We start from the raw sequence: 57,671 nt of genomic DNA, 5'->3' as shown, positions 1-57,671 counted from the left end.
GAACCGTTAGCTTCAATATCCTTATCTACAGCTGCGATTTTCGCATCGTAGGCCTTTGCTCCGGCAAGATCATTATTATCAAGACACTGATCCCTTTTTCTTTGGAGTTCAGCCTTCCTGTCCCGAAGTTCATCCAGCTTACTTTTTAAGGATTCGTCCGAAGCAATGATTTTATCGATTTCCTCACGAAGCCAGGACAGATGCCCCTGTACTGATGAAGTAGAGTAGGATTTGAAATCATCTGAAGGAATCTGTTTCAAAAGGTCCTCTGTAATATCTATCCTGTCATTCACATATTCGAGGGCACTTGCTCCCTCATCTCTTTGCCTCATGGCTTCTATTAAATACTGGAAGGTACTTCTTATTGCTTCCAAATCTGTCTTTTGTTTTTCAAGAGCAGATTTTTTGGCACCTTCAGATGTAAGCGAAGAATATTCCGAATTAGGGCCTGCTGTGGCAGCTGCAGCATACTTGCTGGCACCGACAGAAATAAGTGATGATTTCAGGAAAGATAACTCTCCTTCTTTATCACCGATAATTCCATCTTTAATATTAGTCGCGTATTTAAGATACGAAACCGGACCTCCAAGAGCTCCTCCTGATGACTGGTCAATTACCTGCACGCTATATTCGTAGATAACGTGTCCCAAAATATCTTCTGTATCCACCAGCGCCTTTGACTTGTACTCAGTGTAGCTGTTACTGCAGTTGCTAAGGGCTGTTCCTATTGCGTCCAGTAAATCTTTATCAGCAGAAAAAGGACTTTCATTCGGAGTCTTGTCATATACATAATCCTCATTGTCCTTATTGGCCTCTTCAGATTTGCTCCTTTTTTCTGAAGCTGCATCGTCGAGCACAGTCCACCATCCGTTTCCGTAAGATTTTATTCCAAGGCTGCCAAACCAACTAGTCAAAATATTCTGGATTGCACTTTCGTTTTCCGTTAAAAAATCGTGTGAAACCGAATCCTGCAGTTTTTTAACGTTTTCATCACTTGAAGCTGTGACACCTGCACTGCTTGTATCCTTAAAAGATCCGGATGAGGTATACTGGCTTCCGCTGCATAAGCTATAAAGTGAATTGAGAATATTCCCATCCAGCTGTGAAAGCTTTTCCATAACAATAGCTCTTCTTAAACCGTCAACCTTACCCATAAGTTCGTATACCAAAGCAGCTTCATCATCTTGTCCCGCGATCTTATAATTAATGTATGCACTATTCAGATTTTTGAGCTGCTCATCATACTTGTCAGTCTGTGAATCCCTAAGATTCAGAGAAAAGAATGTGCTAAGAAGCTGATAGGTATAAACGTCACTTCTTAGGTTCCCTGATTCTTTAGAATTTTTGTTTTTCAGGTAGTCAGCCTGAGTAATACTTGTAGCCGATGTTGAAGAAGTGAAATTATTTAATATAGGCTCAAGTTCACTAAAGTCAGTCAGATCATAGGGATCAGGTATATCAAATGGATTTACCGGTTCCATGGTTTTGGCATCTCTAAGAATTCCATCTTTTCCCATGTAATACTGAACATATAAAGGCTTAATGGTGTCCACCGTCACCGGACGCCCCTCGCTTGAAATGCCTTTGATACCATTGTCAATATTACCTACTTCAAACCACTGCCCGTCTGATAATTCTGATTTGTAATAAATTGTGGACTGTCCGGCCCTTGCACCCATTTTTACTGCTTTGGTATAAAGATCATCAGTAAGTCCGTCCTTGTGCATGATGAAGGTTCCTATGAAAAGAACTGCATCCGGCACTTCGGTTTTACCCGAAAATCCCTGATAGTTTAAAGCAGTCTTTGAATCAAACCCTGCTTCTGAATGTATGCTGCTGCCAAAAACTGAAGCAAAAAGAACAGCTACCAGGATTATTGCCACAATTTTTTTTATGAAGTTTTCAGATGCTTTTTTCACCATTACTCTTCATCCTCTTTAAGAATTGCACTGTTCGCTACATCAAATCTTGCCTTATATAAAACAGCTCCGCTCTCATCCAGGAACTCTATCTTTAGATCCTCCAAAGATTTTTGCACCTGACTGATATGCTTAAAGGGTTTTGCTATATCCAGATTCTTTGCATCACCCACGATTGTGCCATCTTCTGTCTTTACCGTAAATTTCTTGATGTCCTGACTTTCCATGGTGAATTTGACTTCCAGTATGCCGGTTGTATTATTTACGCTTGCTGTATAAGTTCCAATCCTGGTTCCTTCATTCTTCTTGACATTATAAGTAGTTATTGGAAGTTCGCCGGATTCAACAGATGGATCTATCTTGCAGTCATCAACAAACTCCTCACCGTTATAAAGTCTTACTTTTGCTTCCTTGACACCATCCACGGCAAGAGCCAGATGTCTTAACTTTTTGTCCTTAGGAGTTTTCTCTCCGACCTTTTCTCCATTCACCCAGAGCTCATACTCTGTAATCTCAAGTTCAAAACCATCCGGTATAATTACAGCAAGTTCAAATTCCTGATTCTGTATAATGGACTTTAATGTGTATCTGGCACCCTTTATTACATTCTTTTCGGGATAGTGTTCGCCCACAACTGCTGTCTGAAGATCTGCATCTGTACCTGATAATATGGCACTTATGCCACCACAGGTAAGCCTGTCAAAGCCATAAAGTGTAGTAGTGTACAGTTTCATTGCATCAAGCATACTGTTTTGAAGTTCTTCATAGCTATCCATCTGGGAGTCATATTCATCAAAAGATAACTTTCCTGTTCTGTTAAGTGATAAAGACTTGTCCAACTCTTTTTCCTCTTTGGCCACATCCTTAAGATACTGGTTGTAGGAATTACGAACTGATATATAATTGTTAAAATAATCTGTAACTTTTTGTTCCAGCTCCTCTCCTGCTGCCTTTTTACTTTTTGTAGCAGTTATATAATCCAGAACATTGGTTTCAAGTACATTAGGATCATCTTCAATGTATCTGGTTCCATCCAAATCTCCTTTGAACCATTCCATTGAGAAGGAGAAAAAAAGAATTTTTATCTCGCCAGCCCAATAACTGTCAATCTTTTTTATAAAGTCCTTATAGGCTGCACTAAAAGCTTTTTTACTTACCTCTGAACCATTTAATGCTGCTGTTACATAGGAGGCTATGATATTGTAATCTCCGCCAAATTTATTTTTTATCAGATCAGCGTTGGTCTGAAGTTCTACTCTTTTGGTAGTTTCTTCAATACATGCCTGATAATAGGTTTCATCCCTGTCAAGAGTGTATTGGGTAATACTCTCAAGCATTGACCTGTCGATTGTGGCCTCCACGAAAGGCTTTTCAAACTTATAACCTGTAGTAACGTCAATACCTACCATCTTGCTAAGCTTTTGCAAATCTGCCGAAAGCGATCTTTTATCTGCTGCTATCTTGTCATTTAAAGTCTGCTTCTTTTTTTCAAGCTTCTCCACTTCCTCTTTAGCAACCTGACCGGTTCTGACCTTGGCCTGATTTCTGCCCAGATCTTCATCTACTTTAGATAGTCTTTTTTCGTTAAAGGCTATAGTTTCCTGTAAAACAACAATCTCGCAGTATAGATTATTTACCTTCTCATCAATCTCAAATACCTTATCCTGCATCTTGTGCTCGGCTTTCTGCACTTCGTAGGAAAGAGCAATTGGTTTATACTTAAATTCAGAAGCCTGATCAAACGAGAGCGATTGTGGAAATTTGAAATTCAAAAGAGGTGACCATCTGAAGGTAGTCAGATCTTTTTCCTTAAGTGCAATGGCTTTTACAGAACTCTCATAAGATGACCGTTTGGCTATGACATCCGCCTCAGCGCTGTCGTATTCTGAAGAACATTGAAGTGCCAAAGACCTTGCAGCCTTAATTGTAAGTGTCTTTTCTGCAGCTTTTGCTCTTACAGGCAAAACAGTAATCGAGCAGGACAAAAAGATTACAAAAGCCATAAAGGCTGCGCCAGCTCTTTTTATGATGTTCGGTTTTATGACCCCATCACATATCCTCATCTTCTGCACCTGTTATATAATAAAACTCAAACATGTTATCATCCTGGCCTGAAACAAAACTGTAGATAACATCTTCCCTCTTGAAAGAAGTGATATATACCACATACTCTCTGTTATAGTTCTTGACCTGCGCCACATCAGAAAAACTGTAGTCAAGATCCATAGAAACTGTGCCGCTTAGTGCTCTTTTTTTCTGATTGACAAGATTAATTGCCACCGCCTCCGGAAGAATTACGTTGGAATTTCCCTGATATATAGAATCTCCCAAAGCCTTCTCAACATCTGTTAAATTACTGTATTCTTTTCCTGCGGTTTTGAAGGTATCACTCAATATATACACTGAATCTACAATCTCATCACCATCCAGTGATTCTGTGTCCACGGTTGCATGATATAATGCTCCGATACTATTCATAACTGCCACAGATTCTGTTGGCGTAGTGTACATATCTTTGTGACCCTTGTAACAGTCATTTACTTCCACAACACTCTTTCCCAAAAACTCACTGAACACTATCTCATCATTGGAAAAAGCACCTTCAAATATTACATTTTCTCCGTTATCATACAAAGTTCCGGTTCCATTTTTTAATCCCCCGCTAAAGCTGCCGTCATATATTCTTGTTCCATCTTCCCTATATAAAACTCCGTCTCCGTCATATAGATTTTTATGAAAAGAGCCATAGTATTTAATATTTCCACTATTGTAGTTTTCTGTTCCGGTTCCTTCGTACATACTCCTTGAGAAGTCACCTGTGTAAACCGTGTTCCCTTCTTTGTTGTACAAAGTCCCACTTCCGTTTACATATCCACCTTCAACGTTTCCGTCAAAGGCAAGATATCCGCCTTTTCCTGTAATCCTTACATGTCCCTTGGCCACACGCAGCCTCAAAGAATTGTACTTATAGGTTGGTACTCCTTCTTCAGAAAAGTTTTTGAACAACGTTGTTTCTGTGGATATATACCAAATACTCACAACCCCTACAATAATGACCGATGCATAAGCAAAGCGCTTTGATACCATCCATCTGCCAATTGTATAGTAATCATATTTGTCTCTTGGCTTGAATCCGAGAAGATTTGAAAAGAACTCACGGATCTTTGTGATGACCTTGTTCTTAATAAAGCTCCAGTTGGTATAGAGCCTTACTTTTGTAACAATACCTGTCATCTTGGACTTAATGGTCTGTATTAAAATGCCCAGTAAATCTCCGCCGCCCATGGTATTTATCCTTTCCTGTATCAAACTCAAAGTTTAATAATTTAGAATCTTGAAATCGTCTCCCTCAGTATTTTTATGAAGATACTCTTCACAGGCAAATATGTACCATCTCACAAGTTCATCCTCCGGAGTTTCTTTAAAGATATCCGAGAATTTATTTCGTGCCTGATAAAACTCCTTGTTATAAAAAAGCTGCAGTGCTGCATTAAATCTATCAAGGACAGCAAGTTTTTGTGATCTCTCTTTTTCACTGTGGGAGTCCAAAACTTCATAGATTCCTACCAAATTGCCACGACTATCCCGGCCTCCATATCCGATGAAGCGAACCTTTCCGTCGTAGTTCTCTTTCTGATAAATTCCCTCACTTATTACAAGTCCCAGATTCATGCGGTATGCTATGTCAAGTACTTTCCCCGCTAAATCTTTGTCGTCAAAGTAAACATATAGTGATGCTGATTCTTCGTTTCCCAAAACTCCAAATGTAAAACTGCTGTTATATAAAAGCATCGAAATATTGTTTTTACTGTCATTCTTTCGCAGCTTGCCATATATATTTACTAATGACCTTATGATACTGTCTTCTTTGTCAGAAAAAAGAAGCTGCATGTTTGAAAGATCGATGTCTTTTCCTATTATCATTGCCTCATGACTTCTGACGTATTCACCTACTGCATCTATAAAGCCACCCAAGTTCTTTAGTTTCTTTGCAGACTCAACACTAGTCTTCACACAGCCAAGAGTTCCGTTAAATTGCCTGCTGTCTCCATTTTTAACTTCTACAATAGAATTCTTTTCCATAAGAAGCTCAATGTTCTTGGGGGCAAATCTGTAATAAGCCTCAAAAATTCGGAGTTTTGAGTACTCCATTCCCTTTACCCTCTTTTGAACATCTTCCACAGCATCCCACATTTCCTTCACATCTCTGCCAAGCGTTATGGGTCTGTCCGAAAGGGAATTTCCTTCTGCAGTATCTGCCAGTGCCTTCTCCAAAGCAATGAAATCCCTCATGTGAAGATACCAAATCAGTACTACTATCGCACTTGCGACTCCAAATATTGCTATAAAAAGGAAGATTATATCAGCAGCTTCAGAAGCCGGATCTCCATTTTCTATTGTCACATCTATCACTCCAACCAAGGCGTAATCGGGAGACGGTATTGAGTCTGCAACTCCTATAGCTCTGTATCTAAAGCCCTCATTCTTAAAATCAACAGACGCAAAGCGACTTCCCTTGTTCATCTGCTTCTTTATATCCTCAAGCGCACTTCCGTAAATATCTGTGATTACTTCCTGATTTCTTCCACAGGTACTGGCACAAACCACTTCGTCCTTAAGTCTTACCACCAGTACATCCTTAAAGATATCGCTGTTACCTTCTCTGTTTACAAACTCAGCCAGTGTATCTTTGATTTCGCCATACCTTTCTGTGTCGTAATATGAATTGTCACTATAATCTGCCCTCTCATATATCCCGGCATCATCCATAATTCCCAACAAAGATGTGGCAGCAAATCTTGTCCTTTCAGTCTCCCGTGCATCCTTGTGTATCTTCGCCACCTCACCTGTAGCCATACCAATAACTATCAGAAGGACAACTTCCGCAATGACCAGATAGTAGACAGTTCTGTTCTTATCCCGTAACATTCGAGCAATCAGATAAAGTACTATTAACCATATAATAAGGAGTGTCACATACCAGCCGTTGTAGTACGCATACATCTTTATATTCGTAAATACACCTATCTTTAAGTTTGAGATGATACTTTCTAAAAACGGATCAATTGCAAATATTCCTTCCGGAATATCTTTATCCGTTCTTACATAAAGTTGTCCAAGAGAATACTGGGCATCTGCAAAAAATCTCTTTTCTCCGGCTCTCTTAGATCTTACTCCATCAATCTTTATGACTGCTGAAGGGTCATCATCTTCCTCCCTCAGGTTCTCATTGGAAATGTTGTAAACCTTGATTGTCTGTCTGTCCCTGGAGATAAATGTCATGTACATTCCGGTATCTTCAGCTGAAAAACCACTAATCACAAGATTGTTATCCACCACAAAATTAGGTGTCATGGCCAGATAGTTCAGATTCTTGTCATAACATACAATACAGTACGCCGGCACCATTTCAATTACAGATTTATCCCCGGACGTATTGGCATGAGTCATAGAAGTGGAAAGTACCGTATAGACAATTTCATCGTTAGAGGACATTGCCAGAATACGATGCTCATCTCCTATAGTTGTATTCACAACTTTTCTTACCCTGCCGTTTGAGTTGATAGCATAAATGCTCCCATCTTCTCCATCATTCTGCCCAAGATAAACAGTACTATCTATTACTGTATATTGCCTGTGATTTGTATACTCAATCGGAACTACCACATTTTCCATCACGTTGGCATAGATAAAAAGAGATACAGCAAAGCTGATGATATATAAAATTATTATCAGTCTTCTAAAACTAAGGTTTGTCATCACGCACCTTCCTACTGATTAAGACTCTCTGTTCCTATTTTCTTAAAAGTGTTAAACAGTAATCTCAGCCAAGAATTGCCCCCAAGAAACAGTCTGGAAATAATAAAACTCAGCGCTAATATTGCCAAAATCAAGCTTACCCAAAACAAAACTCCTAAAATAGCATCGGAATTTCTCTTAATCCATAACCTTATAACTTCCAGCACAGTCAGTTTCTTTTTGGTGACTGCAGCAATTGTTATATCTCTGTAGAGATCAGTGAATCTGGCATAACTATTATTAGCAGTCTTTTTCTGTAATAAGTAGTAACTGGTTGCCTTATTCCCGGACTTTGGTTCCAAAAGATGCAGTAGTATTTCGGCACAGGCCTGAGTACACTCCCTCTCAGAAATCTCCTTATTAAAGTCCTTGAGATCCATCTCATATCCCAAAAAAACATTATTGTCGCTGGAAAGCTGAAGCATATTATTCTTTAAAAGAAGATATAAAATTGGGTATGGAAGATCAGAAGTTATGCAGGCAAGAATCGTACTGATACAAATATCCTCACACTGTGAAAGTGACAGGAAATCTCCATCATAAAACTGATCTAACGGTCTTTCTTTGTGATACGGGAATACATATATATGCTTATCTCCATAAGAAAAACTATCTATAAGTATTTGTTCTCCCTTTCTGTCAGAAAGAGCGAACATTGACAGTACATCCCTGACTATGTCATGCTGGTGCACCACTATCACAGTGTATAAAATCTCACCCGGTGCCAAGAGATCCTTGCATATATAACAGTCATTGACTTCCCCCACAAACTTGGTGGAAACCACAAGAAGCCGCATTTTTCCGGATTCGTAGATCATTTAGTGTTCCCCTCAAAGGTCGATATTCGGCATCTGTACCAATGGTTCTTTTTTCTGCTCCTCTATACTTCCGGGATCCTGTTCAGAAACATCTTTCTTGACGATTGCATATGCATAAGTACATACCATCGGCATGTCTGAACAGTAAATACGTATCTCGTATACCCCTTCCCTTGCAGGAGCTGTATAAACACCGTCTGTAGTTATTTCACCGCTTCCCGGAGCAGTAAGCTCGTAAGAAATGCTGCAGTTATCCATATTGTTAAAGGTAACTCCAAAGTAGTAGTTTTCCCTTGGTCTCATAACTACTGTAGGTGTCTTGGCCGTTATGGATTTCCCATAATAATCCGTTGCTTCAAGGTCTTCTCCTGAAGGGAACTTGATAGCAACCCATCTGTATGTCAGAGCAAGGGATTCTACATCCTTAAGAAGTTTTGCAGCAACAACAAAACTTCCCTTGTCATTAAGAACTCTTACTGCTGTTTCAGCATCAACCAGCTGTTGTGACTGTCTTGAAAACAGCTCAGGATTTCCATATACGGTACTTTTTGCACTGGCGCCAAGAGTCTGATCCGGCGAAAGATATTCATATCCTATGGACACGTATACATTACCTGTTCCAAGACCATGGGTGATCTCCCCTGAATACCTTATGTCTCCTGTCCTTGCATTTTTCCCAAGAGGTATTTCCAATACTCCGGTGGCTACATTTTTAAGTTCAGTTTCCTGAACTTTATAAACGGCAGCAGGCGCTGTTTCTTTTTCAATTTCGGTGGGTTCCTTCTTTATTTCAACCTCTTTTACAAAGAACTCCAGATAATCATTCTTTAAAGCCTCCTGAGCCGGAAGATCCATATATGGATTTTTGCCAACTTCTCTTATGCTTTCAATCACATAAGCGCTGCCGGTTCGAAGCAAATCAATCTCTGCCAGCTTAATATAGGTCGAATTTATAGTCTGTCTCTCTTCCAGTGACAGCTTTCCATTTTCTCTTCTTATCAGTGATAACGGGGATTCATCAGACATTTTTACCTTGATGTCAAAACTATTCTGCGCCGGAATAGCCTTATCATCTTCAAAAACAGCACTTGACCCACTTCTTAAAATGACATTTGACTCACTGCCTGCCTGATCCACTACATACATCCAAAGACTCTTTGTATAGGTCCCTCCTTTAGGAAGCTCTACATCATCTATAGCTATATCAATCTGTTGTGTGCCTTCAGGAGATGAATAATTAGGTATATCCAGTATGCCCATATATGTCAACTTTACGTTAGCATCGGTAAGCTTATGGATTTCCACTCTGGCCATGACATTTTTGCCCTTGCAGACTATAGCCGGCATAACAAGATATCCTTCATAATTAGGACCCTTAAAAAGGTTTTCCCTATGAAGGAACTGCGACTTTTCCTCATCATCTTCTTCATATTCATCCTTGTCAGCAAGAAAAAGCTCATAGCCTTCTTCGATACGATTAAACTCGTATTCCTGATCAGATTCCTTATGGCTTACCGCATAAACAGAATGAATATCTTTCTCCACGTAACGCACGCAAAGGCATGCCTTATCGCTTTTTAGTTCTTCAAATCCTGTTATAGCAGACAGCTTTTTTACAAGGGAAGAGTCTATGATTATTTCTCTCCCATTTCCATCAATAGCAACGCCACTCTCAATGAGGATTGAAAGGTCGTCAAGATTAACTACGCTGCAACCACAGATTATTCCAGTGCCGTAGATAAGACTGTTCATGAATCTGAGCTTATTGATATGATAGTTTTGTTCTGCCTTGAAATCTGCTGTTGTAAGCATTTTACCGGGATAATAGCGATTCCGCTCGAATGGATATACTTGATTGCTGGCCATTTTGCCCCCCTGTTCTGAATAGAAAACGGACTATATATAATTAATTATAAAAAAAGTATTTGGTAGACGCTGTGACAACACGTCACAAATTATTAAATTTTTATAAACTTTATTTCGTACACACCTGATACATGCCATAATATTATCAGTAAGATTTTTTATATGAGTATACTGGGTTTTGTATCTTATAGGGATTCTTTATGGATAAAAAACTATGCATTACACTAAAAACAATACGCGAAAATAAGAATATTTCTCAGAATCAATTATCGGAACTATTAGGCGTTGACCGTTCCACAATTGCCCACTGGGAAAGCGGAGACAGAATTCCAAGTGCCAAAGCTCTCATTCGTCTTGCAGAAGCTTTGGAAGTTAATATTTCTGACCTTATCACTGAAAATAAAGATGATAATTCCGACATTAGCGTACTTATCGTAGATGATGAGCTAATAGCTCTTCAGGGAGCAAGAATGGTGGTGGCAGATGCTCTTCCGGGAGCTACCATATCAACCTTTAAGAAATGCTACGAAGCTCTTGAATATGTCAAAAATAATAAAATACATATAGCAATACTTGATATTGAGATAGGTAAGACAAGTGGTTTTGACTTGTCTTCAAAAATCCATGAACTGAGTCCTAGTACCAGTATAATTTTTCTTACTGCTTTTCCGAATTATGCCCTTGAGGCCTGGAAAACCCCTGCTACCGGTTTTTTAGTTAAACCAATAAAAAAAGAAGAATTTCAAAAGGCTCTTCGTAGTTTGCGTCCTACTTTATCGATTTCACAAGAAAAATAATATAGCAAAAGGCGGAATAGTATATGTTTACTTTGTTAGAGTGCATAAATTTTGCCATCACTGTTATAGGTCTTACAATTTCTTTATTGGGAATTATTATTATATGGAAAATTCCGTATCTGGACAGACGTCATACAAAGCTATTTATGGCCATATACACTGCCATTATCCTTTGTCTTTTTTTCAGTTTCTTTTTTCAGATTCTGTATATATTGCATGAGGCTAAAAACTACAGATTTCATCCCAGCTACCTGGTTCTTCCTTTTGTAGCCATTTTCACATTGGCATCCCTTTTTATGTTTCTGTTTGAAATAAAAATGGGATTATCAAATTATAATCTCCAAAAGAAAGAAATTGCAGAACGAACATTCCGCACAAAAGCCCTTCAGATGCGTCCTCATTTTATCTATAACACCCTGTCAAACATATATTATCTGTGTGAGCTCGACCCTAAGAAAGCCCAGCAGGTATTGGATAATTTCACCACATATCTCAAAAATAATTTTAGTTCTGTAGTTAAAACTGAGCTGATTCCTTTTGAGGAGGAATTACAGCATACAAAAGCGTACCTTGCCGTGATAAAGGCAAGATATGAGGATATGATCTTTGTTGATTATGATACCCCTTACACATCTTTTAAGCTACCTCCACTGACTTTGGAACCAATTGTTGAAAACGCCGTAAAGCATGGACTTGATCCGGAAGCAGATCCTTTATACATCATGATTCATACCAGAAAAGAAGGCACCACCAGTGTACTTGTTGTTGAGAACACAGGAATAGATTTTCCCTTTGATGACAGTCCTGAAAATATGAACTTCGACTTAGAATCTGACCCCCATATAGGAATATTCAATATAAAAAGCCGCCTTGATACTCTATGCGGCGGCTCTTTAAAAATCACAAAAAGAAGTAGCGGTGGAACAGTAGTTACAATCAAAATTCCCAAATGCTGATATGCAATTTATGCCAGCCCTACGTCTTCTGCGTAGGGTTCAAAATCTGCCTTGGTAAATACTTTACCCACCTTAACAAATTCATACTTGACTGCATTGAGATAATGTCTCATCCAGACCTTGCCGTTTGCACCAGGATCTGCTGCCGCAAGGAATGCTGCATTAAGTATACAATTCTTGATATTACCTCCAACAAATTCAAACTTTTCTGCAAGAAATCTAATATCCACATCATCGGCCAGAGGAGTGTCCTTGGGAATTGTGGTCTTCCAAAGCATCTCTCTGGTATCAACATCAGGGAACTGGAATTCTACGATATATTTCATACGTCTAAAGAATGCAGGATCAATGTTATGCTTGTAGTTAGTGGCAAGAACCGATACTCCGTCATAAGCTTCAACTTCCTGAAGAAGCATTGCCGTCTTATTGTTGTTGGATGCCTGATTGGAACCTCCGTCGTCGGAACGTTTTGCAAAAAGAGTATCACATTCGTCGAAAAACAGTACCACATTACACTTCTTGGCTTCTCTGAAAATCATGGAAATTGACTTTTCAGTTTCACCTACATATTTATCAATAACCTTGGAAAGGTCAACTCTATAGAGCTCAAGATTAAGCTCATGGGCTATAACCTGCGCACACATAGATTTACCGGTTCCGGGAGCTCCGAATAAAAGTATGGAAAGCCCGCGACCATAAGGATATTTCTTGGTATAATTCCAATTTTCATAGACCTGCTTTCTAAAGGTCATCTGTTCTATGGCATGAAGGATAGTCTCCTTTTGGGTAGCATTCATGACAATATCATCAAAGCCAAATTTAGCATCTACCTTAGTGGCTTTCTGAGTCAGTTCAGAACTCATTTGGGCATAGCACCCCTTAAAAAGAGTCTCTCTCGAAATCACTATTTCTTTATCCATGTTGGATAGTGCTTTTGCTTTAATCAGCGCATCGTGGATCTTGCCCGGCGTAAAAAGAAACTTAGTGGACATCTCCAAAAGATCAATATCTTCTGCCAGAGAATAGTCCTTGGCAAAATACTCCCAGCACTTTTGTCTGTCTGACGTATCAGGTGTCGGAAGTTCAAGGTCAGTAAACTGATTCTTTGTAACCTCTCTGAAATCAATGAAAAGTTTGCTCATGGCAAATACCAGAATATTTTTTTCTGTCAACTTTGAAAAAGCCAAATCCATGAAGCCAAAGAATTTCTCTTTTTCTTCTTCTCTATATGTCAGTTCCGTAAGACAACAGCAGGCTTTTGACAGGATACACTCCCTTGTCACAGACCAAAAGGCCTTTTCTACAAACTGATAATCATAGACAAATAGTTTTTTGCAATTTATCGCAATGGCCTTAAGTCCATTTTCTTTACAGAAATTCTTAACAAAAAACCGCCTTCCGCTACCGTCATCACCATAGTAATAGAAAATTCTTACGCCATCATTATAGGAAGTCTTCATAGCGTCATATCTTCCATCATTAGCCATAATTGGATCAAGTTCCTTATCATCCGTCAACATATAGATAAAGCGGCTGTAATTCTCATCCAGTAAAAGAGGATTTCGTCCAAACAGAAAGTCGATTATTCTTTTATCCGGAGATACAACTGTGGAAAATGGCATACTTCCGGTAACCTGTAGCGGCAAAACCGGAAGGAGCTGTTCCAAACATGCACTCATGTCGCCATAGGCTCTGGTAATGGAAAATCCGTCGCCGAAAAAGATCTTGGCTGCCGATTCAATGGTAGGCGCAGAAAGAGAACCACTTTCGTTGATTATATGGAAAACTCCCGCATAATCCGTCTGGGTTGAAGACAAAAGACCGCAGGCGAAACAAAATACAGTAAATGGTTCAAAAGAAAGCCTGTTGCATAGCTCATAGAAAGGAAGCTCTGTTCCATTCTCAATTGTCAGCCGTGCTCTTTCTTCTATTGTCTTTAACCTTTCAAGAACAGGAATATCTGAGTCCTTTTTTATTTCATTCCAGATTTCTTCGTTTTCTCCTTCATCTTCAGAATCCTCATTCTTAAAAAAATCTGAATTAGAAAACCCTCCAAGAAGATTTAAAAGCTCACTATCTTCACTGCTCTCTTCGATATCTTCATCTTCCTGCTCCAAAGCTTCTTTTGCTTTGGTTTTGGCCTTTTTCCTGCCATTCTTTGCAGGTTTTTCTACAGAATATTGCTTATAGGAGGCTTCCAGCCTGTTTTTACAGGTTTCACCTGCCAATTCAATATCCGGATAAAGAACGTTCTTGTAACCACCTTCACCGTTTGCAAAGGTGACCTTCATCTTGGTAATATAGGCATCAAGACAACAGTTTACACAGTCGAAGATATACTGCATATACTCACTGTAATCCCTGAACGGTTTGTTATTGGTACCCTTCTCAAAATTTCCCATAAAGTATAACCCTCGCTATCTTGTTTTGAACAAGGCATCCCTTTCAAAAACGCTTTCAGCTGTGTTGATTCCTTTTTGCATTTTAGTATCGAATACTCCGCCTTTTTGACTATTAATGAACTGCATTGTCTTCCTCTCATCATAGACAAAAGTCTCTTCGTTATCTTCATCAAAATACGAAGTATTCCTTTTCTTTTCTTCTTTTCTTATACGCTCACTGTATTCGTTGCTCATATTATCACTCCATAGTTACAGAGCCTTCTTTACATCCTCAACAGTCATCTCACCTGCCATTACTTTAAGAAGAATATCCATATGTACATCTGTTATTGCCACAGCATTTCCTATAACAATATTGACTTCTTTGTATAGCTCTTCCGGATCTATATCTATTGGAAGAGGTGCGGTCATACGAAACGCCATAAATCGCTTCTGACTGTCAATACTGTAAGCTCCACAAGGCAGAGCAAAATTGATGTAGCTCATTGCCTCAAAGAGCTCACTTAAGTGATCTTCTTTAATGTCATCAGCGATAGTAATAACTGCTGAAAAATGCTGCGCCCGAGCTTCACCATCAGGGAGAGGCAGAAAATAAAATTCACCAAACGCATCATCATGCTCCATTCCAAGACCATCAAAAACAATACTTAATATAGGTGGATCATTTTCGTTTTCCGGTTCTCTTATAAGAGCCGCTGTATAATTTTCCTGCATTTCACCCTGAATTCTGGTAAGTAGTTCATGTCTTTCCTTCATAATTTTCTTTTTATTCATATTCCTCTCATCCTTCCCTATATTATTATCATCTTCCTGACATCTTTCTCTTTAACAATTCCCTGTCAGGCTGATCTTTTTCTTTGTCAACAGTCATTCCAAAGCTCTTTACAATCTGAACATATGCTTCTCTTTCTTTCGGGTATTTAAATTCATTCGGATCATCGCTAAAGAGCCTTTCCCTTAGAAAATCAGCATAGTTACCTGCAATATGGTCGGCAGCTGCAGGCAAATCGGCATAGCCTGCCGCGGCGCAGAGCTGAAGCCTTAAATTATCCTTGAATGTATCTTCATCGTATATCTTCCTTTTTTTGGTTTCCATCTTTTTCTTTATCTGCGTCATAAGAGAGTCAAGATCAAAATATGAGTCAAAAAGCGATTTTCTGGCATCAGTAGTCATCTTTGCATTTGCTACAGCATTTGCAATTACAAGACCAATTCCGATGATACTCGTCACAACCCCTGCCCCGGGTACCATTACCGCAATAAGCGAACAACCTGATGCTGCAAGTGAAATCGTGGCGCTGGTTGCATTTCTTTCTGCAAGTCTGGTTCCAAGCTCAATCATGCTCTTTTCATATCTTACCTGCTTACGCCTTTTTAGTTCCGCATCCCTCTTATCTTTGGGAAGCTTTGCAATTTCTTCATCAGTAAGTAGCCTTTCCTTATGTTTATCATTAAGGAATTCTTCAGCATTTGCTGAATTATTCAGATCAAGGCAACTGCTAAAAGCTTTATAGGTGTTTACCGCCATTGCAGCTCCGCTGGCAACAGCTCCTGCAATTGTCAGTCCATTAGATGCTACAAACTCAAGGTTCCCTGCAGTCTCACCAACAAAATCCGCATAATACTTAAACTTTTCCACTGCTCCCCAGGTACTTACCGCAGCATCAAGCCCACTCTTTAATATTTCTACAACAGTGGCACTGACATCTCCCCAATGCATCTTGGAATGGTTATTCCAAAGATTATTAGCAGCAGTAAAGGCTGATAATACAGCTGCAACTGTAGCAAGAGATGAACCTCCTATAGCTGATCCCCATTTTTTGGTATCAACCAGTGGACTATCCTTTAATCTCCAGCTTATAATCTGTTCTTTCGCAAAATATGTAAGTACCTTGTCCACCGTACCTACAGTACCATTTACGATGGAGTCAACGTTATTGCCTGCCGAAGCTCCACCTTTCACAAGAGTCCCGGCATTTTCAGCGATGTCTGCTTCTCTGTTATATGGTGAGGTATCTAGCTTTTTATTCTCATTAGCAATTTTGTATCCCCTAATAGCCTCATCAACTTTTTCATCTGCCTGAATCAGTTTATCTATATCTGTTTTTACAAGCTCCTGAAGTTCTTCAGCATCTTGCTTAAGCTTCTTTTTGTCTGCACCTTTTCCTGCATTCTGATAAGCAAGCTGGGCTTCACGAAGCTTGTTTAGATTTCGCATGGTTTCTTTAAATTGATCCTTCCTGACCTCATAAGCCTCATTCATAGGGCGCTGATCTTCAGGAATCTGCTTAAGCCTTTCTGCCTTCTGCTCTGCAGATAGCTTTTTATCCTCCTCTTCCTCTCTGGCAATCTGACCACATTCTCTTACAACATTTTTGAATTTCTTATTGCCGTCCAAAGCATCGGAAATCTTTTGCATATAAATATAGCCACCGGTCACACGTGAAGTAATCTTAAGCCCCGTTGCAAGAAGCTGTTTTTTAAACGCGGCAAGATTGGGCGTATAACCTCCCTGGGAATTATAAACGCTTTTTAATGAAGGATTTCTTCTCTCTCTTTTCTCAATAAGGTAATAGATAAAAAGTCTTTCTCTCTTGGTTTTCCTTAAAAGTTCAGATATTATTTCAACATGGTTATTCCTAAGAAATTTTAAAAACCTGATATTTCCTAAAATACCACCATTTCGGCAGTTACGGACAAGGTAACGGTCGATTTCTTCTACTGCTTCTATCTGATCCTTTCTAAGTCCCTTATCTACCTCTTCTTCAGAAAGATTAATTTCATCATCCTGCTCATCCATCTTCTTGGCATGCTCTCTTATCATAGAGGAAGAAAAATTCCCGTTATCAATATTTAGCCTTTTTTCACGCTTTTCCAGTTCCTTCAAAAGCCTGCATTTTCTGACGTAATTGTCATATTGTTTTACACAGTAAGGCCATTTATCTTCCTTGTGAGTACTCTTGTATAATAAGATATCTTTCTCGTAAGGCATGAAAAGAGCCAGTTTGTCATAAATTCTCTTTCTCTCGTTTCCTTCCTTTGTTCCAAGATGCTCAGCCCACCCTCTGAAAGCCTTGTCCAAATTTTTTATACTATTTTCGGAAGCTTTAATCTCTTTTTGGGTTGGAGCGTCCGCAACTTTTTCAGAACCGGGTTTCTGTTCCCAAATTTTATCCAAAGATTTAAAGAAAGTATCCGTAACCCCTATAATCTCTTTAGCAATTTCCTTTGGGACCTTGGACTCTTCGTCATTTGTCCACCGAAAACCTCTATGAGTATCATAATATGCATTTGCACACTCTGATAAGCGGAAAACAATATCATAAAGACGTTCATCATAGCCCTTTGTATCTGTTGAAGTTTCATTCAGAAAGTCAAGAAGCACCTCCAAAGCATCCCGTAGCTGCAAAAAGGATGATGAATGCTTTTTAATAATTGCATTCAATGCATCAAGGGCATTCTTACCCTTTCTGTATTCCTTCTGTCCTTTTGCCGGTTCCATCAAAATGCTCTTAAGCTTATCAAAAGCCTCTTCCTTAAGTAACGTCTTAACATTTGTATTCACAACTTCAAAACCATTTACTTCAGTCAGCTCATTCTCTTTTTCCGGCTTCACATCAGAAATCTGTTTATGTTCATCATCTTTTATGCTAAACACATTGTTGATCGTCTTCCCGTTTTCAAATCCTTCCATAGACAGCACCTCATTTTTCTATAAAAACCAACCGCTGTTTTCAAAACTTTAAGCTGCTTTCATCTTGTCGAAAATATCCTTGACTGTAGAAACATCGGTTTTACCAATCTTGTCTTTAAGTCCCAAAACTATCATAACAGTAGTAGCCATAACCTTGGTCTCTTTAACAGGATTATAGTTACTTGCACAAAACGCAATTGATGTAGCCATCTTCATTCCTGTGTCGCGTATCAGCTCGTCTCTGTTCTCATAGCCGCTTCCGATGCATACAATGTCAAGGACATCTCGTCCCATAAGCTCACCTTCCATCACCTGCTCAGACCCTGAAAGTTTCTCGTAGCCGGACTTTATTTCCCGTACAAGATTCTGTCCTCTCTCTGTATCCGTATAATAGGTTCGCATCATTTTCCAATCCTTCACGCAGCGAATACAGTACATTGCAAACTCTATTCCGGCATTAACAGCAGCTGTAACCAGCTTAGATGCTGATCCTGCATCGATTTTGCCGAATATTTCCTCTCCCAGAGCCATGCTCATCTTAATGACATCATCAGCAATGGCCATATTTTGGATAGTATCAGAAGTTTCAGCTGAAAGCTTCTGCATGTCCTTGTGTTCTGAAACAGCATTGTTACGAACCTTTTTCTGCCTGTCATTTTCAAATGCATCAGCCTTTTTAAGAGTATCTTCATCACTCTTCCTGACTTCTTCACTGACAGACCTGTCTTGTGCATCTTTCAAAAGCTTCTTATTCTGAATACTAAGATAAATATCTCTGAAGCCATCAATATATACCTTATACTTCGATATTTTATTTGTAACCCAGGAAACCTTTGACATAAGACTATCTGCAAAGTTTGTTATTATCTGAGTTTTTTCGTTTATGACCTGCAGCGCTTCCTTGCCGATTGCACCTTCTATAATGGCAGTGGTGGTTTCTTTGGCCTTATCCTGAACCATATCTACAAGCTCCTGCGGCTTTTCCTTTAGCTTTGTAAGAAACTCTTTTGCATCCTTACTCTTTTCCATTGCCTCCTTTACTGCACCCATAATCTCTTTTACAAAAGGTTTATCAGAAAGATCATCTACTATAATTCCTTTTACTTCATCAATCTTTGAAAAAACATAGGCTGTGGCTTCAGTATATTGGTTCTCTATAAGTTCTTTCACAGAGGAAGCGATTTTCATGTCCAGAAGTTCTTTGACCGTTTCACCACCCATTTTGTTATAAACCTGTTTTTTGAGTTTTTCAGGGTAGTTTTTAATCTCATTGTACTTATCCGTGATAGCGTTGATCTCATCTCTGATATCGCCGTACTGCCTCTCAACTTTATAGTCACCTATAAGCTCATCCAGCCTTTTCTCCTTGCCTGCTGATGGCTTTTCGTCAATCTTTTTCTTTATGAGGGCGCCGATCTTGTCAAGCTTTACCCCACTGGTAAATGCTTCAAGCACAAGGTCGTTTATTTCGTTGGTAAAAGAAGGCTCTGCGGTATAAAGCTTGCCCACAAGCATTTCCTTTCCTTTATCAATTGCCATCTTTTTAAAATCATATGTCCTCGGATCTTTTGTTAAAAACTCCGGAAGATCCTTTATTCTCTTTTCTCTTCCACTCTTTTCCGGCTTTAAAACTTCATCCAGTTCATCCATCTTTTCTGCAAAAGACGGTGCAACAATGCCTGCGACAGTCCGTAGATCATTCTTTAGCTGATGAAGATTCATTCCGAATGCTATATCGAACTCTCCAAGAACATCCTCTGTAAGTAAATCCTTGCTCTTTCTGACGCCAAATCTAAGGAACTGATTGCCGGTGTTGTGTATATTCTGCCTGAGGATGCTGTAATCCATTGAAAGGTGTCCATATCTGCTGATATCTCCGGCAGCACGATACAATTCGTCATTTCCCTCTCTCATATCAAGCTCATAGCTTGCTCTTGTTACAAACTGGAGAGCACGAATAAACAGTTTCCAGTCAACTGCAGTATCTCTCTGGAAGATATAGTATTTTTCCTTGGAAAGTACATCACCTATATGTTTCGCATCCTTGAAATTGGCCGTATCATCAACCTGAGTTGACAAAAGAGATTTGAAGGCATCAGCATAGGCAGTATCAGACAATGTGACGCCCGTATTGCCTCCAATTGACTGATCAATGTACTCGTCAATAAGTCTGAATCTTCCTGTCTCGTTGGCAAAATTTCTCTCCTTTCCGGAGCTGAATATATTTTTGTAGAGGTTCTTCTTGGAAATATCCAAAAAATCTCTTCTGCCAAGGACCTTGATAAATAGCTTTTTCTGCTGATCAGACAGTCTCTCATATCCTGAAAGAGCTATCTTTGCATCAATATTATCCTTGGTAACTCTGTCTTTTTCTGCTTCCTTTCTAAGAAACTGTTCAAGATCATCTCTTTTTATACTTGATGCTTCCTTATTTTTTACATTTTCCTGATATGCAGCAATAGCCTTTTTATTTCCGCTCGCTTCAATGTAATTAGGTGCATTTCTGATGGCATATCTTGTCAGCCTATCCTTCTCAAGCTCATCCAGAAAATTAAATGCCTTATCAAGAAGTTCCCAATCCACAATGCTCTTTCTGTTATAGCTGTTTGAGTCAAAATCATCCTTTGTAAGTCTTGTATCCTTAAGGGATCGCTTATCATTGATACCAAAACTCAAGGCTGAAATAAGCGCCTGCATACATGCGCCGGACTTTAAGAACTTCTCAAGTGCCTTGCCCTGGTCATCTTCTGAGAAAAACAGCTTAAACTCTTCCCTCTTATCCTCATCAATATGCTTTTTTCTGTCTGCAGCACTAACATCAAGAATAGTCCTGTTCTGTAGGACAGCTATGAGCTTTCGCATATCAGCATCATTAATTTTTTGTAGTCTTTTTATGACCTTCTGTCGTTTTTCAATTTCTGATCGTATGCCGCCAGTTGGCAGCTTTGATAAAACAATTTTTCCAACAACATTAAATGGACTTGCTGATGTAGCAGTATCTGCTGCTTTGAAAAAGTTTTCGTAATGCTTAAGATTTTTTTCATCAAGCTGAGCAAATTCCAAAAGCTTTTCCTTAACATTTTCTACTCCAACCTGACTCTTTCTTAGCTTATCCACCTCATCAATCTGTCTGGTTTTCCCCAGAAGCGCCGCTTCATAGATTGATGATATTCCGTCTCCCATACGGACCAGATCATCCCTTGTAATCTTTTCGTCTTTCCCAGACATTTTGCCTGTGATAGCCTTGGCAAACTCGTATGCCTTTTCAAAAGCAGAGCTTGAGAAAGCCATCCTCACATCGCCGTAATCATCGCCAATATTAATCAGCTTATAATACGCCTGTGTATAATCAATCTTAAAGTCATAATCCTGACCTGCCATATATTTGGCAAGCTCATTTAGTTTTGGTTTTACTTCTTTTTCACGAAGCTCACTGTTTGCAAGAACCATTGCCGATCCGGAATCAAAGCCGATAGCTCCTTTCTCCATAAGCATAAGGCCAAGGGAAAAGAGCTCTTTTTCATTTTCAGAGAGCTTATTGTACTTTTTAAGGCATCCGTGGCTGCCTTTCTCTTTTATCAGCTTTTCTATGCTGTCTCTTCCAATGAGCTCGGCGAAATTTCTGTTCTTTTTATTATATTCTTTGCTGCTGACAGAGTCATTTACTGCTTCCCTGCCAATGAACCTTAAGGCAACATCATCCTTTGCAACCTTTTCAAGATCTTCCTTCCATGAATCAGCATCAAACTCAGACTTTGAAGAATCTGAAAGTTCTTCAAAAATCCGGTCGTGGTAAAATCTGCGAAGATTTAAAAGATACTCCATTTGGACTATCCTTTTTTGTTTTTTATAGCTATCGTTTTGAGAAAGTGTTTCATCTGCAGATTTCATAAAAGCATTTACATAGGTAAGATATTTAATAGCTTCTTTTGATTTGTCTGCAAATGAATTCTTCTTACCAATTCCGGTTGTCAGAATAGCTCTCAAATCCCTTGAAATTCCAATTCTCTCCTGGTCAAGCGGTGCAAAGTCAAGTTTTAACTCCTCTAATTTTTTCAGTTCCTTATAGTTCTCCCTGAAATCCTTGTACCACTGGCCTTTTACAGTATTTCTATCAGTCAGAAACTGTCCTTCTTCTTCCGGATTTGCAAAATTGTTTATATTGCGATATGCATTTATTACCAGAAGCTTATGCTCGTCAGAGCTTATCTTCTCTTCATTTTCATCCCCATTTGCCAAAATATCCGAAACATGATAAAGCCACTCGGCATGCACATCAATTTCATTATCAGCTATCGAATTAACATTCTTTTCCACAAGCAGATCCACAAGAAATTTATCGAATTTATATATAGGAGAAAGCTTTTTATCTACATAATCCCTTGCTTTCTGCCAGTTACTGTGGGAAAGAGAGGTTGCTGTTTCACCCTCCACTGTCACAAGCGACTTATTCATATAAATATAATTAAGATCTTTGCGCAGCTCATAAACTCCAAGAAGCTTATCTCTGTCATCCTTTATCGTCTTATCTGCTGCCTTCTTTTGGGCTATTTCATTGCCTCTTTGGATTTCTGCATCTGTCAGAGACTTCTCTTTTGGCTTACTGTTCTTGTAGGATTTTTCATAGTTTTCTAAAAGCTCGGGAAGAAGCCTTGTAAGATCATTTTTGTCAGTCATCATCATTTTCGTTTTAATAGATCTTATAAATGCTGATGCGTTGAGAAGGCTTTCATTGCCGGCAGAACCTTTTTCCTGTCCGTATCCAAAGAACAGGCTTTCTTTTTTTGTTCCAAGGTCTTTTAGAGCCTTTTCAACAATGTCCCTGTTATCATCATATCTTTGATATGCTTTTTCGATCTCGTCCTGCAGTGCTACCTTTGAAGTCAGTATTCCCAGTTTATCCTTATCCTCATAGCACGCCTTAACCACTTCATCTGCACATTTGTACACAATATCGATCTTTCCGGCATCTTCAGCTTCACTTAAGGCTAGCGCTTTGACTGCATTATTTACAGCTTCAGATACTTTTTTATCAGTATTCTTTTCATTTAATTCATTTTCGTCAAAATATGCTTTCTGCTCCTTCCTCAAATCGTATTTGAAAATAACAATATTTCCGGAAAGCTTACCTGTAAAAATGTCTTTAAACTTTTTATCTATATATATCTGCTTAAAGGCCCTATGGATATTTAATGAGTTAATAGCATCAATTGCTGCTCCCATTCTTTTCTCCACAACATTATCAAGATATTTATCCAGTGCCTTTGCATCGCCCCTCATCATTACAGAATATACTTCATTTTCAGAGGAAAGCTGTTCCGCCATCAGAGCATACCTTCCCGCTTTACATTTTCTAAGATGCTCAAGCTGCTTTAAAAATGTAAAGTATCTCTCTTTTGACAATGATGCATCATTAGAGCCGCCTGCCTTAAGCGCCTCATGCATCTTTCCCTTTTCTTCTTCAACTCGTTTGTCATACTCATGTCTGTCAGCGATGCTCTGAAGCATATCATTCAGATCACCTATGGTCAGATTTTCAGAGCTCATAGCCATTTTCATGAGCATTTCATTTATAATTTCAGGATTATCTTTTTCTTCCTCACGAAGAGCCTTAATGAAGTCTTTGTTTGCTACCAGATTTTTCTTTAGCATCGCAGCAATAGACTTAATACTTCCGGTTGGAAGAAATTCAAGGTCTCCCTCATTCTTTCCGCCACTACATATATTGGAAATTATGTTTTCCTTAAAAAACTGAATCTCTTCCTTACTTAGGATTGAGGTAATCTCCTTGCTTCCAAGAAAAAGATCCCCCATGATCCTTGCCGAAAATCCGATATCCTGACGAACTCTACTCTTTTCCCTACTCTTATTAAAAGCAGCAAAAGTAATGTTTGGCTTTCTGAGATCAATATGGGCATTATTTTCATCAAGGAGCTTTTGAAGCTTTTTTCTGAACTCCTTTTTCTCCATTTTACCCATGTTGTTTTTTAGTTCTTCAATCTTTTGCCATGTCTCTTCCTTTAATTTGAGCTTCTTGTTATAGCAAAGATTCTCTGCCATTTTTATCCCATTAAGGTTCTCTACATATTGATCGGCTCTTTTCCTTAAAGCGGATGTTTTTTGATTTAAAAGTCCTGTGACAGTTTCATCCTTTGATATGTATTTAGCAAAAGCATCCTTGTCACTTGGCGGAACCTGACATACATCCATAAGATGCTTTATCATACTCTCTGCTTTATATTCAGCAGGAGCAAGAGTCTTCAATATCTTTATGGCATCATTTACTTTCTGGGCGATAGCGACTTCGCCGCCGTTTAAATATACTGTTCCCAGGTACTGTCGTACCTTTTCCTTTATAGAATCTTTTGTAAGCGCAGAGTATCCCTGATCCTCTATAATCTGATCAATCAGCGCATTGTTATCTTCACAGCGTGATTTATATATATCAAGTCTTATTCTAAATGCTTCATCCTCAGCCTCGGTCAGAAGATAGTTGATATCATTATCCTCCCAGAATTTAGAGTTATTGATATCAATAGAAAGTTCTTGAACAAATGTATTTTTTCTTTTCCGGACACGTTCAATAAGCTGTTTGTTATCATTTCCGTACTCGTCCAGAAGTGCATTTATATGCTCCCTGAAAGTACTTACTTCCTCAAACAGCATCCTCATATTCTTTTCATCTGAATCAATCTTATTTAATATATGGTCGTTAAGCTTCTTTTTTAGACCGGATAGTCCCAGTGTCAACTGCGGGTTTTCATCGCAGAGAATTGACAGCATCGCTTTATTGGCCATAAGGCGCCTGTTATTATCTGCGATGATTCTTGTAAGTGTCTGTTTATCACTGTCAAATAGCTTTTTTTCAGTAAGTATTTTTATAAGAACATCCTTATATTGGGCGCCGTTTTCAAGCCAGTCTTCTATGAGCTTGCCTTTTTCTTTTTCTGTCAGATTTTTTTCATTTATTATATCTTCGACTCTTGAGTATTTAACTTTATCCTCACCTATCTGCTCAAGCCTGTTTCTCTTATCTTCAGAATAGGTCTCAAGTCCCTTCATGATGTCAACAATGCGGCAACTGATTTTGTAACGCTCTTTCCCGTAACTTGTTCCAAATATCCATTTCTTATGAGTCGTCTGATACTTTTGAGCTGTTACTTGTGCATACCTGAAAACATCCTTGTAGTCCATTACAACCTGTCCGCTCTTCTTGGAATTTTCAAGATTTTTACTGTAATTGACCAGCGCTTTAAAGGAAGCCTCCATCGCCAAAAAATCATGATGCTTGGTATTAGTGTCTCTCTCCATGGCTTCAAGAATCTGAAGCATGGTCATGTTATCAATATTATTGCCCTTGGCTTTCCCGTAGATCAATCCATTTTCTTTCTGCTTTGCTTCAAGACTTTTATCATATTCAAGAACAACCGCCCCCATGAATTGACCCATGGTTCTTTTTTCCTCAGAAAAAGCAGGCTCCTTCTCTTTTTGGTGAGCCGTATTGGATTTTTCAAGTTCTTCATTTATCACAGGCGGAATTCCGGCATTTTTCTGAACTTTACTCTCCGGAACCATTATTTCATTTACTTTGGTGTCCTGAAGACTTTTATTTTTTTGCAGTTGTTCGTTATTGCCGCACATATATCTACCTCCTGCTGATGGTTTCAATCATTAACAGCTTTTTCCCGTTGTATCGATACAATTATTTTTTTACCGGCTTTCTTCTTTTTAATACTTCATCGTCGTAAAGTTGTTTTAGACTAATCTTAATATCGGTTTCTTCCTGAGAAGGCTTTCCAAGCTTTAATTCTTTACGCTTATTTGCAATCTTTTCCTGAACCTCTTTCTTATTCTCTTCATGATCTAAATTCTTGGGAACATAGATCGCCTCATAAGTAAATTTATCCAAAATATTATCCGGGTCATTATTTGCAGTTTTCTCATATAACATTCCCAGATTATGAACAACATTCCTGGTTGATGCAGCCTGATTTTCTTCATCCTCTTCGTTATATTGCAGTTTTTGGCCTTCATATCTGAAATTGTATTCCTTCTTAAGCTCCTCCATATTCTCATCATTCAGGTTCTGAAGATATACCAACTCAAGTGAATAGGATTTTCCATCTTCTCTCTCACTTGATCCCTCCCAAATATTCAAGAATTCTTCTACAGTCAGTTCCTTAACTTTATTTCCATCATCAAGTGAAGAATCCCTACACTGCATAACACCATTTTTAAAGCCCATTATCGTGCGGTAATGCCCCGGAATAAGGAGAGAAATGGGGGTTTTACTGGTCTTTAAAATGTTTTCTACACGTTCAAAGAAAAGCTTAACAATCTTTAGCTTTTCATCTTTAGTCATTTTCGCAAAATCATAATTTGAATCTCCAACCGGTATATCAAACCTCAGTTGTCTTACAGCAGTGTTGCTAAGATTACTTAACATTACATCTGAAAGCGACATAAGATTGCCAAATTTTCCCTCAGGACGTACATAGCTGCGGATGATTCTCTCTTCAGTTTTCATGCTATCCGCTCCTGCCTGCTCATTCTTATCAAGTTGTATATCCCGTTCTGAGTATGGATTAAGCACAACATTTTCAGGGTTTAAAAACGTCAACTGATCTATAGAATCAGCATCATGATTTCCAAGTACATTCCTGTTATACCAGTCGCTTATAAGGGCCCCTGATGTTGCCCAACAACTATTAGGGTACCACTGCCTTACATTTGGCATGGTTTTCTCAATATCCGTGATCATATAATCCTGCTTCTTTTTAAGATCGACCTTCTGAAGCTGAGCCATTATTTTATCGTGCTCAGCTTCTCTGACAGCTTTGCTAACATTAGACTCTAATGTATCGATCAGTCCCTTTATCTTTAGGTATGTGACCTTTGCAACTCTTCTGCCTTCCAGCATGTCAAAACCCAGTTTTTTCTCCCAGAGAGCCCTAAAATCTTTGACATCCTCGGGAGTATCCAGTTTTTCAGGAATATTATTTAATACCCACCTGACGTGAAGCAGATCTTTCTTAGGTATTGTATTTGGCTCTTTTTCTTGAAGTTTTCCCTGTTCGTCAAAAAGTTCCTTTTCAAACCTATCTGCAAGTGAGTTCTTATCAAAGCTTTTTTCTTCATACTCCTGTCTGAATGTTTTCTTTTCTTCATCGGTATACTGCGAAATGTCAGTAATATAGTCATTGTTTTGAATGAAGTTGTCCTTAGCGTTAATTAAAAACAGGTCCAGATTGTCTTTCGTAACAGTAATCTTAACTATTACAGGTTTACCATCCTCATATGATGACACCGTGACCTCTCGCTCAATAATATGGAACTTAAGTTCCTTTACAATCTCATCCCATGTAACACGATTATCACTGTTCAATGATTTAAGCTGATTGGCGACAAAACCGATCCATTCGGAAATGTCATGGACGTCTTGTCCCATACGCTTTTTGACAGAATCGGATTTAATACGCTGCTTGTCAGGCACAGCAAAAAAATCTGCTTTATTTTCTTTATCTTTCTTTTCTTTATCTTTTTCTTTATCCGTCTTCCCTTTAACTACTCCGTCAAAAATATCATCAACAAACCTACTTGCAAGCTCTTTTACTTTTTCTTTATCCTTAATTTTCTTTATAGCCTCTTTTTTCCTGGCTTCATAAAACTTTTCCCGGTTTACCTCTTCCAAACCGCTTTGTATTACAGTCTCCATATCCAGTCTTTCTTTTACAAGCCCGGAAACAGTATCATATACAGAGGTATTATCTTTCACACTTGTCAAATTGCCGCTTTTTCTTTCAGTATATTTTTTTAGTTTCTCACCAAGCTCCTTATCCTTAAGCTCCTTTTTGTTATCAAGTGCATTAAATACATCGGCCTGCGCTTTCTTTAATGTATCTGCTTTTATTTCCGCTCTCATAGTAAGCACAGAGTGTGGATTCATTAGTTTTGCTTCAAATGCAAAATACTCACCATATATTTCATTTGCCAGTTTACTCATATCAGTTATATGAGCCTTCTTATCATCTGTAAGTTCAATGCCCTGCTCGGAAATCTTTTTCATCAGATTTTTAATATCCTTGACGACCATGATAAATGCGCGGTTTTCCCAGTACTTATCACTTTCAAAATTCTGATTCTCAGCTAGCCTCATCCTGCCAAGGTCATCCGGTTCCATATTAATTATCTGCTTAATAACCGGATTTATATCATCTACTGTCTCTTTCTTGGTTTCCTTTAAAGCTTTAAATTTTCTGCCTTCTTCTTTATAGACTTTGTATTCTGTATATTTTGATATAAAATCCTTTCCGGACATGCCGGAAGATTCTGCATCAGTCTTTTTAATTCCCTCAAGAGAATACTCCAGACAGTCACCCATTTTCTTAAACAGAATTACATCCATTAGCTCCTGCCTGTTTTCATCCTGTAAAAACGCAGCAGTTTCATCAGACACCTCCTTTGTCTGTCCGGTAACGAACTTAAGGAAATCCCTGTATCCATCCGCATGTTCCGATGCAAGCCTTATCCTAATGTTAAACCTTGTAACCTGAGCTCTCGCCCGGCTTTTTTCTGTATCATCTTTTGCGTTTTTAAATCTCTCTAAACTCTCTTTCTGTTTTTTTAAAAGCTCATCTCTTACAGCCCATGCCTTCTTCATTTCCTGAATGGCAATACCAATCTCATCACCAAAAATATTTTTGACATCCTGATAATTCTTATAGCTTTCCTCTAAATCTTCTTCTGCATTTTTGGCAGAATAACGATCGTCATAAGCCTCGGCCAGATCAATCTGATCCTCTACAAGCTTATCTAAAAGCTCATTGAGTTCCGTCTCATATTCGTTTTTCAGAACTTCACGCTCTGTAGCCCTTGTTTTTTTATCATCACTATCAAATCTTAAAATTACCATTTTATCCTTGAATCCGTCTGTGTCTATGCCGTGAAGATTCATATGCTTGATCAGAACTGTCTTTATCTCAGATGAGTATTTCCCTCTGGCATCCAGACTGGCTCTTTTCTCATCGCTAAGACTTTTATAGAACACGGGATAATCTTTCTTAAATTGATCCAACAATTCCAATTTAGTTGCATAATCGTACAGCTCAACGATATGGTCCGACAGATAATCATCCGTGAACATATCAGGACTAAGATCCATATAGACGATCGATTGCACATATTTTAGCAGTTCGGCGTTATCCTCACTGTCCCCTCCGGAAAAAGGCGTCTTATCGTCTGGATTTCCGTTAAAATATTGATACATTGCCCGTCTTTCGCGTATGGTACACAAATCGGCATCATTAAAAATCTGCCTTGCCTGGTCTATAGCATCGCTCTCAGCTCTTCTGGCTTTGTAAGCATCTCTGTTTGAAGCCAGTTTTTGCTTATAGGGTGACATGGTTATGCCGGAAATGATAGTCCAATCATTTTCTTCTGCATAATCAGCATATTTTATGGCTTTAGAAAGTTCTTTTTGTCTGGAGTTATCCAGTATTCTCTTGTAGTAATCGTCAATGTTCTTCTTATCCTCAGAATACTCTGATTTATTATCTATTTTCTTCCCGTCTTCCTGCTCTTCGATTACTGATTCATTTCCTTCATTTTCATGAATTTCTATTTCCTGTTTTTGTTTTACTTCCTGTACATCTTTACCCATAAGCATTTATCCTTCTTCTATACTTTTACAAATCTGTGAGAGCAGAGGCGAACATTAGTAAAAAGAATATCTATTATTTTCCCTGATTTTTGATTAAGGGCCAGCATTGCAATCTTTGTATCCGGATTATATTTATCCTTTAGAGTTTTTAAGAGCTTTGATAACATGCGCATAAGTATCATCGGTTCTTTTAATCCTGACCAGAGCGCTGTTACCTCCAGCATATTGTCTGATACTTTTTCCAGTGTGATATAGGCTTCAATCCTTCCGTCATCTACCACGCAGAAACTTATGTCTTTTTCAACATTTAAGGAAATAAGTCCCCCATTAGGAACCGGTTTCCCCTCTTCAAAAGCCTCATTGGAGGCCGCTCTCAAAAGGCTACTCCTTACACTATTAAAAGAAAGTATATTATTGCCCTTATCATAGTTATATTTTTCATCAATTTGAACATTTTTAAGCTCACCGATAAAATACATCGGATATGAAACTTTATCCTTTATAAACCCCCTCCGAATAAAAAAAGGACATAGCGTTTCATTGTCGTCATTTTGGAGAGTATAACTGATGCCAATTGAAACACCTATGTTCTCTAAAACTTCCTCAAGCTTGTCTATAAGAGCTGTTCCTACTCCTTTTTTTCTGTGATTCGGAATAACATAGAGTGATCTGATTTCAAAAGTATCCCCATCAATAAAGCCTGCAATAGCACCCACTGCTGTATTCTTATCCACAGCAACAAAAGCTGTTATTGGCAGCTTTCTCTTTAAAGCCTCTACTATTTCAGGTAAAAGAAGCGAATCAACTTTGTTTACCTGATCTGCCAAAACCGGATAAATCTTATAGTCACTCATGTAAACTCCCTTCGATGACTATATTGTTAATCGTACATATTTTATCATATTCGCGTCCGCATCTGCCAATTACCAAATATTAATAAAACATAAATTTTTTATGATGAAAATTGAAATAAATACAGCCTAAAAAAAAGCGCACGATGCCGGGTGTACACAAAAAAGCCGGGGCTGTGAAAATGATTACTCATTTTTCACAACCCCGTTTTTTATTCTCTCACAACTCCGAACCCCAGAATTGTAAACTTCTTATCGTTCATGCCGTTTGCCATTTTTATTTCAACTTTATGTTGTCTGTTCTTCTCTTCATTGAGAATTATTACAGCATTACAATGTGTCCATCCAACCTCTAACGGATTGACATCCTTTACCTTTTTTTCATCCACAAAAACTTCCGCTGTGCCAAAAAGTGCACTTCCTGAATCCTTGAACACAAGTAGTAATTTACTGCAGTTGATATTCATTACAAATGGTTTGACATCGGTGTCCTTGCCATTATATGCCCAGTTACCCGGAAACTCAGGCTTTGGGACAATCTCTTCATCCATTTCCACAAGCTGCAGATCCTTATCTACATCCTCAAAAGACCCTGCTTCAAGCTTTGAAATTTTGTATTTCCTTTTAAGAGCCTCTAACTCTTTCTTATCAAGCAGTTCAACTTTCTCAAAGTCCCCACCTATTACCGGGCATGGAAGTTTATCATCTTCTTCATATGAAGTATCCCTTGATTCATTGACACTGTCGATCAGATTTATGAGGCAGTCGCTCATTATCTGATGGCCAAGATTACTTGGGTGGTATACATCATAAAAGAACTGATTCTTGGATATAACCCTTCCATCTTCCGGAAGAAGTTTAAACTGCTCTGTTACTGCATCCAGGACACTCACCATAGGAAGATCATATCTTATTCCTACAGGCCCCAATCTGTCCTGAAGATTCCAGTCAAAAGAAAATACTGCAAACAGTAATACTACTGCCGGCTTCCATGGAAGAGACAGTGCCTTTCTTACCAAAGACTCATAGCAGACTCCCTTGGTCTCATCACCTTCATCATTTACCGCAAATTCAATAACAATGAGGTCCGGCTTTTCTGCATAGTCCCTGAGGACATCTCTTTCAAACCTTATCATCCCCAGCTCAGAAGGAGTTCCTCCAACCCCGGCTTTGATGAAGTTTACCTTGCCACCTTTGCAATACTTTTTTTCAAAACTCTGTGCAAAAACTCTGGCATAACATTTTTCATTTAATGGTATAGCTCCGGCTCCCTGTGTAATAGATCCCCCAATAAAAGAAAGTGTAACATTCTCCCCACTCCCTGCCTTACTTAAAACCTTTTCCAGCCTGACAGTATTACCCACATGCATAAGACTTTTTGAAATCATCTTTCTGTATCCGGAAGAATTAAAATCCACCATCTGCTCCATAGGCTGAACCGGTGCTATGAATCCCTGATTCAAGTAGAATCTTACATCAGCATCTCCCTGGACTTTTGATGTTCCAAATTCGAATCTGATCTGTCCAACCTCTTTATCGGAAGGTTCAAAGTCAATATCTTCAAGATTTATAACCGTCTCCATGCCATCCATAAAAAGATCTTTTTTAATCTGTGTTGCTTTTTCTCCCGGATGGTTTGGATACATTTCAAGTACAAATCTCACAGGTTCTTTTGAATCTCTCCCAGATACGCTGACGCCTATGCTGTGAACAACTGTCTTAAATCCCTGCGATGTCTTTAATAAATCCAGCATATATTCATCTTGTATATTTCCGGATAATCTGGCTGCATCTATAAGCCTTCCACAGTCCATATAAAGAAATTGAACGCCTCCGCCATCAGGCTGAGGCGCTCCAAAAATTTCTTTACCCTGCATTATGAAAAAGTAAGGTCTTTTCTTAGTCGGATCTTTGGGGGCCTTAGGACCCCCAACAGATTTACTGAGCGTTTGCCTCGTCAACATAAGCTTTCCATGTGTCACGGATTGCTTCTACCTGCTCTGAAACAACTACGCCAGGTCCAATGTTCCATACAAAGTCTGAGCCAAGACTGAGGTTAGGAATCATTCCATGGTAAGCAATTGTTCCCTTTTCTGTCATCATAGTAACTGTCTCATCAACTGCTCTCTCATCAAAGACACCATTTCTGGCTGTTGAAAGATATCCGTTGTAATCAAGGTACTCAGCTGAAGGAGCGTTTGTATAAAGGTTCCATGCAAATGCGAGCTTCCAAGCCTTGTCTGCATCATAGCATGCTGGAATAGCAATTGGGTTGTTTGTCCAAACGTTGATGTAGTCGTCCATCTTAGGTCCCTTAGGGAACATAACGAATCCAACTTCATCCTGCATATCCTCAAGGAAGTTACCAGGTGTTGCGCAGTACTCATCATCGACCATGAATGCTGCCATACCATTAATGAATGCTTCCTTGTAGTAATCCCACTCAGCGCCCTCTGGATCTGGCATGTCATAGTTTGTAAACATGTTTACTGTCCACTCAAGAGCTTCAAGTGTCTCAGGAGACTCAAGGTTATATACATACTTGCCGCTTGCATCCTTGTCGATGTATGATCCACCATTTGAGAATACAGCTGCTGTTGTCATGTTACCTTCGTTAAGTGTAAGGCCCCAAACATCTACAGTACCATCGTTGTCCTTATCCTGCTGAACCTTCTGCATAAGCTCTTCGAACTTATCCCATGTCCATGTTCCGTCAGCCTGCATATCGTAAAGTGACTCAGGATCGATTCCGGCATCCTTAAGAAGTCTCTTGTTGAAATATACACCTGTACGTGCTTCTGAATATCCAGCGAACATAGCATAGATGCTGTTTCCTTTAGAATACTGCTCATGGAGCTTGTTTCTCTGGAACTTAATGTCATTGAAATCAAGGCAGTCAAGTGTTGCAAGGTCATACATAAGGCCATTAGCCATAGCTGATGTGATAGCTGGGTCATCACGAAGTGTGAAGAGATAGTTCTCGTCGCCACCTGTTGTAGCATAATCTACGAAATCTGTAGGTGTTGAACCCCAGTCACCAAATGCCTGAGATTTGATAGTGAAGTTGTATGTCTCCTGAATCCAATCTCTGTACTCCTGAAGTGCTTCCTCATAATCATTTGCAGGAGCTGCAGGTTCCTCTGATGACCACCAGTCACGGATGATGATTTCCATTCCGCCAAGGTCAATTGGGTTGCCGCTTGCATCTGTGATTACCTGATATGGATCATATTCATCAGATGGTGCTTCTGTAGCTTCGGCAGCTGCCTCTGTAGTAGCTTCTGCTGTAGCTGTTTCTGTGTTTGCTTCTGGCTGAGCAGAATCAGTTGTTGCAGGTGCTGCTTCCTGTGAGCCACAAGCTGCCATGCTAAAAAGCATAGCTGCCATTGTAATAACGGCTGTTGCTTTGTTTGTTAGAGACTTTCTCATACTCTAAAAATCCTCCTTTACCCCCTAAGGTAATATTATTGTTATCCAGACTTATTGTCCGGGTGGAACCTTACATCTTGATACCTGTACTACTGATACTCTCAACAAATGCTCTCTGTGCAAAAAGATACAGAACAATGAGCGGAACGATGATCATAAGTGTTCCCGTTGCGAGAATACAGTTTGAATAAGCTATTGAAATTGTTGTTTTTACACCGTTTATTCTCTGAATATATGCTCCGAGACTATCCACAATTCTTGAAAGACCTGTACTTATAAGCTTTGTATTTCCAAGGAACATTCTTGAATAAAATCCATCTGTCCACTGCCAAACAAAGGCGAAGAGGAAACATGATGTAAGAATTGGCTTTGCCTGTGGAAGCATGATCCTGATAAAAGTCTTAAATGTTCCGCAGCCATCTACATAAGCGGCTTCTTCCAGATCCCCAGGGATATTTCTGAAATACTGCCTTATCATGTAGATATAAAGACCATTCTTAAGTCCCATGCATCCAGCGCTCATAAGATAATATGGGAGTTTTGACCCCCTCAGGTTAATAGTCTGACCTGTTATGAGCTGTGAAAGACCAAGTACATCAAAAAATCTGAAGTGCAGATGGAGTGAGCTGGCAATTGTCTGTGGCGGAATGAGGATAACAAGTATCACACATGCAAACCAGAATTTCTTTAATGGAAATTCAAATCTTGCGAACCCGTATCCAACCAATGTGCACATTGCAATCTGAAGCGCTGCGATCGTAAGTGATATAAGAGTTGAATTAAAAAGCGCTTCTTTAAAACTTATAAGCTCTGCTGCCAGTCTGTAGTTAGCTGTTGTAAAGTGCTCAGGGATCGAGATAACAACCGGATTATAAAGATCCTGCTCTGTCATGAAGCTGACAGATATTTTATTCAGGATCGGCTGAATGATCATGAAGCACATTCCAAAAAGAAGAATGAATCTTATAATGCTTACAGCTCTTTCTCCTATTACTTTTCTAAGCAGATATCCTCCGGACTGTTTGTTCCTCTCCCAAAAGCTCTGCTTTGCGTAGGCACTATTTGTTTTTACATTAGTCATAGTAGTAAACCCTCTTAGAAATAAAGAATGATGTTATTCCCACAAATGCAAGTACCAGGATGAAATAGATCCATGACATTGCTGAAGCATTTCCATATTGCTGCTGCTCGATCATTACCTTCTGGATCTTTTCGATTACTCCGTTATCTGATCTCATACAGAAATCAACAACTGTGTAGATCCAGTTAACAAGGAACAATGAGCTTATCATCGGAAATGTTATCTTCCACAAACTCTCCCACTTTGTACATCCTTCTATATCAGCAGCTTCATACATACTTGATGAGATTGTCTGAAGACCTGACAAAAAGATGATGATCTGAATTCCGGAAGCAAGTGCCACATCGTAAATGTTATCTATGACTTCAAATACCTGTTCAAAAGCTCTCACACCGACGCCTGTTGTTCTAAGTATTGATTCAAGAGCTCCTGTAATACTCACACCCTCTGTTGTCTGTTCAATACTCTGTGCCAGATTTGCCATGAGCTGGTTGTTTGATTCAAGTCCTACGATCACGCCGGATGAAAGGATAACAGGTAAAAAGAATATTGCTCTTACCAGGGCTCTTCCTTTAAATTTCTGATTCAGTACAAGTGCCACAAAGAAGCTGAATACTATGATCGCCAGTGAGTAAACCATCATTCTTGAAAGTTCCTCCCACAAAAGCCTGTTGTATTCCGGGTCAACCCTGAACGCAAATATGTAATTGGTAATTCCTGAAAATGTCTTTGTAACCTTTCCTGCTGACAGATCAACGTTACAAAAACTCATGTAACAGGATTCAAAAAGAGGTTTTATCATGAACAGCAAAAAACCAAGAATAAATGGTGATATGAAACAATATCCCGATATGGCTTTTCGCTTTTGTAATCCTGCCAGTTTATTTTTCTGCTTACTCATAAAGGATGCCTTCCTTATCTCTTAACGATATAGTCTCTTGCCGGTACTTTTACGCCTTCATCGGTAGTAAAGTCGCTGTAACCGTAATTGACATATACTTGTGTTCCATCTGCATATTCTGTACATGAAACATCTGAATTTAAGTTCTTATGTCCAACCATTTCCTGATTGAATGTGTGTCCCAGTTCTGCATTGTATCTGTTGTAGATACCAAGCATCTTGTCTTTCCAGGAATCATATGTTGAACCATAGTAATCTGTGTACAGAGTTTTCTGAGTGGCAAAAGAACTCTCTTCCATAAATGAGAAGCAAAGGCCTGCTCCATACTCAGCGCTATATAGAACTTCGTTTTCAGCATTACCGCAAATGTTTATTGGATTGCCTGTATAATCAACTCTTCCGTGAACTGCTATCTGGAAGAATGGAACACATTCATCAAGGATTGTGTATTCACTTCCTCTTAAATCCATCTCTGTAACCATGGAACAGAAAGGAATTGCATAATCGTTACCCATGTTTATCATGAGCTTTGATCCGCCATCTGCGTATCCTTTAAGCTGCTCAACCTGGAGGTTCTTTACAGCTTCTCTGCTGTAGGTCTTCTTTCTGGAGAAGTCAGAAGAAAGATCCATTCCCAAGTCTTCAAAGCAGGCACCTGCGCCAAGACTGTTACTGCTCTTTACAAGTACATCTGACAGTTTCTTTGAAAGATCCGTGTGAAGAAGGAAGTAGTTGTTATCTGTGTTTTCCCTCTGTGCATAAGTTACATGGCTGTAATTGTAAAGCTCAGCTCTTTCCTTACTTATGAATTTTGCTGCATCTCTAAAAGAGAAAAATCCATCAAGAAGATTGCTGTCATATGCATACTCTGTTACACCGTTGAGGTATACTTCAGCTCCTTTTTCATCAGCAGAAGCTATCATGTTCTTTAAGTCTTTTTTGCTTCCAAGATCAGAAATTGTTTTTGTTTTCCTAAGTATCTTTTGCTGAACACCGCCGTTACACCAGCCAAGCATTTTTACTTTCATGTTTGAAACGCCGTTTGCACTAAGGTCTTCAACTATATTTGCTGCATCTTTATAACTTGTGAGCTTAAGTGGTCTTGATACAGGAACACCCACAACCTGCTTAACCTTATCGATGGCTCCTACCATTTCAATAGCAACAGGAGTGCTTTCATCGCTAACAAGGTCCATATATCCTGCGTACTTGTCCTGGAGATATTTGCCATAGCACTTGGCCATGTCCACATAATCTCCTGAATTTACGAAGGTGTACCTCTGAGTCAGAGTCTCATCAGGTAACTCTTTTATGTATTCATAAATATCTGAGTTGGCGATATCGCCTACATCATATTTTTCTCTCTGACAGATACTGTATTTTGCATTTACGTAGTTGTAACTGTGGTTCTTTCCTGCAATGTCTGCCTGAATAGATGCGTATGGGCTTCCTTCCTCCAGGATGCAGATAAAAGAATCATTTCCTTCAGATACACCGTACACACCGTAATATGCTCTTGTGTTGTGTACTACAGCATCTCTTGAAAGGCACATATCCCAGCCATATACATTTGTGTAATAACTGCTCTGTGAAGTCTTACCGTTGTTGAAGTTAATTGTTGCTCCGCCACCTTCAGGAACAAACATAAATCCTTTATCGTTTGGACCGCCTGCTCCAAAATATGGAAGAGGAGTTATTGTATAGATAGGTGTTTCTTTGTCGTACTCAAGGTCTTTAAGTGGAACTTCTACCACCAGATCTTTTCCCTCGAGCTTGTAAACTACGCTGACATTGAACACAGGGTTTTCTGAAGTCTTGACTGAAAGATCAAGCTCTTTGTCTGCAAGGAAGTTCTCATATGTATAACCAGCCGCTGCAAACTTTTCTTCGATGGTTTTTTTCACGTTTTCTTTTGTTCCGCTTCTGAGAACGTAGATAACTTCATTTTCCATGCTTGGATAATTTGCTAAGAGCTCATCCTTGTTGTCCTTTGCTGTGAGCTTGTTGATGTCGTATTTCTTGTAGTACTGCTTAACAAGATCAGCTTCTTTCTTATCCATCTTTGAAAGCCAGTCATTCATCTCTGTTTCAGTGATAACCGGCGGTACCACATATTCTTTTTCTACATTACCAAGGGAGTAGTTGACCCTTATCTCATTGTCCCCCGGAACGATCTCGTATATTCCGTTGTTTGTGCTATAGCCAAAAGTGCTGTAGGTTGTCTCAAGTCCCTGTGTTATGGAATATGACATAACAAGTGGAGACTGAAGGAATGTCTTCTGATCATCAAGAGCTGCCGTATCCTCTAAAACGTCAGCAGGATTTGAGCGCCATACTTTTCCGGAATCCTTAACCTCAAGCTCGAAAGCTGTTGTCAAAGGATCCATGGTGAGTTTCAACTCACCGTTATCTACTACAACCGGTGTGTCGTCTCCCTCAAATGTATAGGGCTGAACCAGCTCTTTTTCCTCTGCTACAGGCTTGTAGTTAATAACAAATATGGCTGCAATAACTATGATCAAAGCCAGAATAATCGAGGGCAAATGCTTTACTATAGTTGTCAGGATCGCGCCTGCATATATATTTTTTGGTTTCTTATTCTCTGTCTTCAAATCCGTCACCTCTTGTTATTACTACATTCGGAACATCAATTCTTTTCCCAGGGAAATGAAATATGCAATTCCCTGAGCGACCATGCTAAAGAAGATCATCAGGATGAATATCATTACCAGCATTGCAAAAAGTGTTGCTACAACGAACAATAAGTTCTTTCCTGCAGAATACTCGTGGATCTGCCCCATTGCCGCTATTATCAAAAGAGCTGAATAAACTAATGATAATAAGCTTACAACCGAGTAGAATTCCGCTTCCTGAACCGTTACAAAATTACTGAATATCATGAGCGGAAACTGTATCAGGACGTATGGAGTAAATGCGTAACATGTTGCCATGTAGACCTGTCCAAGTCTTCCTTTTCCGTCGAACAGTGTTGTAAGTCCCCAATTTCCAAGTACCCAGAGCGTAAGCGGGAAAACTATACTTGCCAGATACATGAAAATATTCAGATCTTCCCAGTAAACTTCCATAAACAGAAAGCTCGTATAGCGAAGCTTCAGTATTCTTATAAGAAGTGCAAGGGCAAGTATTGTATTCGCTGCTGCGTATGTACCTCTTTTTTCATGAGTAAGATCCCAGAATCCATCCAGAGGATGAGTCGTGCAGTAAAGTGCAAACTTAAGGGAATCTATATATTTTTCCTTTGGAGTAAGGTTTTCTCTAACATTTGCTATCATAGCTTCACCTGTTTTCTTCTACTTTGAATATGTCAGCATTATCAATCTGCCACTTGATACTCTTTATCTTTCCTATGGTAAGAGGCACAAGGAAAAGTATGAGGATAATTGCTACTATCCATCCGATATGAGCCTCAACCCACTCTTTTCTGTACTGTTTGTATGCCTTTGAGTAATTCTCTCTGTCATACTTAAGTTCGAAGTACTTCATAGCATCTTTGTACTGTTCCTGACGAAGAAGTGCTCTTCCGATTCCGATATAAGCAAGGTCGTAGTTGCCGTTTTGGTCCATTACCTGCTGCCAGTAATTACCGGAAGCTTCGTAATTTCCCTTGTCGAATTCCTCTATTGCGCTGTATACCAGATTTCCAAATTCAGTAGGAACAAAGGATGTTATCGAGCAGTCAAGGCTGTCTACAACATAAAGCTCATGGCCGATGTGCTCAATTGCTGATGGTCTTCTAAAGTATCCATCCATGTTACCGTTTCCACCGAAAGCAAATACCATTCTGCCCTGGTCATCATATGCAAAAAGTCTTCCTCTGTTTCTGTCCAGGCACACATAGATGTCATTGTCCATAACTGTTACATCTGTGAGGATTGAAGGTCCTTCATATCCACCGCCGGATCCAAGATAAAGATCTCCACCCACTGACCAGTTGCCGTTGGAAACCAGAATATCGTCACCCATGAGGTTCAATTTTCTTACAGCATTCTCATCTGATCTTGCCTGATCTTCCGTACGGGCTTTTGTTGCATATATGAAACCTTCATAGTCCATGTAGATGTTTTCATACTCTGTAGGAACGAATGACTCAAGTTTTGCTCTCTGTTCCTGAGAAGCAAGTTTCTTCCATATATAATCTGTCCACTCAAAGCTAACAGGTGTCGCTCCTACAAATCCCGAAAAAGTACCATCATTTTCGTACTTTACAAGACCTTTATTTATTCCGGATGCGATGCAGTAAACTCTTTCAGCTGTATCAACTACCAGTTTATTTGGCTGGAAAACAAGGGCAGGATCAAGGGTATTATCTGTGGGTTTGATAAATTCCATCAGATAGTTGAAATCCTTATCAACCTTGAGTATCCTTGCATTTCCCTGATCTGCTATGAAGATATTTCCATCTTCCGAAACTGAGATATCAGTGGGATTGTTAAAGGTCGCAGGTCCGCTTCCGCCTTTTATTGAATCTACAACTCTTACAACTTCAAGCTTCTCAGGTGATACTCTGTTCAGTTCTATGATCCTGTTATTACCGCTATCGCACAGATAAAGAGAATTGCCGACAGCAAACAGTCCTTGAGGATTTTTAAGTTTGACGTCAAGTCCAAGCTCTGAAGATGTGAGTACTTTGCTGACAGAATACAGATCAGGACTCTCCTGAACGTCTCCCCAATAATCGTAGTTATATGTGTAGTGTTTCTCTTCTGCGCAGGCCGTAACAGGCTGGAAAAGCACAACTGATACACCAATGAATGCTGCTAAAGTTCTTATGAATAAATTCTTTTTACGCATATCGCCTTGACCTTTCGCTTTAATCTTTAAGACCTGAGCTAGCCATTGTCTCAAGAATCTGGCTCTCAGAGAATACAAAGATAATGATTGGAACGATCATAACAACAACAAGAACGGCTGCTCCCTGTCCTGTTCTTGCAATTCCTCCGCTCTGGATCTGCTGAAGGGCATATACAAGAGTTTTTCTTTCTTCTGAATAGATATATGTTGATGCCTTGTTGTTCCAAAGAGCCTGAACCGAGAAGATAATAAGTGTCATCCACGCAGGCTTAACGTTTGGCATTACTATTCCTGAAAATACTTTCCACTCATTGGCACCGTCAATTTTGGCTGCTTCTATAAGTGATGTAGGAAGTCCTTCCATGAACTGCTTCATAAGGAAAAGACCCATTGGTGAAGCGAAGGCCGGGATGATAATTGACCAGTAGGTATCGATCCATCCGAGTTTATTAAGTATCAGGTAGTTAGGAATCTGTGTTACCCAACCTGTGAACATCATGGCTACTGTTACAAGTTTGAAAAATGCCTTGTTTCCCGGGAAATCATATTTCGCAAGAACGAAAGCTCCCATTGAGGCAATGATAAGGTGCCCTGCTGTTCCAACAAATGTGATTAAAACTGTGTTGAACAGGTATCTTGTAAATGTGACCCAGGATTTTCCCATTGTTACAAACAAATCTGAGAAGTTATCAAGCGTAGGATGCTGAGGAAAAATTCTCGGTGGGAATTTAAAAAGTTCATCCAAAGGCTTAAGTGCACTGCTGACTGCGTATATGATCGGAAAAGCCATGACTATGGCAACAAGTACAAGGAAAACGTAAAGCGCTATATCTCCTGCAATTGATCTGTTCGGTTTTCTTTTCTTAATTAGCTTCTTGCTCATATCAAGTTCCAACTCTCCTTAAAAGACTCTGGATTGCCTTGTTGCAAAGTATCATCATAAGGAACAATATTGTTGCTATTGCGCAGGCATAACCCATTTCAAATCTTGAAAAACCATAGTCAAACAAATGAGTAACAATTGTACGTGCAGCATAATCTGTACTTGGATATCCACAAAGAGCCATAGTCACATCTGCGACACCAAAGGATGATGTGATTGACATAACTGCACCGAACATAAGCATAGGTTTCATGTTTGGAAGTGTAATGTACCAAAGCTCCTGCCATCTGTTCTTTATTCCATCCATGTATCCTGCTTCGAACTGGGCTCTGTCTACGCCCTGAAGTCCGGCTACGAATGAAAGGAATCCTGTTCCCAAACTCATCCAGAGGATAACCAGCATACATATTGGAAGCATGTAATGTGGATCAATAAGCCAAAGCTTAGGACCATCAATGATTCCCACACTCATCAGGAAAGCGTTTACGTATCCGTAAGCATCTCCTCTAAAGAACACTGAGAAGATAACATAACAGTTACCTGCAATTGATGGCGCATAGAACACAATTACCGCTATACTTCTGATCCATCTTGGAAGCTCATTTATAAGCCATGCAAACAGGAAAGAAAGAATGTACCCCAAAGGCCCTGTTATCAGTGCTATCATCAGTGTGTTTTTTACACCTATCAGGAAGATATCATCCTGAAGCACAAGGCTTATGTAGTTCTGAAGTCCGATAAATCTCGGCGGTTCAAGGATGTTGTAATATGTGAAGCTGTAGTAGATTGATGCAACTACAGGGAACACATAGAACATAGTGAACAATATTGCATATGGAGCAAGAAAGAGATAACACATCTTGCGGTTTTTGGCCTTTTTAAGTGCCACTGTAAAATTATGCTTTCGAAGCTTTATATACTTCTGCAGATATTCCTTCATTGTCAGTTCTCCATCGGTCCTTGTTTTTATTCAACCGGCATACCAAACTCAATACGTTTCTTCTTGATCTCTTCGTCAATGAGAATCGAGTAATCGATGATTGTCTCTCTGGAATCAACCTTTTCGTTGATTACTTTTCTTATGGCATTTGAGATGTGTCTTCCTGTGAAGTATCCACCGGGCACTTCTCTGATACCAACTGTGTTGTCCCACTGCTCGCTCAAAACTTTGATATCGTCAGCGCTCCAGGAAAGATTCTCAAATGCATCTCTGTTTGCTGTTGCATATCTTGCAGATGAACCAAGGAGTGCTTCGATCTCTCTACCGAATCTTACCTGTGTATCAGCATTTGCCCACCACTTCATGAATTCCCATGAATTCTGCCTGAGCTCTTCATCCTCTGTTGCGATCATCATTGTTGCGCTTCCTGTGATGAAGTCTGATCTGTCGATATATTTTTTACCATTTGCATCTACTCTCTCGGTTCCCGGGATCAGTGTGAAGTCCCAGAGACCTCTTATTTCAGGAGCAGAAACCATAAGTGTGTTGTAGGTTGAATATGGTGCTACACCTATTGGCATTTCTCCTGCACGGAATCTGCTTACAAAGTCGTAGATAGTTGGGATTCCGTAGTCGTTAAAGTATCTTACGTAGTCATCGAATGCCTTTACTCCGGCTTCGGTATTAACCGTTGTCTTTGTTCCCGCCTCGTTGTACATGTCTCCGCCATACTGGTAAAGTAGTGAGAAGTACATTGAAAGGTCAGGCACATTTGACATGATCGATGTTGACGCTGTTGCAGCTCCGCTACTTCCTGCTGCTGTCGGGATACCGATTGAAAGGTTATTTCCCTGAATCGTAGGAAGCATCTCGATCAGCTCTTTCCATGTCTGCGGAGTCTCAAGACCAAGCTCTTCAAGTACATCTTTTCTATAGAACATTACGTTGAAGCCCTGTGTCTCCGGAATACCGTAAATATGTCCGTCAAGTCTGTACTGTTCATATGAACTCTCTGAATAGTGAGATAAAACTTCTTCCCATCCATCAAACTGTGTTATATCCTCTGCTGCACCTCTGAGGGCGTAGTTTACAGGCTGATCGGCACCAACTGATAAAACTACGTTTGGTCCTCGTCCTGCAAGTACTGCATTAAGAAGTGCTCCCGGATCTACAATCTCTACGTTTACCTTTACTCCTGAATTTGGAGTAAAATCATCATCAACCATGGACTTAAGGATTGTTCCCTGGTCTCTACCTGTGAGTACCCAAACCTTAACTACTTTGTCGCTTGAGTTTTCATCATAAACATCACCAACTGAGTTGTAGTCCACAAAGAATGATGCGATAAAAGACTTTATCTCATGACCTGCTTTAGTAAAGAAGTTAGCCTTATCTTTTTTTACCTTTGCATCAGTTCCTGAAATCACCAGGTAATCCACATCAAGTTTTGTCTCACTCATCTTAAGAGATGCTGTACCAAGAGATGTTATGTTGTCCTTGAATGTAACAAACTCTGTTGTGATCTTCTGTGGCTTTTCTATAAATCTTTCAAGTTGCTGCGCGATAGTCTGCGCCGTTGCGATGTTATCTGCTTTCTGTCCGGAGTAAGCAACCATATCATCGACGATCTTGTAAAGTCTTTTTGCTTCAAGATCCATGGCCTTCATAATTTCCGGATAAGTTGTATCAATGTGATAGTCTCTGTACACATCAGGTCTTGCACCTGTGTATACCAGAATTCTTCTGTATATCTGATTCAGTCTGTAAGTTGAATCTTCCATTTCCTCAAGGATTGCACCCATTCCACCAAGAGTTGCCTCAAGTCTTATGTTGTGTGTTCCTTTTGTAAGATAAAACTTATATGGATTTCCATCTCCATCTGAGAGTGTCATTGAGTCCCAGTCATTACTGTAGGCAAAAGAGATTTCTTCAAGTTCTTTAAATGGAATCTTTCCATCTATAAGGACACTTCTGTTTGATACAGAACCTCTTGCATAATTCTGTCTTGCCTTAACCGTGATGTTGTAATAACCATCTTCAGGTACTTCAAAGTTCCACTCAATCCACTGTCCGGAAGCTCTCCAGGCCTCACCGCCAACGTAATTAAGGACTGTTGTTGTAACACTGTTTGGAACTGTTGTAGGTGATGATCTGTCATATTTTGCATAAAGTGAAGATTCTGACCTTAATGTTGAATCCTCGCCCTGAACTACTTCAAGATAAGTTTTTGCAGCTTCTGTTCCTTCACTGCCCTGATTGCTTGCGATATACTGCTCGTAGCTCGGTGTTTCTTTTACTCCACAAAGCTCAACCCTTGAAAGGACCATAGGTTCATTGTCTGCTACAAATGTCAGAGTGTTGTCACCTTTTTCAAAGTAGAAAACATAAGGCTCAGCTACGAATCCCATGTCATCTCTAAAGAATGCACTCTGCCAATCGAAGTACTCAACCTGCCTTGGACGGATCTCATTTCCCTGGTTATCTATCTTTTTCTCTCCACCGTCCATCCACATTCTGGTAAAAGAAATGTTTCTTGCATCTTCAAATGGAATCTCGCCATTTACCAAAACAGTTCTCTCTGCAGGAACGCCTCTGGATTCCGGAATGTAGTAGTCGATATCTATCTGATACATTCCGGCCGTTGGAACATTTACGTTCCAGGTGATCTCTGAACCGGTTCCTGTGAAAACGCCATCTCTTGATGCAACTGATTCTTTGTACACCTCACCTGTTGACTGATAATCAAAAATGCTGACTTCCACGTTTTCCTGTGGATAAGCATCTTTTGCATGTTCATTTATATATCCGGTGTAGGCACCAACTCTTTCCATGCCTTCAATTTCTTCGGTAAGATCGGCATCTGCATATTTGGCACTGAAGTCTTCGATCTTTCTGCTTGAAAGACCAATGCATATGCATACTATAACTGCCAGGATTCCCACAACTATTAAAACTTTTTTAAGTGTTTTGTTCATGTTTTTAGTCCCTATTTTTACAGTTATTATTCTTGAGCAAATACCCAGAAAGCCGGCTTAGGCTCGTAATTTCCATCAAAAAGCAATGGACATTGTTTTTGCTCTTTATTGCTTCCACCGCCTACATTTGATCTGAACTGAAGCCATGAAAGCGTATCTATTGTTCCCCAGAAAGTCATGCCTGTTATGTTTACGCCTGAGTTCTTGGCGGATTGAAGAGCATAATACATGAGGTTGTAGATCTTTCTCTGCTTCTCATACTCTTCTTCCATTGCTTCAGGGCTTCCATCATAACCATCTGTAGCTCTTAAATCCCACTCTGTAACCTGAACTGCTCCTACGACTTTTCCGTAAGCCTTTATTGATGTTTCCATCTCAGCTGCTGAAGGGCCTTCCATGCTGTAATGTCCCTGCATTCCCATGGCCGAGATCCTTGTTCCTTCGCCCGGAGTTCCTTCATTTTCCTTTATTTTCTCAAGGAGTTTGATGATTCCTTCTCTCTTTTTTGCATCGCATTCGTTGTAGTCGTTGTAGTAAAGCTCAAGGTCTGCAGGTGCATATTTGTTGGCATATTTAAAAGCATTTATTATGAAGTCTTCATTCTGATATACATGCCACCAGCTTGAATTGCCGCCGTGTCTGTCTTCCAAAAGGTCTTCTTCAGGTCTTTCAGTATCAGTCCTGTAAGTTCCGGTTGAATCTGACACTGCTTCATTTACAACATCCCATCCGTAGAAAAGATCTTTATATGGACTGCCGTCGCCTGTGAAGTGTGTAAGGACTTCTCTTATGTACCACTCAAGTCTTTTGTCCATTTCTTCAGCTGTCACATAATCTTTTGTCTTGTCGTAGTCCACATGGAAGAACCACTCCGGTGTCTGCGAATGCCACAAAAGAACATGGCCTCTTACCTTTATCTGTCTGTCAGGATTTGCTTCATTCCATTTAAGTATCTTGTTCAGGATCTTTTCAGGATTCGTGTAATTAAGAACAGGAACTGTAATTGTTTCGCCGTTTAGTTCTGCCTCTTTTGTTCCTGGGCATTTACTTACGCTGTATCCAAAAAGCGAATCGGGTTTTAATTCATTTCCAAGGGTAACTGCATTAAAGTGAGTTGTTACCAGATCCCAAAGTTTTGAGTCCCAGGGTTCTTTTCCGGTTATGGCGCATCCGATCCTGCAGCCCATTTTTTTCTCCACTGCGTCACGAAGCGCCGGAATTTCTTTTACCACATCTTGCTGCTCTGTACTCATCTGTGTACTTCCTTCTATATTCGTATCTTCTTTTGCAGATGCTTCTGTATTTGATACTTCTTTTGCCTGTGCTTCCGCACCTGACTCTGTATTTGATTCTATGTTGGATTCTATGCCGGATTCTGCTGAAGATGCAGATACACTGCTCACGCTGCCGCAGGCTGATGTTGATACCACTACAGCTGCCAGAGCCATCACTGCCAGATACTTCCCCTTAACCATCAACTTTCCTCCCCGCTTTCTAGTAATCACTTTTTGCTAAATCATATTAAAGTTGACAATGTATAGCATATAGGCTACAGACCTGACTCGCTTACCAGTTGTTGCCAGACGACATTCAGATATTGCGATTAGGTGGCAGAAATTGCCCTTTGTTTTTTGTGCATTTTTCACAATTGGCATGGTGATGTTCTAGAATGTATTATCTAATATGAGCAGAAAAGAATAGAAAATAGCAATTTTTGAGAAGTTAGTCTTAGCAAGAAATGTTATTATCACTTATGAATTAAACGTTTATAAATTATTGTTATTAGAAGGGTTATGCTATGTCACCAAAGAAAGACTTGTCTGTAAAGCTAGAATACTATCAACAAAATACCGATTATAAAGCCAGAATCGTTGTCAACAATAACGAGAAACAGATCTTCTCAAAAGACAGTTCACTTAGAATATGGTATAACGAACTTTCGTGCGATTATTCATCTCATTGGCACAATGCCTTGGAGATCATTTCTCCAATAGAGAATTATTATGATGTTGAGGTTGACGGTGTCGCACACCACGTAATGCCCGGCGAGATCATTATCGTCCCCCCCAGAAAATCTCACGCTCTCCACGCGCCCAAGACAGGTTGCCGATATGTATGCCTTTTTGACATTGACTTTTTTTCATCTTTAAGAGGATATACGAGCCTTATTCAGATGCTTCAGGAATGCATTCATATCACACCTGATACCTATGCACCTATATACAATGAAATATATGACAGTTTTTCAATGATCTGGCAGGAATATTTCCAAAAGACAGAGTTCTATGAGTTCTCAATTTACTCACATCTTTTCCAGATCATGACTATGCTTTCAAGATATCATCTCAGTAAGATTAATCTCTTCACCGAGAGCACTCCTGTCAAGAGACACGAATACTTTGAAAAGCTCAATTCTGTCATCGACTACATAGACAACAATTATGTATATGACATTACCCTTGAGGATGCAGCCGCCCTTAGCGGATTTTCAAAATTCCACTTTTCAAGGCTCTTTAAGGAATACATGAATTGTACATTTTATGACTATCTGATAAATCAGAGAATCAAGGCTACTGAAGTGCTGCTGACAGATGACAGTCTGTCAATTACTGATATCGCACTACAGGCAGGTTTTTCAAGCATTTCAACTTTCAATAGGACCTTCAAACAAAGAAAGGGCTGTACTCCCGGCGAGTACCGTGCCCTCTACTCCGGCGGCCTTGGCAAAAAGCGCGGAGATGTAAGAGTTAAATAAAACACTTCTTTTGATATTAGGAGTCACTTAACAAACTCATAAGAGTACACCTGATATTCTTCACCTGCAAACACGAAAAATACATTGTGCTTACCTATTACTTTTTCATCAAGTTCACAGTGAATTGTTACAGGCTCTTTTGAATCTGCTGATACATGCGCAACAGCAACTTCATCAGATGATGGAGTATCAATGCAGATTCTTATGAATCCTTCTCCACTCCCAAGAACCTTAACGTCAACAGCGCTCGCACCAACATTTCCAAATTCAACCCCTGAAAGGCTTGTCCATGCTCCATCCTGGATTCCTGTCAGAACCATTTCTCCGGAGCCGTATTTTTTTGAAACTTCACCATACTGAGTAGTTGTAAGCCCTGCCATATTACTCGTAGTTACAGCAGGTATCTCTTTATATGGATCAAAGCTCTTAATCTGCTCCACTCCATGTCTGGTTCCAATGCTTGCCGCAGGTCCAAGATCATCGCCCAGCATCAAACTGTCAATGTTAGTACTTCTGTATCCTTTAAGGATTCCCATTTCATTTTCAAGAATTCTGGAATGGTATGTAATATACCATTCGCCGTTAAATTCAAACATACAATGATGATTATTGCCGCCCTGTCCAAAGAAAACCTGAGGGTTTTTAAGTACTCCGCCGCATAACTCAAATGGCCCCATAGGAGAATCAGATTTCATAGTAACTATCTCGCCCTGAGAAAAACCAAGTTCTGACTCTGCCCCTGCAGGAACATCAAAGTTAGAACAATATGAATAGTAGTAAACTCCTCCTATTTTGTTTATTCCTGAGTCTTCAAAAAGATATGGCACATTCTCGATTGGTTTTGGATCGCCATCGATGCTTATCATATCCTTTCCAAGTTTTGCCACTCTTGCTGTTCCGGGATTTGAAGCTTTCTCTTTAGATGGAATACCACCGCCAAAATATATATAGCACTCTCCGTCATCATCCATAAGTACCGCCGGGTCAAAGAGCCATGTTACTTCAGCGCAGGTAGGTGTATCTCTTGAAATAAGCGGTCCGTTTAAAGGATCTGTAAACGGACCTACAGGGCTGTCCGCTGTCAGTACAGCGATTCCGTTTCCATTATTTGCAAAATATAAAAAGAACTTATCCTTGCCGTCTATTTTCTTGTAAGCTGCTGCCGGTGCCCAGGAATTGGCTCCCCAGGATGCCGCGCCATTTGTTCCTGCTGCATAAACGCTTCCGTGATCGGTCCAGTTTACCAAATCATCAGAAGACACAACATTTATAGTATTTATGTTTCCATAGGTATTTTCTTTGACACTTCCATCAGGCTCATATGAAAACTTATCTCCCGTCATATAGATATAAACGCGACCGTCATAAACAAGTGCATATGGGTCTGCGCCGAATCTCTGAACCATTATTGGATTGTGATCTGTTATCTTTTTGTAGCTATTCATAATCTCCACTCTGTCTAATACTTCCATTGAATTTTCCCCCACCATCTCGGGAGGGTCCCCGGATGGTTTTTTCACCTCATAATCTCCGCATCCTCCAAGAAGTAACAACGCAGATACTACAGCAAACAGTTGTATAAGAGGATTCCCGGTTTTATATGATTTAAACCTATTCATAGCATCTCCCTGTTACTTCTTAAGAGTTTGACAAACAGAACTATATAGGAATTCAAGTTCTTCAAGCCACCAAAAAGTTGCTGATTTTATTCCAGTAATTGCGAAAGCTTAAAACTTAGCAAACTTTACACATTTGCCAGCAATATTTGATTAGAACAGACCTTAAAAAAAATATAAATTACGAGTAGGGTATTTACATAATTTTATGTATTGGGGAGATAATAAAATGCTTAGAAAAACACGCGTAGAAAACGGGCTTGTTAATGGCCTTCCGGGCAATGACCCGAGGGTAACTGTTTACCGAGGCATTCCTTTTGCTGAAGCACCAATTGGGGAGAATCGTTTCAAGGCTCCACAGCCATGTAAAGATTGGGAGGAACCTCTTGATGCCTTTGAATTTGGCCCTATATCATATCAGGACACTCCAGGAACCGGAGATGGGCTCTACGACAGAGAATGGCACGTAGATCCTGACATCGCCAAGTCCGAGGACTGCCTGTATTTAAATATCTGGACACCAGCCAAAAGAGCTGATGAGAAGCTTCCTGTTTTAGTATGGTACTACGGCGGCGGTTTTCAGTGGGGTTACACTGCTGAAATGGAATTTAACGGAGAAGCTCTTGCAAGAAAAGGAATCGTTGTTGTCAGCATAGCCTACAGACTTGGATGCTTTGGATTTTTGGCACATAAAGAGATAACAAAAGAAAATCCTGATGCACCTGCAAACTTTGGTCTTCTTGACCAGAAGGCAGGTCTTCACTGGGTTAGCAGAAACATTGCCGCTTTTGGCGGAGACCCTTCAAAGATCACAATAGCAGGACAGTCTGCCGGCGGATCAAGCGTTATGCACCAGCTTACTCACGATGGCAACCGTGACATTATTAAGGGCGCTGCCATTTTTAGCGGTATTATCAGACATGTAAACGCAGAAGATGATATATTCAGGCCCCTTAATCTTGAACAGGCCGAGGACCTTGGCGAGAAATTCTTTGAATCTCTCGGCGTAAAAGATCTTGAAGAAGCAAGAAGGCTTACTTCCAGGGAACTTCTTGATGGCTACAACAGATTCATCAAAGATCATCCTAGAATGTATCCTATTGTTGATGGCAAATTCTGCACAGGCGACCCTGTTGAGAAATTTGTAAAAAGAGATTGTGCAAATGTTCCTGTTATCTCAGGTAACACAGCAGATGAATTCACCATTGATGGAATCAGTATGGTAGAGTCTTCAGTAAAGAGCACATTTACTGACGCAAATAAAAATAACGCAGATCAGAGGTTCTATTACTATAGATTCAATCCTGATATTCCCGGAGACAGTCACAAAGGAGATGCTTATCCCGGAACATTCCATTCATGCGATCTGTGGTTTTTCTTTAACACTCTTGGGATGTGCCACAGGCCTTATAAAGGAATACACTTTGATCTGGCAAATCAGATGTGTAGCTACTTTGCAAACTTTGTAAAAACAGGAAATCCTAACGGCGAAGATTTGCCGACCTGGGAGCCTTATAAAACTGTATCTCCTTTTGAAATGGAGTTTCTTGGCAGAGGCGCCACACCAAAATTTGAAGGCGGAATAAGGCAAAACAGCCGCAATCAGGCAGTCAATCCTTATCTTCCTTCATGGGAGTATATTCCTGACGGGGAGCCTTACGTATTTGGCGACAGAGTTTATGTCTATGGTTCCCATGACCTCTATCAGGGCGAAACTTTCTGCCTTGGTGATTACGTATGCTGGTCTGCTCCTGTCAAAGATCTCGGCAACTGGAAATATGAGGGCGTGATTTATCCAAAGACTTCTGATCCACTTAACCCTGACGGACATATGTGCCTCTATGCTCCTGACGTAACTGTTGGTCCCGATGGCAGATACTATCTGTATTACGTTCTTGACAAGGTCAGCGTTGTATCTGTTGCAGTAAGTGATACTCCGGTCGGACCATTTACGTTCTACGGATATGTACACTATGAGGATGGTACAAAACTCGGCGACAAGAAAGGCGATGAGCCGCAGTTTGATCCGGGTGTATTGACTGAAGGGGATGAGACATTTCTTTTCACAGGATTCTGCGGACAAGGGGATAAGTCAAGGCACGGCGCAATGCTCACCGTTCTTGATAAGGACATGCTCACAATAAAGAAAGCTCCGGAGTTTATTGCTCCGGGCAATTGCTACAGCGAAGGAACAGGCTTTGAAAAACACGCTTTCTTCGAGGCACCTTCTATCAGAAAGCGCGATGATACTTACTATTTTGTCTACTCTTCAGAAGTAATGCATGAGCTCTGCTACGCTACTTCAAAGAGCATCTACGGGCCATACACATATGGCGGCGTTATCGTAAGTAACTGTGACCTTCACATTGACAGCTATAAAGAAGCTGAAGAAGCTACAGCTTACGGCGCCAACAACCATGGAAGTATTGTAGAAATTGACGGTAATTGGTATATCTTTTACCATAGACATACAAACGGCACATGGTTTAGCAGACAGGGCTGCGCCGAAAAAATTCATTTTGAAAAAGATGGCAGCATAAAGCAGGTAGAGATCACTTCATGCGGACTTAACAGCGGACCACTCTCTGATGTTGGTGAATATCCGTCATATATAGCTTGTAACATATTCACCAATGACCATAAAATATATGTTGAAGCAAACGCCCCAAGAGTTGTACAGGAAGGCGGCGACAACACACCAAACAATGGCTACATCAAAGATATCGTTGATGGAACCACTATTGGCTTTAAGTATTTTGAGTTAAAGAATGCCACAGGTCTTCGTATAAAGACACGAGCATATTTTAACGGTTCATTTGAAGTAAGAACAGCTCTTGACGGCGAACCTATATGCAGTATCAGCGCTCATGGTTCAAATATCTGGACTGCTTTTGAAGGCTCATTTGATAAATTAGACGGAGCATATCCGCTCTATCTCACATACAAGGGCACAGGGAATTGTTCACTTGCTTCTATAGAAATTTTGCATTAATTTACAAGGAGTTTGTTATGAAAAGAAAAAAATTATTGACCCTGCCTCTTATTCTGGCTCTTTTGACAGGATGCGGAGCGCCTGCTGCACAGCCTGAATCTGAAAATGCAGGTAGTGATGTCGCCAGCAATATCACGGAAGCTACCGCTGAACAGGCATCAGGCGAATCCTCAGATGAGGCGACATCTAACTCAGAGGCAAATACTGAAACTGCAGGCAACTCTTCTGCAAAAGCAAGTTCAGAGACGTCAAACGACTCTTCATCAGAAGCAAGCAGCGAATCAAAAACAGAAGAAACCACCACAAAACCTGAACCGGCAAAGGACAAATACGATATGCGAGATATCACACCTACAGATCTTGTTGCAGAGATGAAAACCGGATGGAACCTGGGAAACACATTCGATTCCTTCGGAACGACAGGTGTTGAAGCAGAGACATCCTGGGGCAATCCAAAGACAACAAAAGAAATGATTGACGCAGTTAACGAAAAAGGCTTTGACTGCATAAGAATCCCTGTGACATGGGCTGATCACTTAGGCGCAGCACCTGACTATACCATCGATGAAGCCTGGTTTGACAGGGTTGAAGAAGTCGTAAACTACGCCCTGGATGACAATATGTATGTTATCATCAATTCTCACCACGAAGAGGAGTGGAGAATTCCTGATGATGCCCACATTGATGCCGTAGATGAAGAGGTAAAAGCTATCTGGGTTCAGATTGCAAACAGATTTGAAAAATACGGCGACCACCTTATTTTCGAAGGCTTAAATGAGCCCAGAGTAAAGGGCGGCACAAATGAATGGAACGGCGGAACAGGTGAAGGCAGAAAGTGCCTGGACAGACTTAATCAGACTTTTGTAGATGCTGTTCGCTCAACAGGCGGCAATAATGCAAAGAGGCTTGTTCTCATTACAAGCTTTGCATCATCCCATGTTATTCCTACTATTGGAAGCATGAAGATACCGGAGGATGACCATCTTGCTGTTTCTATCCATGCGTACACACCTTATGACTTTACTTACTCTGCATCCGGTAATTCCTATGACACATGGGACGGTTCTCACAAGGGAGATATTGCAGGTGTCATGCAGGATCTTCAGAGAATCTTTGGAGCCAAGGGAATACCTGTACTTCTCACAGAGTATGGCGCCGAGGATAAAAACGGAAACTCTAAGGAAGTATGCAACTGGGTTACAGAATATCTTACAAGAGCAAAAAAAGCCGGAATCCCATGCTTCTGGTGGGACAACGGTCTCTTTGAATCAGGAAATGAGCATTTCGCAATCTTTAACAGAAATGACTGCTCATGGTACAGAGAAGACGTTGCAGATGCCATAATGGCTGTGTATGATGAGGAAAACTGATTTTTATTACTTGTAAAAGAAACGACTAACTCACTTTGGTCTCACAATTGCAATAATAACAAAACCTCTATCTCAAAATGATCAATCAGATCAAATTGGGATAGAGGTTTTTGTCATTCCTCCAATTTATCTCTGCTTAATATTCGGATAAAAGCAACTAAAGAGTCTGCTGAAATCTCGAAGACAATTCTGGCTATCCGGTTGACTTCATCTGATGTTTTCTATGCTTGCAGTCATATCCATACTTACTTGTGATTGACTCAACATCTAACTATGCAATTTGCGGTCATATAACATCGTTATATTAGTTGACTCATTAACTATAAACTTAAATTGAGGTCAATAATTATACTATTCCTTGGTTGACCTCTTTTGCATCTTTGCAAATTGCAGTCAAGCCTGATATTACAATGAATTGACTCAAATAATACAAATTATGAAGTGAGTCATTTCACCACAGATAATTGGTTGACTCAGTTGAAGCGATGCCAAAATAGAGTCAATCACTAATCGCGTTCATCTGTATTAGAGACCTTCCATTCGCTTTCCTCTCAAGTTATTACAACCTGATTCAGTTTCAAAGCTGTAGTATCACCAATATTTGCACCTAAAGATTTTTCTTCTTTAATTACATTTTCCAAATCTTGAATCAACATTTTTATACACTTATCTTGTAATAATAAAAATCACTAAGGCCAAAAATATAATTAAAATTATAATATCTGATATTATTTGCTCTTTCCACTTTTCGTGGGCATTATCCCCTGCTGAATCTATTTTTTCCATCCTATCTATCGCTTTTTCATAGGACTGTTTCATAAAATAGTTTTTTGGATCATGATTCTTTATCCCCATAAAGTCCTCCCACTTTTCTGTAACACACTTACTTTTAAAGCCGTCAGAGCATAGTCTCTGACGGCTTTAGTTACCTGAATTTTTAATTATAAGTTGAATCCTGTCCGGAGGAACCGATTCTTACAAGAGCTCTGTAGAGCTTGGCTTCAGCACGAATTCGTGCTTCCTTATCAAGCTGCTGATTCTTAAGGGCTTCTTCTGCCTTGGCTTTGGCAGCTTTAGCACGCTCCACATCGATGTCTTCGCTCCACTCCCACGTTGTAGGAAGAACTCTGACTTCTCCGTTCATTACCGAAAGCATTCCACCGATACAGGCCGCCTTTCTTTCCTGGCCGTCGTCCATGGTAACTTTGGCAGTTCCCATACCAATTGCAGTACAGTAGTTGGTATGACGGGCAAGTATCTCCACATCACCATCTATTGTACGGAGCAGTATTTTCTGAACTTCGCCTTCATATTCCAAACCATCCAGGGACACAACCTGTAAATGATAAGAAGTGGACATAGGTTACTCCTTTTCTATTACTTGTTAGCTTTTGCTTTCTCGAAGACTTCATCAATAGTTCCTACAAGAAGGAATGCACTTTCAGGAAGATCATCGCACTCACCATTAAGGATCATCTTAAAGCCTCTGATTGTCTCTTTAAGAGGAACGTATTTTCCGGGAAGACCTGTGAACTGCTCAGCAACTGAGAAGCTCTGTGACAGGAAGTTCTGAACCTTACGTGCTCTGTAAACAGTAAGCTTATCCTCTTCTGAAAGCTCATCCATACCCATGATAGCAATGATATCCTGAAGTTCACGGTATCTCTGAAGAACCTGCTGAACTCCCTTAGCTACTTCATAGTGTTCCTTTCCTACAATATCAGGAGAAAGGATACGGCTTGTTGAATCAAGAGGATCAACAGCAGGGTAAATACCCTTAGAAGCGATATCTCTTGAAAGAACGGTTGTTGCATCAAGGTGTGTGAATGTTGTAGCAGGAGCAGGGTCTGTAAGGTCATCGGCAGGCACGTATACGGCCTGAACTGATGTGATTGAACCCTTCTTGGTAGATGTAATACGCTCCTGAAGAGCACCCATTTCTGTAGCCAGTGTAGGCTGATAACCTACGGCTGAAGGCATACGTCCAAGAAGCGCTGAAACTTCTGAACCAGCCTGTGTGAAACGGAAAATATTATCAATGAATAAAAGCACATCCTGATTTTTAACATCACGGAAATACTCAGCCATTGTAAGTCCGGAAAGACCAACTCTCATTCTGGCTCCCGGTGGCTCGTTCATCTGTCCATAAACCAGGGCAGTTTTATCAATAACTCCACTTTCCTTCATTTCTCCGTAAAGGTCGTTTCCTTCACGAGTACGCTCGCCAACACCGGTGAATACTGAAATACCACCGTGTGCCTTGGCAACGTTATTGATAAGCTCCATGATAAGTACGGTCTTACCTACTCCGGCACCACCGAACAAACCAATCTTACCACCCTTAGCATAAGGGCAGATAAGGTCAACGACCTTAATACCTGTCTCAAAAATTTCTGTAGCAGGAACCTGATCCTCATAAGCAGGAGCCGGACGATGGATTGCCCATCTCTCTACTCCTTCCGGGGCAGGCTGATTATCTACAGGTTCTCCAAGAAGGTTGAAAATTCTTCCTAAGCACTTGTCACCAACCGGTACAATGATTGGGCTTCCTGTGTCTACAGCGTCAACGCCTCTGACAAGACCGTCTGTGGAGCTCATGGCTACGCAACGAACTACGTCATCGCCGACCTGCTGCGCTACTTCTGCAACAAGTTTGCGGTCTTCGATCATAATCTCTATGGCATTGTGAAGATCAGGAAGTTCACCCTCTTTGAAGCGGATGTCAAGTACAGGACCTGTAACCTGAATTACCTTTCCAACATGATTTTCACTCATTGTTAAACTCCTTAATTTGATTTAGTTAATTCCAGCATTTGCGGAAGTTCTGCTCTCGTGCTTCGCACTCGCCAGAACAAGCTTCACACTAAGCTCGATTACCATCTCGCTAAGTATAAATCGGATGTTCTGCTCTCGCTCCGCTCGACAGAACAAGCTAGTACACCAAGCTCGAAAGTACCTCGCTAGGTGTTCAGCTTTCCGCTCCGGCAACGATTTCCGTTATTTCCTGAGTAATGCTTGCCTGACGGGCTCTGTTATAGTACAGGCTCAAGTTATCGATCATCTCTTCTGCATTGTCTGTAGCTGCTTCCATCGCAGTTCTGCGTGCAGCAAGTTCAGATGCATAAGATATATTGATACTTGAATACAGAATTCCTG

General features: G+C 40.0%; 34 protein-coding genes (2 of these 34 cut by a window edge). 5 read left to right on the top strand and 29 right to left on the bottom strand.

Annotation, left to right across the window (positions count from 1 at the left end; translation table 11 throughout):
* The 6 genes in view from J6O61_RS10650 to J6O61_RS10625 are tightly spaced (at most 12 nt apart) and all read right to left on the bottom strand, a layout consistent with a single transcriptional unit that may run on beyond the window.
* On the bottom strand, positions 1 to 1,922 hold the 5' portion of the coding sequence (locus tag J6O61_RS10650; protein ID WP_292212858.1) for a PspA/IM30 family protein. It extends 781 nt beyond the left edge of the window; the window shows 1,922 of its 2,703 coding nt (coding positions 1–1,922); it begins with the start codon at positions 1,920 to 1,922; its stop codon lies off the left edge, out of view.
* Complete coding sequence (locus J6O61_RS10645) at positions 1,922 to 3,982, bottom strand: hypothetical protein (protein WP_292212855.1); 2,061 nt, start codon at positions 3,980 to 3,982, stop codon at positions 1,922 to 1,924. The genes J6O61_RS10650 and J6O61_RS10645 overlap by 1 nt, the downstream gene beginning before the upstream one ends.
* Positions 3,969 to 5,234, bottom strand: a complete 1,266-nt coding sequence (locus J6O61_RS10640) for a hypothetical protein (RefSeq protein WP_292212852.1) — start codon at positions 5,232 to 5,234, stop codon at positions 3,969 to 3,971. The genes J6O61_RS10645 and J6O61_RS10640 overlap by 14 nt, the downstream gene beginning before the upstream one ends.
* A gap of 3 nt (positions 5,235 to 5,237) precedes the next feature.
* Entirely contained in the window at positions 5,238 to 7,679 is a 2,442-nt protein-coding gene (locus tag J6O61_RS10635) for a hypothetical protein (RefSeq protein ID WP_292212850.1), read from the bottom strand.
* Between the two features lie 11 nt (positions 7,680 to 7,690).
* Complete coding sequence (locus J6O61_RS10630; protein ID WP_292212847.1) at positions 7,691 to 8,536, bottom strand: hypothetical protein; 846 nt, start codon at positions 8,534 to 8,536, stop codon at positions 7,691 to 7,693.
* Positions 8,537 to 8,548: 12 nt separating this feature from the next.
* Positions 8,549 to 10,402 (bottom strand): hypothetical protein, encoded by a 1,854-nt coding sequence (locus J6O61_RS10625; protein ID WP_292212844.1) that lies wholly within the window; start codon positions 10,400 to 10,402, stop codon positions 8,549 to 8,551.
* Positions 10,403 to 10,602: 200 nt separating this feature from the next.
* Between J6O61_RS10625 and J6O61_RS10620 the strand changes: the two genes are divergently transcribed.
* Both J6O61_RS10620 and J6O61_RS10615 read left to right on the top strand, forming a co-directional pair.
* The gene (locus tag J6O61_RS10620) at positions 10,603 to 11,199 is read left to right on the top strand and encodes a response regulator (RefSeq protein ID WP_292212841.1); all 597 of its coding nucleotides are present in this window, start codon (positions 10,603 to 10,605) and stop codon (positions 11,197 to 11,199) included.
* 23 nt (positions 11,200 to 11,222) lie between these two features.
* Positions 11,223 to 12,155 (top strand): sensor histidine kinase, encoded by a 933-nt coding sequence (locus tag J6O61_RS10615; RefSeq protein WP_292212839.1) that lies wholly within the window; start codon positions 11,223 to 11,225, stop codon positions 12,153 to 12,155.
* 8 nt (positions 12,156 to 12,163) lie between these two features.
* Here J6O61_RS10615 and J6O61_RS10610 read toward each other — a convergent pair whose 3' ends face one another.
* From J6O61_RS10610 to J6O61_RS10525, 18 genes are all read right to left on the bottom strand, one after another.
* Positions 12,164 to 14,557 carry an ATP-binding protein gene (locus J6O61_RS10610; protein WP_292212836.1) on the bottom strand — a complete coding sequence of 798 codons (2,394 nt, stop codon included), beginning with the start codon at positions 14,555 to 14,557 and terminating at the stop codon, positions 12,164 to 12,166.
* Between the two features lie 15 nt (positions 14,558 to 14,572).
* Complete coding sequence (locus J6O61_RS10605) at positions 14,573 to 14,791, bottom strand: hypothetical protein (RefSeq protein WP_292212835.1); 219 nt, start codon at positions 14,789 to 14,791, stop codon at positions 14,573 to 14,575.
* 15 nt (positions 14,792 to 14,806) lie between these two features.
* Complete coding sequence (locus tag J6O61_RS10600; RefSeq protein WP_292212832.1) at positions 14,807 to 15,331, bottom strand: hypothetical protein; 525 nt, start codon at positions 15,329 to 15,331, stop codon at positions 14,807 to 14,809.
* A gap of 28 nt (positions 15,332 to 15,359) precedes the next feature.
* Positions 15,360 to 18,251, bottom strand: a complete 2,892-nt coding sequence (locus tag J6O61_RS10595; RefSeq protein WP_292212829.1) for a hypothetical protein — start codon at positions 18,249 to 18,251, stop codon at positions 15,360 to 15,362.
* A 48-nt stretch (positions 18,252 to 18,299) separates the two neighbouring features.
* Positions 18,300 to 25,892, bottom strand: a complete 7,593-nt coding sequence (locus J6O61_RS10590; protein WP_292212827.1) for a hypothetical protein — start codon at positions 25,890 to 25,892, stop codon at positions 18,300 to 18,302.
* A gap of 61 nt (positions 25,893 to 25,953) precedes the next feature.
* A complete protein-coding gene (locus tag J6O61_RS10585) occupies positions 25,954 to 29,910 on the bottom strand; it encodes a hypothetical protein (protein ID WP_292212825.1) in 3,957 nt (1,318 codons plus the stop codon).
* Between the two features lie 17 nt (positions 29,911 to 29,927).
* Complete coding sequence (locus J6O61_RS10580) at positions 29,928 to 30,764, bottom strand: GNAT family N-acetyltransferase (protein WP_292212823.1); 837 nt, start codon at positions 30,762 to 30,764, stop codon at positions 29,928 to 29,930.
* 209 nt (positions 30,765 to 30,973) lie between these two features.
* Positions 30,974 to 32,638 (bottom strand): SGNH/GDSL hydrolase family protein, encoded by a 1,665-nt coding sequence (locus J6O61_RS10575; RefSeq protein WP_292212821.1) that lies wholly within the window; start codon positions 32,636 to 32,638, stop codon positions 30,974 to 30,976.
* Between the two features lie 61 nt (positions 32,639 to 32,699).
* Positions 32,700 to 34,190, bottom strand: a complete 1,491-nt coding sequence (locus tag J6O61_RS10570) for an extracellular solute-binding protein (protein ID WP_292212819.1) — start codon at positions 34,188 to 34,190, stop codon at positions 32,700 to 32,702.
* Between the two features lie 70 nt (positions 34,191 to 34,260).
* Positions 34,261 to 35,271: a carbohydrate ABC transporter permease gene (locus J6O61_RS10565; protein WP_074885449.1), complete on the bottom strand. Its 1,011-nt coding sequence runs from the start codon at positions 35,269 to 35,271 to the stop codon at positions 34,261 to 34,263.
* Positions 35,264 to 36,172: a carbohydrate ABC transporter permease gene (locus J6O61_RS10560; RefSeq protein WP_022772457.1), complete on the bottom strand. Its 909-nt coding sequence runs from the start codon at positions 36,170 to 36,172 to the stop codon at positions 35,264 to 35,266. Before J6O61_RS10560 ends, J6O61_RS10565 begins: the two co-directional genes overlap by 8 nt.
* Positions 36,173 to 36,186: 14 nt before the next feature.
* The gene (locus tag J6O61_RS10555; protein WP_292212816.1) at positions 36,187 to 38,784 is read right to left on the bottom strand and encodes a DUF5696 domain-containing protein; all 2,598 of its coding nucleotides are present in this window, start codon (positions 38,782 to 38,784) and stop codon (positions 36,187 to 36,189) included.
* A 21-nt stretch (positions 38,785 to 38,805) separates the two neighbouring features.
* Positions 38,806 to 39,465: a Yip1 family protein gene (locus tag J6O61_RS10550; RefSeq protein ID WP_074885443.1), complete on the bottom strand. Its 660-nt coding sequence runs from the start codon at positions 39,463 to 39,465 to the stop codon at positions 38,806 to 38,808.
* 4 nt (positions 39,466 to 39,469) lie between these two features.
* Positions 39,470 to 40,984: a hypothetical protein gene (locus tag J6O61_RS10545; protein ID WP_292193272.1), complete on the bottom strand. Its 1,515-nt coding sequence runs from the start codon at positions 40,982 to 40,984 to the stop codon at positions 39,470 to 39,472.
* A gap of 19 nt (positions 40,985 to 41,003) precedes the next feature.
* Positions 41,004 to 41,867, bottom strand: a complete 864-nt coding sequence (locus J6O61_RS10540; protein WP_292212814.1) for a carbohydrate ABC transporter permease — start codon at positions 41,865 to 41,867, stop codon at positions 41,004 to 41,006.
* Between the two features lies 1 nt (position 41,868).
* Complete coding sequence (locus J6O61_RS10535; RefSeq protein ID WP_022772464.1) at positions 41,869 to 42,807, bottom strand: carbohydrate ABC transporter permease; 939 nt, start codon at positions 42,805 to 42,807, stop codon at positions 41,869 to 41,871.
* Between the two features lie 26 nt (positions 42,808 to 42,833).
* Complete coding sequence (locus J6O61_RS10530) at positions 42,834 to 45,782, bottom strand: extracellular solute-binding protein (RefSeq protein ID WP_292212813.1); 2,949 nt, start codon at positions 45,780 to 45,782, stop codon at positions 42,834 to 42,836.
* A gap of 26 nt (positions 45,783 to 45,808) precedes the next feature.
* A complete protein-coding gene (locus J6O61_RS10525) occupies positions 45,809 to 47,257 on the bottom strand; it encodes an endo-1,4-beta-xylanase (protein ID WP_292212810.1) in 1,449 nt (482 codons plus the stop codon).
* A gap of 323 nt (positions 47,258 to 47,580) precedes the next feature.
* Between J6O61_RS10525 and J6O61_RS10520 the strand changes: the two genes are divergently transcribed.
* Positions 47,581 to 48,537, top strand: coding sequence for a helix-turn-helix transcriptional regulator (locus J6O61_RS10520; protein WP_292212807.1), 957 nt, complete (start codon positions 47,581 to 47,583; stop codon positions 48,535 to 48,537).
* Between the two features lie 23 nt (positions 48,538 to 48,560).
* Here the strand turns inward: J6O61_RS10520 and J6O61_RS10515 are convergent, their stop codons facing one another.
* Positions 48,561 to 50,156: a glycoside hydrolase family 43 protein gene (locus tag J6O61_RS10515; protein ID WP_292212804.1), complete on the bottom strand. Its 1,596-nt coding sequence runs from the start codon at positions 50,154 to 50,156 to the stop codon at positions 48,561 to 48,563.
* Positions 50,157 to 50,382: 226 nt separating this feature from the next.
* On the opposite strand from J6O61_RS10515, the gene J6O61_RS19475 reads away from it, so the two are divergent.
* On the top strand, positions 50,383 to 53,145 hold the full coding sequence (locus tag J6O61_RS19475; RefSeq protein ID WP_330613775.1) for a carboxylesterase family protein: 2,763 nt from the start codon (positions 50,383 to 50,385) through the stop codon (positions 53,143 to 53,145).
* Positions 53,146 to 53,162: 17 nt separating this feature from the next.
* Positions 53,163 to 54,515, top strand: coding sequence for a glycoside hydrolase family 5 protein (locus tag J6O61_RS10500; RefSeq protein ID WP_292212801.1), 1,353 nt, complete (start codon positions 53,163 to 53,165; stop codon positions 54,513 to 54,515).
* A gap of 666 nt (positions 54,516 to 55,181) precedes the next feature.
* On the opposite strand, the gene J6O61_RS10495 is transcribed toward J6O61_RS10500, so the two are convergent.
* The 4 genes from J6O61_RS10495 to atpG all read right to left on the bottom strand — a co-directional run.
* Entirely contained in the window at positions 55,182 to 55,370 is a 189-nt protein-coding gene (locus J6O61_RS10495) for a hypothetical protein (RefSeq protein WP_292212799.1), read from the bottom strand.
* 82 nt (positions 55,371 to 55,452) lie between these two features.
* Complete coding sequence (gene atpC, locus J6O61_RS10490) at positions 55,453 to 55,875, bottom strand: ATP synthase F1 subunit epsilon (RefSeq protein ID WP_292212796.1); 423 nt, start codon at positions 55,873 to 55,875, stop codon at positions 55,453 to 55,455.
* A gap of 17 nt (positions 55,876 to 55,892) precedes the next feature.
* Positions 55,893 to 57,290 carry a F0F1 ATP synthase subunit beta gene (gene atpD, locus J6O61_RS10485; protein WP_292212795.1) on the bottom strand — a complete coding sequence of 466 codons (1,398 nt, stop codon included), beginning with the start codon at positions 57,288 to 57,290 and terminating at the stop codon, positions 55,893 to 55,895.
* Positions 57,291 to 57,483: 193 nt separating this feature from the next.
* On the bottom strand, positions 57,484 to 57,671 hold the 3' portion of the coding sequence (gene atpG, locus J6O61_RS10480; protein ID WP_292212792.1) for an ATP synthase F1 subunit gamma. The gene runs 673 nt beyond the window's last position; the window shows 188 of its 861 coding nt (coding positions 674–861); its start codon lies beyond the right edge, outside the window — the gene reads right to left on this strand; the stop codon is at positions 57,484 to 57,486.

It is taken from the genome of Butyrivibrio sp., assembly GCF_017635265.1.
Lineage (GTDB): Bacteria > Bacillota > Clostridia > Lachnospirales > Lachnospiraceae > Butyrivibrio.
Note: the sequence above shows the minus strand (reverse complement) of the source record. Positions and strands in the feature narration are given on the sequence as shown.

What these genes read in the sequence shown, in the direction of transcription:
- atpC (WP_292212796.1), bottom strand. Translation starts at nt 55,875, where the DNA reads ATGTCCACTTCTTATCATTTACAGGTTGTGTCCCTGGATGGTTTGGAA.
- J6O61_RS10560 (WP_022772457.1), bottom strand. Translation starts at nt 36,172, where the DNA reads ATGAGTAAGCAGAAAAATAAACTGGCAGGATTACAAAAGCGAAAAGCC.
- J6O61_RS10615 (WP_292212839.1), top strand. Translation starts at nt 11,223, where the DNA reads ATGTTTACTTTGTTAGAGTGCATAAATTTTGCCATCACTGTTATAGGT.
- atpD (WP_292212795.1), bottom strand. Translation starts at nt 57,290, where the DNA reads ATGAGTGAAAATCATGTTGGAAAGGTAATTCAGGTTACAGGTCCTGTA.
- J6O61_RS10600 (WP_292212832.1), bottom strand. Translation starts at nt 15,331, where the DNA reads ATGAATAAAAAGAAAATTATGAAGGAAAGACATGAACTACTTACCAGA.
- J6O61_RS10565 (WP_074885449.1), bottom strand. Translation starts at nt 35,271, where the DNA reads ATGACTAATGTAAAAACAAATAGTGCCTACGCAAAGCAGAGCTTTTGG.
- J6O61_RS10540 (WP_292212814.1), bottom strand. Translation starts at nt 41,867, where the DNA reads ATGAGCAAGAAGCTAATTAAGAAAAGAAAACCGAACAGATCAATTGCA.
- J6O61_RS10595 (WP_292212829.1), bottom strand. Translation starts at nt 18,251, where the DNA reads ATGGAAGGATTTGAAAACGGGAAGACGATCAACAATGTGTTTAGCATA.
- J6O61_RS10550 (WP_074885443.1), bottom strand. Translation starts at nt 39,465, where the DNA reads ATGATAGCAAATGTTAGAGAAAACCTTACTCCAAAGGAAAAATATATA.
- J6O61_RS10580 (WP_292212823.1), bottom strand. Translation starts at nt 30,764, where the DNA reads ATGAGTGACTATAAGATTTATCCGGTTTTGGCAGATCAGGTAAACAAA.
- J6O61_RS10575 (WP_292212821.1), bottom strand. Translation starts at nt 32,638, where the DNA reads ATGCAGGGTAAAGAAATTTTTGGAGCGCCTCAGCCTGATGGCGGAGGC.
- J6O61_RS10525 (WP_292212810.1), bottom strand. Translation starts at nt 47,257, where the DNA reads ATGGTTAAGGGGAAGTATCTGGCAGTGATGGCTCTGGCAGCTGTAGTG.
- J6O61_RS10645 (WP_292212855.1), bottom strand. Translation starts at nt 3,982, where the DNA reads ATGAGGATATGTGATGGGGTCATAAAACCGAACATCATAAAAAGAGCT.
- J6O61_RS10610 (WP_292212836.1), bottom strand. Translation starts at nt 14,557, where the DNA reads ATGGGAAATTTTGAGAAGGGTACCAATAACAAACCGTTCAGGGATTAC.
- J6O61_RS10520 (WP_292212807.1), top strand. Translation starts at nt 47,581, where the DNA reads ATGTCACCAAAGAAAGACTTGTCTGTAAAGCTAGAATACTATCAACAA.
- J6O61_RS10495 (WP_292212799.1), bottom strand. Translation starts at nt 55,370, where the DNA reads ATGGGGATAAAGAATCATGATCCAAAAAACTATTTTATGAAACAGTCC.
- J6O61_RS19475 (WP_330613775.1), top strand. Translation starts at nt 50,383, where the DNA reads ATGCTTAGAAAAACACGCGTAGAAAACGGGCTTGTTAATGGCCTTCCG.
- J6O61_RS10625 (WP_292212844.1), bottom strand. Translation starts at nt 10,402, where the DNA reads ATGGCCAGCAATCAAGTATATCCATTCGAGCGGAATCGCTATTATCCC.
- J6O61_RS10545 (WP_292193272.1), bottom strand. Translation starts at nt 40,984, where the DNA reads ATGCGTAAAAAGAATTTATTCATAAGAACTTTAGCAGCATTCATTGGT.
- J6O61_RS10535 (WP_022772464.1), bottom strand. Translation starts at nt 42,807, where the DNA reads ATGAAGGAATATCTGCAGAAGTATATAAAGCTTCGAAAGCATAATTTT.
- J6O61_RS10530 (WP_292212813.1), bottom strand. Translation starts at nt 45,782, where the DNA reads ATGAACAAAACACTTAAAAAAGTTTTAATAGTTGTGGGAATCCTGGCA.
- J6O61_RS10590 (WP_292212827.1), bottom strand. Translation starts at nt 25,892, where the DNA reads ATGTGCGGCAATAACGAACAACTGCAAAAAAATAAAAGTCTTCAGGAC.
- J6O61_RS10620 (WP_292212841.1), top strand. Translation starts at nt 10,603, where the DNA reads ATGGATAAAAAACTATGCATTACACTAAAAACAATACGCGAAAATAAG.
- J6O61_RS10515 (WP_292212804.1), bottom strand. Translation starts at nt 50,156, where the DNA reads ATGAATAGGTTTAAATCATATAAAACCGGGAATCCTCTTATACAACTG.
- J6O61_RS10585 (WP_292212825.1), bottom strand. Translation starts at nt 29,910, where the DNA reads ATGGGTAAAGATGTACAGGAAGTAAAACAAAAACAGGAAATAGAAATT.
- J6O61_RS10500 (WP_292212801.1), top strand. Translation starts at nt 53,163, where the DNA reads ATGAAAAGAAAAAAATTATTGACCCTGCCTCTTATTCTGGCTCTTTTG.
- J6O61_RS10605 (WP_292212835.1), bottom strand. Translation starts at nt 14,791, where the DNA reads ATGAGCAACGAATACAGTGAGCGTATAAGAAAAGAAGAAAAGAAAAGG.
- J6O61_RS10635 (WP_292212850.1), bottom strand. Translation starts at nt 7,679, where the DNA reads ATGACAAACCTTAGTTTTAGAAGACTGATAATAATTTTATATATCATC.
- J6O61_RS10570 (WP_292212819.1), bottom strand. Translation starts at nt 34,190, where the DNA reads ATGAGAAAGTCTCTAACAAACAAAGCAACAGCCGTTATTACAATGGCA.
- J6O61_RS10630 (WP_292212847.1), bottom strand. Translation starts at nt 8,536, where the DNA reads ATGATCTACGAATCCGGAAAAATGCGGCTTCTTGTGGTTTCCACCAAG.